Below are 54484 nucleotides of genomic sequence, written 5' to 3' on the forward strand. Positions count from 1 at the left end.
AAAACGCTCGGCTGGAGAACCCCAGCCGAGCGCCTGCGTGATCTACTGACGACCACGTAAGCCATCAGGTGTTGCGAGGACCGTTAGAAACCGCCGCGCCCGCCGGGCCCTTCCGCGTGCCCGGGGCCGGCTACTCCAGGCCCGCCAGCACCAGCGGCAGCCGGCGCGCGCCGTCGGCGGTGAGCTTCACCGGCACGCCCCAGTCCTGCTGGTGGACGTGGCAGGCCGGGTACTCGATCTCCGGGTCGTCGTCGCAGGACGCCGCCATCGCGGAGACGTGCAGCACGCCCTCGGCGACCGTGTCGGAGAGCACCAGCTCGCGGGAGAGCGCGGAGTCCGCGCCCGCGCCGGAGACCAGCAGCTCGGGCGGGGTGGCGCTGACCAGCAGCCGGGTGGACGGGCCGTAGCGCTCGTCCAGCTTCTGGCCGGTGGGCGCCCGGAAGACCACGTCCAGCCGCAGGGCGCCCGGGGCGACCTCGGTGGCGGCCCGCCGGGTGCGGTGCGCCACCGCGTCCACCCGGACGGCCTCCTCGGGCAGCCGCAGCCGGGTCAGCCGGTGGCGGGCGGACTCGACGACCACGATGTCGCCGTCCACCAGCACCGCGCCGGAGGGCTCGCGCAGGTCGGTGGCCAGCGTGCTGACCTCGCCGCTCGCCGGGTCGTAGCGGCGCAGCGCGTGGTTGTAGGTGTCGCTGACGGCCACCGAGCCGTCCGGGAGCACGGTGACGCCCAGCGGGTGCTGGAGCAGCGCCTGCCCGGCCGCGCCGTCGCGGTGCCCGAAGTCGAACAGGCCGGTGCCGACCGCGCTGTGCACGGTCTTGGTTTCACGTGAAACCCAGCGCAGCGCCGAGGTCTCGGAGTCGGCGACCCAGAGCCGCTCGCCGTCCGCCGAGACGGCCAGGCCGGAGGGCTGGGCGAACCAGGCCTCGGCGGCGGGGCCGTCGACCAGGCCCTCGTTGGTGGTGCCGGCCGCGACACCGACCGTGCCGGCGGCCGGGTCGTACGCCCAGAGCTGGTGGACGCCGGCCATCGCGATCCACACCCGGCCGTCGAACCAGGCGACGTCCCAGGGCGAGGAGAGGTCCACCTCGCGGGCCGGTCCCCCGGTCGCCGAGCCCTGCCACCACTGCCGGCCGGTGCCGGCCAGGGTGGTCACGGCGCCGTCGGCGAGCCGGAGGCCGCGCAGCGCGTGGTTGACGGTGTCGGCGACGACCACGTCGTACTCGGCGGTGCCCTCCGGCAGCAGCACCAGGCCCTGCGGCTCGCTGAACCGGGGGCTGGTGCCGTCCAGCAGGCCGCGGACCCCGTCGCCGATCCGGCGCACCACGGTCTCGCCGTCGGCCTCCAGTTCGACGAGGCGGTGGTGGCCGGAGTCCGCGACCAGGAAGTGGCCGTTCGGCAGCCGGACGGCCTTGCCCGGGAACTTGAGGTCCCCGGCGGTCGGCTCGGGCGCCACGTACGGGCCGTCGCCGCGCCGCAGGGTGCCCTTCGCGGCGTGCTCGGCCTCCAGCTCCTCGACCAGCCGGGCGATCGCGTGCGCGTGCCCCTCGCCGGCGTGCTGGGCGACCACGTAGCCCTCGGGGTCGATCACCACCAGCGTCGGCCAGGCCCGCACCGCGTACTGCTTCCAGGTCTCGAGCGCGGGGTCGTCCAGCACCGGGTGGTGCACCTCGTAGCGGTCCACCGCGTCCACCACGGCCCGGTGGTCGGCCTCGTGCACGAACTTGGGCGAGTGCACGCCGACGATCACCACGGTGTCCCGGTGCTTCTCCTCCAGCTCCCGCAGCTCGTCGAGGACGTGCAGGCAGTTGATGCAGCAGAACGTCCAGAAGTCCAGGATGGTGATCTTGCCTCGGAAGTCGGCGAGCGCCAGCTCCTTGCCCCCGGTGTTGAGCCAACCGCCTGCCCCGACCAGCTCGGGGGCGCGTACACGTGCACGAGATGCCATGCCCTCATCCAACCCCATCGGGTGGTGGAAGCATTCCGGCCGGGCCGCCGGCCGGCGAGCGGGCGGCGGCCCGGCGGCCCGGTGGCTCAGCGGCTGAGCGGTTCGGCGAGTGCGCCGGGGCGGTCGGCGGGGTGGTCCGCGGGGGCGGCGGGGGCGGGGACGGGGGCGGTGGGCTTGCGGAGGAAGCGCTTGATCAGCTTCCGGCCGACCTCGATCATGGGCTGCTCCAGCCGGTGGTACAGGGCGTCGGCCACGAACAGGCTGACCAGGGTGACGACCACGCCCCTGAGCGCGGTGCCGCCGGCCACCCAGGGGGCGAGCACCCCGGCCAGGCCCACCGCGAGGGCCTGGAACAGGTAGAGGCCGTAGGAGCGCTCGCCGACGAACACCATGGGCCGCAGCGAGAGCAGCCACCGCCCCGGGCCCGGGCTCAGCAGCGAGGGCAGGACGAGGGCCAGGGCGAGCGAGTAGAGGAAGATCACCGGCTCCTCGGCGCCGTAGTAGGCCTTGAGGTCCGGGATGTGCATGTGCAGGACGACGAAGGCGACGGCCGCCACCACGCCGACGACCGGGTGGGTGACGGGCCGGAGCAGGGCGTAGCCGCGCGGCGAGTGGAGCACCAGCGCCAGCAGCGCGCCGATCAGCAGGATCGAGTAGTGGATGCCCATCTTGTGCCAGGTGTCCGACCAGTCCACGAGCACGAGGGCGATGGCGGCGACGGCCACCGGGATGCGCAGCCGCTTGGAGATCGCGGTGACGAGGATCAGCACCAGCGGCCAGACCATGTAGAACTTCCACTCGATGCCGATGGTCCAGGTGTGCAGATACGGCTCCCACCCCTGGAGGTGGTACTCGTTCATGAACAGCAGGAAGTGCGGCAGGTGGTTCATGAGCGCGTCCCAGCCGCCGCCGCTGCGGTACACGCCGACGGCGGTGATCGCGAGCCCCAGGTAGTAGAGCGGCCAGATCCGGAAGATCCGGCGGACGTAGAACTCGCGGAGCGAGATCCGTCCGTTGCGGTCGTGCTCACGCAGCATCAGCGTGGTGATCAGGAAGCCCGAGACCACGAAGAAGATGTGCACGCCGATCCACCCGGACAGCCCGGTGGCCCAGGGCCGCGCGTAGTGGAAGAAGACCACGATGACGGCGGCTATCGCCCGTAGGCCGTCCAAGGCGTCGAACCGCCTCAGCGCAAGGAACTCGGCATGGGTCATGGTGCGCATGGGCAGGATCTCCGGGGGGTCCAGGAAGACGGCGCCCGGATCGTACGGCTACCGACGGGCGCGAGGCGGCCAGCATTATCGCGGATCGCGGTCGCCGGTTTCCACTCGAACGGAGGACGGGTCCGGGCCCGGTGGCGGCCCGGCCCGGACGGCGGCTCAGACGATGAGGTGGGGCAGGAAGCGGGCGCCCTGATGGGTGATGGGGCTGTCGTCGGTCTCGCGGATGCCGAGTCCCGCGGCCTCGCCGTCGACCACCCAGGTGCCGAGGACGGGGCGGTTGCCGTCGAAGTCGGGCAGCGGGTGGAGCTGCTGGTAGCAGTGGCCCTCGGCGCCGTAGCGGTCCGGGTCGCCGGCCCAGTCGGCGAGCCGGGTCTCGCGGCCGCCGGGCTCGACGATGCGCACGCCCGCGCCCTCGCGGCCGAGCAGCGGCTTGGCGGCGTAGCCCGGGCCGTCCGGGGCGGCGAGCTCGCGCGGGCCGTCCAGGTAGGCGGGCAGCAGGTTGGGGTGACCCGGGTTCAGCTCCCAGAGCACGGCCAACAGGGCCTTGTTGGAGAGCAGCATCTTCCAGGCCGGCTCGATCCACATCGTGGAGCCGGTGGAGCCGCCGTGGTCGACGACGTCCAGCAGCTGCTCGCCGAACTCGTCGGAGGCCAGCCACTCCCAGGGGTAGAGCTTGAACGCGGCGCGGACGAAGCGGTGCTCCAGGTCGACGAAGCGGCCGGACAGGCCGTCCCAGCCGATGTCCTCCATGGCGATGCCGACCGTCTCGACGCCCGCCTGCTCGGCGCACTCCTGGAGGTAGAGGGTGGTCATCCAGTCCTCGCCCTCGGTGTCGCCGCGGGAGTGCGCGAAGTGCACCGGGCCGGGCGGCAGCAGGTGCTTCTGCCGGGCCCAGGAGGCGACCAGCCGCTCGTGCAGCGAGTTCCACTGGTCGGCCCGCGGGAACCGCTCCTCCATCCAGAACCACTGCGGGCCGGCCGCCTCGATCAGCGAGGTCGGGGTGTCGGCGTTGTACTCGAACAGCTTGGCCGGGCCGGTGCCGTCGTAGGCGAGGTCGAACCGGCCGTAGAGGCTGGGCTGCTCGTCGCGGCGGTGCCAGGACTCGGCGACGGCGGCGGCGAGCCGCAGGTCGGTGATGCCGTAGTCGGCGAACCGGCCGGTGCGCACCACGTGGTCGGCGGCGGCCAGCGAAAGCTCGTGCAGCTCCTCGACCACCTCCTCCAGGGCCTCGACCTCGGGCAGCGAGAACTCGTAGTAGGCGGACTCGTCCCAGTAGGCGTGCGGGCCGCCCTGGTTGCACGGGTCGGAGCACATCGCGTAGATGAGGCCCTGGCCCTCGACGGTGGCCAGCCAGTCGGGGCGGGGTTCGACGGTACGGCGGCGCACGGCGGATCAGCCCCCGCCCGAGCCGCTGGAGCCGGACGGGCAGCCGAAGCCGCCGCGCTTGGTGGCGGCCTTGTCGAAGGTGCCGCCGACGGCGGTGCTGCCGCCGGAGCCGCAGTAGTACCAGCGGCCGGCGGTGGTGGTGGTGCCCTTGGCCGCGCAGGAGTGGCTGTCGAGGACCTTGAGGGTGGTCGGGTCGACGCAGCGGCTCGGCGGGTTCTTCCCGGAGGAGGACGAGCAGCCGGAGAGGGCGAGCGCGAGGGTGCCGACCATGCCGAGCGCGACGAAGCCGGAGCGGCGGCGGGCGGGGGCGCCCGGTGCCCCGCTGCCCGGTGCCCCGCTGCCCGGTGCGGCGGCGTGCGGTGCGGCGGCGGGCGGTGCCGCGGGCTGCGGCGCTGCAGTGTCCGGTGCCGGGGCGTCCGGACGGGGGACGTCCGGTATCCGGGCGGGAGCGGCGGGCGGCGGCTGGGTCATGGCGCCTGATGGTACGCGTGCTCCGGATGGTGCGGGAGGGGCTGTTCCCCCTCGGAACCCGACCGTGATGGGTTATCTTTTGCCGATCCTTGACCGTGGGAGGGGGCCTGCGCGCGGGCCGTCCGCACCACGGCCTGCGACCTGCGACACGGAACCCGGGGGGCCAGACACCCATGAACGACATCCTGCACGGTCTCGGCGCGGCGGCCGCCTTCGGCGGCGTCGGGGTGGTCCTGCTGCTGCTCGGCATCGTCCTGGTGGACGTCCTGACGCCCGGCAAGCTCGGCCGCCAGATCTGGGTGGAGCGCAACCGCAACGCCGCCGTGCTGCTCAGCTCGGCGCTGCTCGGCATCGGCGGCATCGTCTTCACCGCGATCCTCTACACCTACGAGGACTTCGGGAAGGGCCTGGTCTCCACCGTCTGCTTCGGCGTGCTCGGCCTGGTGCTGATGGCCGTCGCGTTCTGGGTGGTGGACGTGCTGACGCCGGGCAAGCTGGGCGCGATCCTCGTCGACCCGGAGCCGCACCCGGCGGTCTGGGTGACCGCCAGCTGCAACCTCGCGGTGGCGGCGATCGTGTCCGCCTCGATCGCCTGAGCCCGGCCGGGCCGCGCCCGCCGCGCCCCGCGTCAGGCCGGGTGCGGGGCGCCGTCCAGCACGTGCCGCCGGCCCCAGGCGCCCAGCGGTGCCAGCGCCTCGTTGAGCCGCCGCCCGGCCTCGGTCAGCGAGTACTCGACCCGTGGCGGCACCTCGTCGTACGACTCGCGGTGCACGATGCCGTCCGCCTCCAGCTCCCGCAGGTGGGCGGCGAGCACCTTCTCGGTGATGCCCGGAACCTGCCGGCGCAGCTCGCCGAAGCGCAGGCTCGGCCGTTCGGCCAGCGCCCAGAGGATCAGCACCTTCCACTTGCCGCCGATCACGTCCATCGCGGCGTCGATCCCGCACACGTACGCACCGGGCCTCGGCACGGTCACCGCCATGTCCTGCCCCCACCCCTCGCCGGCCTGCTCGCTCACCCCAGGGTAACCACCCACTCCGAAGTGCGTACTTGAGCGGTTCCGGGGGCCGGAACGAGGCTGACCGGTATGACAGAGAACACCGCTGACACCGTGTCGGAGATCCCGCCGACCGCGCATCCCGCCCCGCTCACCCTGCTCGGCCTCGGTGCGATGGGCACCGCCCTGGCCGGGGCCTGGCTCGCCGAGGGGCACCCGCTCACCGTCTGGAACCGCACCGCCGCCCGGGCCGAACCGCTCGCCGCCCGGGGCGCCGGCGTCGCCGCCACCGCGGCCGAGGCGGTCGCCGCCAACCGGCTGGTGGTGGTCTGCCTGCTCGACGACGCCTCGGTCGAGGAGGCGCTGGACGGCGCCGACCTCACCGGCAAGGACGTCGTCAACCTGGTCACCAGCACCCCCGGCACGGCCCGCGACCGCGCCGCCCGGGTGACCGCGCGCGGCGCCCGCTACCTGGACGGCGGCATCATGGCCGTCCCGCCGATGATCGGCGTCCCGCAGGCCGGCCCGTACGTCTTCTACAGCGGCTCGCAGGAGCTGTTCGAGGAGCACCGCGCGACCCTCGCCGCCCCGGCCGGCGCCCGGTACGTCGGCGCGGACGCCGGCTTCGCCGCGCTGCACGACGTGGCGCTGCTGAGCGCGATGTACGGCATGTTCGGGGGCGTGGCGCACGCCTTCGCGCTGGTCAGCGGGGAGTCCGTCGACCCGCGCGCGCTGGCCCCGCTGCTCTCCTCCTGGCTCACCGCGATGACCGGCTCGATCGCGGCCACCGCCGGGCGGCTGGTGGCCGGCGACTACACCGGGGGCGTCGTCTCCACCCTGGCGATGCAGGTCGCCGGCGTGCCGACCTTCCTGCGGACCGCCGAGGAGCAGGGCGTGAGCACGGAACTGCTCACGCCCTACTTCGAGCTGATGCAGCGGCGGCTCGCCGCCGACCCGGACCGCAACGGCGCGGAGGACCTCACCGGAGTGGTGGACCTGCTGCGCGGGCGCGGGTAGGCCGGGGCTCCTCCGGTCAGCCGCTCTCCCGCTCTCCCGCTCTCCCGCTCTCCCCGTCAGCCGGCCGCGGGGCGGTCGGCGGGGAGGCGGCGGCGCAGCGCGGGGTCGGTCAGGGTGCGGGGCTTCCAGACGCCGTCCGGGGGGTAGACGTCGGTGCCGGGCGGGACGATCGCGTCGATGCGGTCCAGGACGGCGTCGTCGAGGACGAGGTCGGCGCCCTTGAGCGCCGCCGCCAGTTGGTCGGCGGTGCGCGGCCCGATGATCACCGAGGTGACCGCCGGGTGCGCGAGCGGGAAGGCGAGGGCCAGTTCGGGCAGGGTGCGGCCGAGGTCCTCGGCGACGGCGGTCAGCTCCTCGACGGCGTCCAGCTTGGCCTGGTTGACCGGCAGCGCCGGGTCGAACCGGGCCGGCATCAGGGCGGCCCGCCCGCTGCCCAGGTCGACCGGCCGGTCCTTGCGGTAGCGGCCGGTGAGGAAGCCGGAGGCGAGCGGGGACCAGGTCAGCGCCCCCATGCCGAGCCGCCGCACGGTCGGCAGGACGTCCCGCTCGATGCCGCGGGCGAGCAGCGAGTACGGCGGCTGCTCGGTGCGGAACCGGGCCAGGCCGCGCCGCTCGGCGAGGTGGTGGGCCTCGACGAGCTCGTGGGCCGGGAAGGTCGAGCAGCCGAAGGCGAGGATCTTGCCGGCCCGCACCAGGTCGCCGAGCACGGCGAGGGTCTCCTCCAGGTCGGTGGCGGGGTCGGGCCGGTGCACCTGGTAGAGGTCGATCCGGTCGGTGCGCAGTCGGCGCAGGCTCTCCTCGACCTCGCGGACGATCCAGCGGCGGGAGTTGCCGCCGCGGTTGCGGCCCTCGCCCATCGGGAAGTGGACCTTGGTGGCCAGTACGACGTCGTCGCGGTCGCCGCGGGCCTGCAGGGCCTTGCCGACGATCTCCTCGGACTCGCCGGCCGAGTACATGTCGGCGGTGTCGACGACGTTGATGCCCGCGTCGAGGGCGGCGTGGACGATCCGGGCGCAGTCGTCGTGGTCGGGATTGCCGATCGCGCCGAACATCATCGTGCCGAGGCAGTAGGTGCTGACCTCGATGCCGGTGCCGCCGAGGGTGCGGTAGCGCATGGTGGTGTCCCCCCTGGGGTGTGTCGTTGCTGCGTGCCGGTCGGTGACCCGCCCGCCGACCCTAGGAGTTGGAGTGCGCTCCAGGGCAAGGGGCGTTTCCGCCGGCCGGGGGAGCCGGCTCGTCCGCCGGTGCCGTCCGCTGTCGGCCGCCGTCGGGCGGGTGTTGCCGAAACAGCAACGAAAGTTGCCTCCCGTCCGGTGGTCGGCGCAGCCTGGCGGTGGAGGTGATCGGCGTGAGCGACACGCGAGACGAGACCGGATCCGGGACCCCCGCCGCTGCCGACGGCTACGAGGTCGTGGTGGTCGGGGGCGGCGCCGCCGGACTGAGTGCGGCCTTGGTGCTGGCCCGGGTCTGCCGCCGGGTGGCCGTGGTGGACGCCGGGCAGCCGCGCAACGCCCCGGCCGCGACCATGGGCGGCTTCCTCTCCCGGGACGGCATGTCCCCGGCCGCGCTGCTGGAGACCGGCCGCGCCGAGCTGGCGGGGTACGGGGTCGACCTGCTCGACGCCCGGGTGGACCACATCGAGCCGGTGCCGTCCGCGGACGCCCCCGCCTTCGACGTCCACCTGGCCGGCGGCCCGGCCCTGCGGGCCCGCCGGGTGGTGGTCGCCACCGGGCTGCGCGACGGCCTGCCGGAGCTGCCCGGCCTGGCCGAGCGGTGGGGCCGCGACGTGCTGCACTGCCCGTACTGCCACGGCTACGAGGTCCGCGACCGCCCGCTCGGCGTGCTCGGCACCCACCCGGGCGCGGTGCACCAGGCGCTGCTGCTGCGCCAGTGGTCGGCGGACGTGGTGCTCCTCGCGCACACCCTGGAGCCGTCCGCGGACGACCGCGCCAGGCTCGCCGCCCGGGGCGTGCGGGTCGTCGAGGGCGAGGTCAAGCGGGCCGTCGTCACCGACGACCGGCTGCGCGGCGTCGAACTGGCGGACGGCACGGCCCTGCCGCGCGAGGCGCTGTTCCTCTTTCCGCGCATGGTGCCGCGGGACGCCCTGCTGTTCGGCCTGGACTGCGAGCGGGACGCGCAGGGCTGGGTGACCACCGACCGCACCGGCCGCACCAGCGTGCCGGGGGTGTGGGCGGTGGGCAATGTCGCCGACCCGCGCGCCCAGGTGGTCACCGCCGCCGGAGCGGGCGCCGCGGCGGCGTTCGCGCTCAACCACGATCTGGTGGACGAGGACGTCGAACGCGCCCTCGTCGCCGCGTAAGCCACCCCGAGAGGAAGGACCTCCCGATGACCGGGCACGCCCACACCCATCGGCACCACCACCAGGACCACACCCATGCCCACGCCCACCACCACGGCCAGGACGCCGGGTTCGACTGGGACGCCCTCGCCGGCCACCTGGAGCGCGAGGCCGAGCTGAAGGCCCCGGCCGTCACCGAGGCCGCCCGGTGGCTGGGCGGCCTGCTGGACGGCACCCCCGTCCACCGGGTGCTCGACGTGGGCAGCGGCCCCGGGGTGATCGCCGGACTGCTCGCGGAGGCCTTCCCGGCCGCCGAGGTCGTCGCCGTCGACCAGTCCGCCGCCCTGCTGGAGCGCGCCCGCACCCGCTCGGCCGGCCGCGTCGGCGCCCTCCGTGCCGACCTGCCCGAGGACCTCGGCACCCTCGGCCGCGCCGACCTGGTCTGGTCCGGCAACGCGATCCACCATCTCGGCGACCAGCAGGCCGCGTTGACCGCGCTGGCCGCCACCCTGCGCCCGGGCGGCCTGCTGGCCGTCGCCGAGGGCGGCCTGCCGGCCCGCTACCTCCCGCGCGACCTCGGCCTCGGCCGCCCCGGCCTCCAGGCCCGCCTGGACGCGGCCTACGAGGACTCCTTCACGGCGATGCGGGCGTCCGTCCCGGACACCGTGGCGGTGGTCGAGGACTGGCCCGCCCTGCTGGCCGCGGCCGGCCTGGTCCCCACCGGCACCCGGACCTTCCTGGTCGACCGCCCGGCCCCGCTGGACGCCCCGTCCCGCGCGTTCCTGCACGTCCAACTCTCCCGCCGCCGCGACCAGTTGGCCGAACTCCTGGACGCCGGCGACCGCGCCGCCCTGGACGCCCTGCTGGACCGCGACGCCCCCACCGGCATCCTCTCCCGCCCCGACGCCTTCTACCTCTCCGCCCTCACCGTCCACACCGCCCGCACGCCCTGAGACCCGCTGCTCAAGGCGGACCGGTCGTCAGCGGTCGGGTTTGCGGTGGCGGCCGGTGCCGCGGCGCAGGAGGGGGACGGGGGTGTCGGCCTGGGGGAAGAGGGTCGCGGGGCCGGAGGCGCGGTCGGGGCGGACGATCAGGGGGTAGGCCTCGGCGTAGTTCTCGGCCACCGCGACGGGCTGCCAGGTGTGGCCGTCCCACTCGACCACCAGCCGGGGCAGGTCCTGGAAGAGGTGCGCCGCGCGTCGGGGGCCGGGGGCGAGGGTGATCGCGTCCCGTGTCCCCGGGGCCCGGCGGCGGCGCGCCCGCTTGGCGTACCAGTCGGCCAACGGCTCCTCGGCCGGGGGCTCTTCGGCGAACGGATCGTCCTCGGCGGCCATCGTCGGGGCCTCCCTCGGGTGTCGGTCGGGGACGGCCAGTCTTGCCGATCCGCCGTGGGCCGGGCGATTCCACGATCGGGTGAAAAACCGATGGACGGCCGCCCTCCCCTCGCGGGGGAGGACGGCCGCCCACCGGCTGCCACCCGCCTACGGGCCTACTCGCCGCCGCCGAAGCGCTCGGTCCAGGTGGCCAGGTCCTCGTCGGTGATCTTCGCGAAGAGCACCGGCGGCACCGTGAACGGCGTTCCGGCCGGCACCGCGTCCAGCGCCCGGGCCGCGTCCGCGTCCACCCAGGTGGCGGTGCGCGCCGGGGCGTCGGCCGGCAGCGCGAAGGCCTCGCGCATCGCCTGCGCCGCCGCCGGGATGAACGGCTCGGAGACCACCGCGTACAGGTGGATGAGGTTCATCGCGGTGCGCAGCGTCAGCGCCGCCGCCTCCGGGTCGGTCTTCACCTGCAGCCAGGGCGCCTTCTCGTCCAGGTAGGCGTTGCCCGCGCTCCACAGGGTGCGCAGGCTCTGCGCCGCCTTGCGGAAGTTGAGCGCCTCCAGCTGCGCCTCGTAGTCGGCCAGCAGCTCGGCGATCTGCGCGCCCAGGCGCTCCTCGGCCTCGCCCGCCGGGTGCCCGGCCGGCACGTCGTCGCCGAACCGCTTGCGGCTGAACGACAGCACCCGGTTGACGAAGTTGCCGAGGGTGTCGGCGAGGTCCTTGTTGACCACCGAGGAGAAGAGGTCCCAGGTGAAGCTGGAGTCGTCGGACTCGGGGGCGTGCGCCATCAGGAAGTAGCGCCAGTAGTCGGCCGGCAGCAGCTCCAGGGCGACGTCGGTGAAGATGCCGCGCTTCTGGCTGGTGGAGAACTTCCCGCCGTAGTACGTCAGCCAGTTGAAGGCCTTGACGTAGTCGACCTTCTTCCACGGCTTGCGCGAGCCGAGGATGGTCGCCGGGAACATCACGGTGTGGAACGGGACGTTGTCCTTGGCCATGAACTCGGTGTAGCGGACGGTCTCGTCGGCCTCGTACCACCAGGACTTCCAGTCCCGCAGCTCGCCGGCCGGCGCCGCGTCCGCCCACTCCTTCGTCGCCCCGATGTACTCGATCGGCGCGTCGAACCAGACGTAGAAGACCTTGCCGGCGGCCGCCAGCTCGGGCCAGACGTCGGCCGGCACCGGTACGCCCCACTCCAGGTCACGGGTGATCGCGCGGTCCTGCAGGCCCTCGGTCAGCCACTTGCGGGCGATCGAGGAGGCCAGCACCGGCCACTCGTCGGCGTGCGCGGCGACCCAGTCCTCGACCTGTCCGGTCAGCTTCGACTGGAGCAGGAACAGGTGCGAGGTCTCCCGCACCTCCAGGTCCGCGCTGCCGCTGATCGCCGAGCGCGGCTCCAGCAGGTCCGTCGGGTCCAGCACGCGGGTGCAGTTCTCGCACTGGTCGCCGCGCGCCTTGTCGTAGCCGCAGTGCGGGCAGGTGCCGACGATGTACCGGTCCGGCAGGAAGCGGCCGTCCGCGTTGGAGTACACCTGGCGGATCGCCCGCTCCTCGATGAACCCGTTGGCGTGCAGCTCGCGGGCGATCTCCTGGGTGATCTCCCGGTTCTGCGGGGAGGAGCTGCGGCCGAAGTAGTCGAACGACAGCCGGAAGCCGTCGTAGACCGCCTTCTGCTGCCCGTGCGCCCGCGCGCAGAACTCCGCGACCGGCAGTCCGGCCTCCTGCGCGGCCAGCTCGGCCGGCGTCCCGTGCTCGTCGGTCGCACAGATGTAGAGCACCTCGTGCCCGCGCTGGCGCAGGTACCGCGAGTAGACGTCCGCCGGCAGCATGGACCCGACCATGTTGCCCAGGTGCTTGATCCCGTTGATGTAGGGGAGGGCGCTGGTGATCAGGTGCCGAGCCATCCTCGGATGCTCCGATTTCTCCCGCACGCACCCCTGTCCCGGAGTGCCGTGACGGGCGCAGGGTCTGGGCGGCGAGGGGATCCGGGCACAGGCGTCGCCTCCCGGGCTGCCGGCCAGAGCGACGTTCCACTGTGGGCCCCTCAATCCTATCGAAGCCCGCCCTTCCCCCTCGCGCCCATTTCCCCGGGTGGCTAGGGGGCGACGAAGTGGTCGAACTCGCCGGCCTTCACGCCGAGGACGAAGGCGGCCCACTTGCGGGGGGTGGTGCGGACGATGACGGCGTCGTTCCGGGGGTCGCGGATCTCGACCATGCCGTCGACGGTGCGGATCTCCAGGGCGTCGTCGCCCTCGCCGCCGGGGGCGGCCTTCTGCCAGGTGTCCATGGAGGGGTGGGCTCCTTCGGGGTAGGGGGTCGGGTGCGGAGGGCGGAACGGTGCGGTCAGGCGGGGGTGGAGCGGTCGAACTCGCCGCGCTTGACGCCTGCGATCCAGCGCGCGAACCTCTCGGGGGTGGTGGTGATGACCGTGTCGGGGGCGTCGGATTCGCGGATCTCGATGTGGCCGCCGGCGGTGCGCACCTCGACGCACTGGTTGCTGTTGCCGCTTATGGAGGACTTCTGCCAGTCGGTCATCGGGGTGGCCAGCCTTTCAGGTCCGTCATGATGCGCCGGATGAAGCCGCGGGACTCCTCGGGGCTCAGGGCCAGGGAGCCGGATTCGGCCACGATGGCGCGGTAGGACGCCAGGTCCGCTTCGGAGTCGATGAACTGCGGCCCCTGGGTCAGGTCGATCTGCACGGTGTCGAGTTCGGGGACCGGCCCGTGGGCGAGGAAGAGGTCCTCGCCCGAGCCCGGATAGGTGTCGACGCTGAAGGGGATCGCGCGGACGGTGACCCCGGGGCGCTCGGCGTCGTCGAGCAGGCTCGCGAGCTGTTCCCGGAGGACGGCGGGACCGCCGAACTGCATCCGGAGCGCCGCCTCGTGTATGAACGCGGTGAACGGCCTTCCGGCGGCGAGGACCTGCTGGCGCTCCGTGCGGAAGGCGGCCCGGACGTCGGCGTCGTGGCGCGGCAGCGGCGGACGCAGCCGGGCGAACATCGCGGCGGCGTACCGGCTGGTCTGGAGCAGGCCCGGGATCGAGGTGGTGTTCAGGACGAGCAGCGACTCCGCGTGGTGTTCGAGCTCGGCGATGTCGAGCATCCCGGTGGGGACCCGGCCGCGGAAGTGGTGCCACCACTGCTTGCCGCGGTCCTGGGTCATCAGGGTCAGGGCCTCGATGAGCGGGAGGTTCGCGCACCGGCAGGCCGAGGCCCAGGACCGCAGGCGGTCGGCGCTGATGCCCGACTTCCCGTTCTCCATCTGGGAGATCTTGGGGACGTCGGTGCCCAGCGCGGCCGCCATGGCCTTGGGGGTCATGCCCGCGTGCTCGCGCAGCCTGCGCAGTTCCGAGCCGAGTCGTTGCTGGCGCACGCTGGGCGACAGGCGTGGTGGCATGCGCGTCTCTCCTCGCTCGGTGCCTTCGGTGCAGTTTGCCGCCCCGTGGACACCGGGTCCACCGAGTAGCCCGATGGGGTGAAGTGCACCAGGAGCAGTAGCAACTGTTGCCCCTGGACCCTAGCGTCGTCGCTGCAGGGCCGGCCTGCTGCGGGTAGCCCACCTCCCCCTCAACCGGACTGGAGACAGTCGATGGTGCTTGCCCTCCTGCGTCCGCCCGACCGCGATCCCGGCAGAGGGTTCCGGCCCGGCCCCCGCCCGCCGGCCGTGGCTCGAACGTGTGGGCGGGGGCTTGACCCGGTCGCCACTTCGGCCGATGACTGGGGTGTGGAACTCATCCGGGTGTGCGGCGAGGCGGTCCGGGCCGTGGCGGCGGTCGATCGCTGATGGCCGTGGTGTTGCTGACGGGCCTGCTGGTGTCGGTGGTCTTCGTCGGAGTGGTGGCGCAGATCATCGCGACCCGTCAGCCGCGGGAACGGCGCACGGGCAAACGGGACTTGGCGCCCCGCAAGGACGCCTAGCGCTCAGCCGGCGGCCAGCCGCCGCCGCAGGCGGGCGCGCGCGTCGGGCCACTCGTCGCGCAGCATCGAGAAGTACGCGGTGTCCCGCCAGACGCCACTGGCCCGCCGCTTCTCCCGGCGGTGGACGCCCTCGAACCGCGCGCCCAGCCGCAGGATCGCGTTGCGCGAACGCTCGTTGAGCGCGTCGGTCTTCCAGAACACCCGACCCATGCCCAACTCCTCGAAAGCGTGGACGAGGAGCAGCAGCTTCGCCTCGGTGTTGACGGCGCTGCGCCACACCGAGCGGGCGTACCAGGTGCCGCCGATCTCGACGAGCTCGTCCTCCGCGCTGAACGCGTAGTACCCGGTGATGCCGACGGCCCGGCCGGACGCGAGGTCGATCACGGCGAACTTCACGGCGTTCCCGGCCGCCGTCTCGGCGAGCCGGACGTCGAGGATCGCCCCCAGCTCCTCCTCCGTGGTGGGCGCGTTGAACGGGATCCACCGCCACACCTCGGGGTCCGGGCCGACGGTGGCCCACAGGTCGGACAGGTGGCGGCGGTCCAGCGGCTCCAGCCGGATGTGGCGGCCGGCGAGGGTGACGGGGACGGGCGGCTTCGCGGTCATGATCGGAGACGGTAGCCCGGGAATGCACTAGAGGCAATGGGTTTTTGATCTAGTACAAAAGTCCGGAGGCGGCGAAAAGCCCCGCGGGTCCGCCCGCGGGGCCTTTCGGTGCGAGGGGCCGGCCGGCCTACAGGAACGAGTTGATCTGGATCGTCTCGGTCCGGCCCGGGCCGACGCCGATGGCGGAGATCGGGGCGCCCGACATCTCCTCCAGCGCCTTCACGTACGCCTGGGCGTTCTTCGGCAGCTCCTCGAAGGTCTTCGCCTTGCTGATGTCCTCGCTCCAGCCCGGCAGCGTCTCGTAGACCGGCTTGGCGTGGTGGAAGTCGGACTGGTTGTACGGCAGCTCCTCGACCCGGCGGCCGTCGATCTCGTACGCCACGCAGACCGGGATCTGCTCCCAGCCGGTGAGCACGTCGAGCTTGGTGAGGAAGAAGTCGGTGAGGCCGTTGACCCGGGTCGCGTAGCGCGCGATCACCGCGTCGAACCAGCCGCAGCGGCGGTCGCGGCCGGTGGTGACGCCGCGCTCGCCGCCGATGCGGCGCAGCGCCTCGCCGTCCTCGTCGAGCAGCTCGGTCGGGAACGGGCCGGAGCCGACGCGGGTGGTGTAGGCCTTCAGGATGCCGATGACCCGGTCGATCTTGGTGGGGCCGATGCCGGAGCCGGTGCAGGCGCCGCCCGAGGTGGGGTTGCTGGAGGTGACGAACGGGTACGTGCCGTGGTCGACGTCCAGCAGGGTGCCCTGGCCGCCTTCCAGCAGGACGACCTTGCCGGCCTTCAGCGCCTCGTCCAGCACCAGGGTGGTGTCGGCCAGGAACGGCTTGATCTTGTCCGCGTAGCCCAGGTACTCCTCCAGCACCAGGTCGGCGGGGATGGCGCGGCGGTTGTACAGCTTGACCAGCAGCTGGTTCTTGTCGTGCAGCGCCGCCTCGATCTTCTGGCGGAGGATCGACTCGTCGAAGAGGTCCTGGACCCGGATGCCGACGCGGTTGATCTTGTCCGCGTAGGTCGGGCCGATGCCGCGGCCGGTGGTGCCGATCCGGCGCTTGCCGAGGAAGCGCTCGGTGACCTTGTCCAGGGTGCGGTGGTACGGCGTGATCAGGTGGGCGTTGCCCGAGACCAGCAGCTTGGAGGTGTCGATGCCGCGCTCGTTCAGGCCGTTGAGCTCGGAGAGCAGCACGCCCGGGTCGATGACGACGCCGTTGCCGATCACCGGCGTCACGTTCGGGCTGAGGATGCCGGAAGGCAGCAGGTGCAGCGCGTACTTCTGGTCGCCGATGACCACCGTGTGACCGGCGTTGTTGCCGCCCTGGTAGCGGACGACGTAGTCGACGGAGCCGCCGAGGAGGTCGGTCGCCTTCCCCTTGCCCTCGTCTCCCCACTGAGCGCCAACGAGCACGAGTGCCGGCACAGGCGTACACCCCTTCCGGTTGGGGCATCCTGCGTAGGCCGCAGTCTGCCCCGAGATAGACGAAGCCCCTGGCGCAATAGCGCAAGGGGCTCTTGCACCGAGAGATTACCTGAGGAAGGACCGGTTGTGTCGTCCCTGTCCACGCCTGCAACCGGCGGCCCGGAGCCGCTCCTCCTGCTCCTCGACCCGGCGGCCCGGCAGTCCGACGGCGAGTCGGTGCGGATCGCCAAGGACGTTCTCTCCGGTGGGGCGGACGTCAAGGTGGCCTATCCGGAGACGCCTTCCGAGCTTGACCGGGTGCTTTCGCACCGCGGTCGGAGGCGACCGGTGGTGATCGGTTCCGATCTCGCGCTCCAGCGGGTGCTCCAGGCCCTGTACCGCCAACGTGAGCTGGGGACGGACCCGGTGGGCCTGGTGCCGGTCGGCCGTCCGGAGGAGGTCGCGGCGGCCCGCGGACTGGGCGTGCCGGCGGCCCCGGTGGCGGCCGCGCGGGCGGTGCTGGCGGGGGCGGCGCGGAAGCTGGACCTGCTGGTGGACGACGGCGGAGGGGTGGCGCTCGGCGGGGTGCGGATCTCGGGGAGCGGAGTGCGGCGCCCGGTCGGCCGTCCGAGCGGCTGGCGTTCGCTATGGGCGAAACTGGCTGCGGCCGAGCAGGGGACCGTACTCACCCCGGAGCGCACCGGTCCGGTCCGGGGCGAGCCGGGCCCGGAGGGGCCGAGCTCCCGGCTGCGGGTCGAGGCGGACGGCCGGCTGCTCGCCGACGTGCACCGGCCGGTCCGGGTGGTCCAGGTGACCCTGCCCTCCGGCGACGCGGCCGGCGAGGGCGTGATGGAGATCGTGGTCCGCGCCCCCGGCGCCCTGCTCCGGGCCCGGGCGGCCAGCGTCTCGGTGGCCGGGCGGGGCTTCGGGTACGAGGCGGACGGCCACCCGGTCGGCCCGGTCCGGGCCCGCACCTGGACCGTCCACCCGGGGTGCTGGGGCCTGCTGCTGCCCGCCGTCCGGCCGCCCCGCGCCGACGGCGGCCCCGGGTGAGCAGGCTCACGTTGGACGAACGGCGGACGAACGCCGGGCGAAGCGCCGTACGCGCCCGGAGCGGGCCAACGGGCGCGAGCCGCAAGGCCGGGCGGGTTCGCCGACCGTTCCGGGACGCCGAAATCCGCCTCGGGTAAGGGGTTTTGTCTACGCGCGTTACCGGGCCGTGCCCGGTCGCCTCAGGCCGCCCGGGTGCCCGGAGGGCGGATCGGCTGGCCTAGACTCGAAGGCGTGCCACGTGGTGACGGAAGACTCAACCACGATCTTCTTCCCGGCGAGAAAGGCCCCCAGGACGCTTGCGGCGTCTTCGGTGTCTGGGCTCCCGGCGAGGAGGTCGCCAAGCTCACGTTCTTCGGCCTTTACGCCCTGCAGCACCGCGGTCAGGAATCCGCGGGCATCGCAGTGAGCAACGGCTCCCAGATTCTCGTCTTCAAGGACATGGGACTCGTCTCCCAGGTCTTCGACGAGGCCTCGCTGGGGTCGTTGCACGGGCATATCGCCGTCGGACACGCCCGCTACTCGACCACCGGTTCCTCGGTCTGGGAGAACGCCCAGCCGACCTTCCGGGCGACCGTGCACGGCTCGCTGGCCCTCGGTCACAACGGAAACCTGGTGAACACCGCCGAACTGGCGGCCATGGTCGCCGAACTCCCCGGCGAGGAGCACGTCTCCCGCTCCGGGAGGACGGCCGCGACCAATGACACCGACCTGGTGACGGCGCTGCTCGCCGGCCACCCGGACCTCTCCATCGAGGAGACGGCCAAGGTCGTCCTGCCCAAGGTCAAGGGCGCCTTCTCGCTCGTCTTCATGGACGAGAACACGCTCTACGCCGCCCGCGACCCGCAGGGCATCCGCCCGCTGGTGCTGGGCCGGCTGGAGCGCGGCTGGGTGGTCGCCTCCGAGACGGCGGCGCTGGACATCTGCGGCGCCTCCTTCATCCGCGAGGTCGAGCCCGGCGAGCTGATCGCCATCGACGAGAACGGCATGCGCACCTCGCGGTTCGCCGAGGCCAAGCCCAAGGGCTGCGTCTTCGAGTACGTCTACCTGGCCCGCCCGGACACCACCATCGCCGGCCGCAACGTCCACCTCTCCCGCGTGGAGATGGGCCGCCGGCTGGCGAAGGAGGCCCCGGCCGAGGCCGACCTGGTGATCGCGACGCCCGAGTCCGGCACCCCGGCCGCCATCGGCTACGCCGAGGCCAGCGGGATCCCGTACGGCTCCGGCCTGGTGAAGAACGCCTACGTGGGCCGCACCTTCATCCAGCCCAGCCAGACCATCCGCCAGCTCGGCATCCGGCTCAAGCTCAACCCGCTGCGCGAGGTCATCCAGGGCAAGCGCCTGGTCGTGGTCGACGACTCGATCGTCCGCGGCAACACCCAGCGCGCCCTGGTGAAGATGCTCCGCGAGGCCGGCGCCGCCGAGGTCCACATCCGGATCTCCTCGCCGCCGGTGAAGTGGCCGTGCTTCTTCGGCATCGACTTCGCCACCCGCGCGGAGCTGATCGCCAACGGCATGACCATCGAGGAGATCGGCCGCACCCTCGGCGCGGACTCGCTCTCCTACATCTCGATCGACGGCATGATCGAGGCCACCAAGCAGCCGAAGGACCGGCTCTGCCGGGCCTGCTTCGACGGTGAGTACCCGATGGAGCTGCCGGACCCCGCGCTGCTCGGCAAGCTCCTGCTGGAGGCCGAGATCAAGGGCGGCCAGCAGGCCCCCGCGGTCCGCGGCAAGCCGACCAGCGGCAGCGACCTGGACGGCGTCCAGTCGCTGCTCGGCGGGGCGGGCGCGGCCGACGCGCTGCGCCGCCCGTAACGACGAACCCCGGTGGGGTCCCGCACCCGGGGCCCCACCGCCGTTCCAACCCCCACCACAGACCCGAAAGGGCCGCACAGCAGTGACTACCGACCAGAACGGCGCCACCTACGCCGCCGCCGGCGTGGACATCGAGGCGGGCGACCGCGCCGTCGAGCTCATGAAGCAGTGGGTGAAGAAGGCCAACCGCCCCGAGGTGGTCGGCGGTCTCGGCGGCTTCGCCGGCCTCTTCGACGTCTCCGCCTTCAAGAACTACGAGCGGCCGCTGCTGGCCTCGGCCACCGACGGCGTGGGGACCAAGGTGGCCATCGCGGCCGCCATGGACAAGCACGACACCATCGGCCACGACCTGGTCGGCATGGTCGTCGACGACATCGTGGTGTGCGGCGCCGAGCCGCTGTTCATGACCGACTACATCTGCGTCGGCAAGGTCGTCCCGGAGCGGGTCGCCGCGATCGTCAAGGGCATCGCCGAGGGCTGTGCGCTGGCCGGCTGCGCCCTGGTCGGCGGCGAGACCGCCGAGCACCCGGGCCTGCTCGGGCCGGACGAGTACGACGTCGCGGGCGCCGGCACCGGCGTGGTCGAGGCGGACGCGCTGCTGGGCGCCGAGCGCGTCCGGGCCGGCGACGTGGTGATCGCGATGGCCGCCTCCGGCCTGCACTCCAACGGCTACTCGCTGGTCCGCCACGTGCTGCTGAACCAGGCCGGCTGGAAGCTGGACCGCAAGGTCGAGGAGTTCGGCCGCACGCTCGGCGAGGAGCTGCTGGAGCCGACCCGGATCTACTCGCTGGACTGCCTGGCGCTGATCCGGGCCACCGAGGTGCACGCCTTCTCGCACGTCACCGGCGGCGGCCTGGCGGCCAACCTGGCCCGGGTGATCCCGGACGGCCTGCACGCCCGCCTGGACCGCGGCACCTGGACCCCGCTGCCGGTCTTCCGGACCGTCGCCGAGGTCGGCAAGGTGGCCACCCTGGAGATCGAGAAGACGCTCAACATGGGCGTCGGCATGGTCGCGGTCGTCCCGCCGCACTCGGTGGACGCCGTGCTGGCGGTCCTGGAGGACCGCGGTGTGGAGTCCTGGGTGCTGGGCGACATCGTCGAGCGCTCCGCCGAGCACGACGGCGGCGCGGCCCTCTACAACGCCTACGAGGGCTTCACGGGCTGAGCCCGGCCGATGAACGGCGAAGGCCCCTCCGGCACGGCCGGAGGGGCCTTCCGCGTTCCGTCCGGATGCGGGCCGGCGGGTGCGGGAACGCCGAAGACCGGCCCGGTGCGCTGGGCACCGAGGCCGGTCAGGTCAGACTGGGAGACTACGCGCGACGGCGGGCCTGGGAGGGCCCGGTACCCGACTCGGTGTCGTCGTCCTCGCCGTCATCGGCGTAACGAGCCGCGTACTCCGCGTACGGGTCGTCGTCCTCGTCCTCTTCGATCGGCTCCGGCTCGATCGGGGAGGTGGAGGGCGATACGCCCAGCTCGCTGGAGAGACGATTGGCGTCGAACCCGCCGCTGTTGTACTTCAGCTCGCGGGCGACCTTCGTCTGCTTGGCCTTGGCCCGGCCGCGCCCCATGGGTCGACCCCCTCAACGATGGGGCTCACGGCCCCGAGTCTGACACGTGTTCATGATCAAGAGCGGCCTGCCCGAATGGGGAGAACCGTCCCTTGGAGCATTAACGGTACCTGTTTCTGCCGCTGGACGGTACGTCGTCAGTGTGACGTGGCGCGCACCAGCCGCACCCACGACCAGGTCGTCCCAGGTCAAGGGAGGTTTTGCGGCTTTCTGCACGCTGTCCGGAGGTGTCTCAGGTCCGTTGTTTCCTCACCGATTATCCCCCCAAGGGGGACCTTGGATCACCCGATCGGGCGCAGAAGTGAGAATCCGGTTCCACATTGTGATGCGCGGGGGACGGATGTGGACGCCCCCCGCGCATCACCGGTCGGTCCCGGCCCGGCCGGACCGGAATCAGCCGCGGCGGGCGCCCGGCAGCAGCACCGAGCGCAGCGCGCTGATCTCGCGCATGCGCTTCTCCGCGAGGCGGTCGGCGGCGACGGCCGGCGGCACGCCGTCGGAGGCGGCCCGGGTGAAGATCTCCAGGGTGGTGTCGAAGATCCTCGTGGCCTTGTTCTTGGCGCGCTCGAAGTTGAAGCCGTCGATCTCGTCGGCGACCTGGATGACGCCGCCGGAGTTCACCAGGTAGTCCGGGGCGTAGAGCAGGCCGCGGTCGGCGAGGTCCTTCTCGACGCCCGGGTGGGCCAGCTGGTTGTTGGCGGCGCCGCAGACGATGGCGGTGCCGGCCTCGCCCAGCGCGGCGACCGTGTCGTCGGTGAGCGCGCCGCCGAGCGCACAGGGGGCGTAGACGTCCAGCTTGGCCTGGAGCAGCGCGGCGGTGTCGGCGACCACCTCCACCTCCGGGTGGGCGGCCCGCACGCGGTTGACCGCGGCCTCGGAGACGTCGGTGACGACGACGGTGGCGCCGTCCGCGACCAGGTGGCCGACCAGGTAGTGGCCGACCTTGCCGACGCCGGCCACGCCGACCCGCTTGCCGCGCAGGGTGGGCTGGCCCCAGCGGGCCTGGGCGGAGGCGCGCATGCCCTGGAAGACGCCGAAGGCGGTCAGGATGGACGAGTCGCCGGCGCCGCCGTGCTCGGGCGAGCGGCCGGTGACGAACTCGGTCTCGCGCGCGATGACGTCCATGTCCTGGACGTAGGTGCCCACGTCGCAGGCGGTGATGTAGCGGCCGCGCAGCGACTCGACGAAGCGGCCGTAGGCCCGCAGCATCGCCTCGTTCTTGTCCTTGTTCGGGTCGCCGATGATGACGGCCTTGCCGCCGCCGAGGTCGAGGCCGGCCAGCGCGTTCTTGTAGGACATGCCGCGGGAGAGGTTGAGCGCGTCCTCCAGCGCCGCCTCCTCGGAGGCGTACGGGAAGAAGCGGGTGCCGCCGAGGGCGGGGCCCAGGGCGGTGGAGTGGATGGCGATGATCGCCTTCAGGCCGGAGGAACGGTCGTGGCACAGGACGACCTGCTCGTGGCCGTCGCCGGTGGCGCCGTCCTGGGGGTTGCCGAAGATCCTGCCGAGCACGCCGGGTGCGGAGTGCGTGGGGGCGGCGGTCTGTACGTCGGTCACTGTGGTGACTCCAGTAATCGAGGCCCGCTTGCTGTGGTGCGGGCGCCTAGGGCGAAGCGTAGCCCCGAGGGCCGTGCCGGTCCGCCCCCTTGGCGAAGCTCGACCGGGTTGTCCGAGGGGTGAGACGGGAGTGGTTCCCAGCAGCCCGTTCGTGCTCCGCGGGTGCGTCCGCGAACGGGGCCGCCGCCCGGCGCCCGCCGGGTGGCGGCCGCCGGGCACTCCCGGGCGGCGGGGGGTGCGTGCGACGATGCAGGACGTGACCGTCGTCCGTACCTCCGTGCTGCCGCCCTACGCCGCGCACCTGCGGGTCTACGAGCCGCTGGCCGCCTACCCGGAACCCGAGCGGGCGCACTGGCAGGCCTACGCGGCGGAGCACGGCCCGGACGCGCCGGAGGCGGGCCGTTCGGTGGCCGCGGCGGCGCTGGCGGAGCAGCGCACCGCGCTGGCCGAGCTGGTCGGCCGCACCCCGCGGGCGCTGCCGGAGCGGGAGAGCGAGCGCGCCTTCGTCCGGCTCGTGGACGGGGTGCTCTACATCTGCCCGTGGGCGACCAGGCTGCGCAGCTGGCAGGCGCTGGAGGAGCTGCGGGCCGGGGCGCCGGTGGCGCTGGTGGACACCGCGCTGCCGCCGGCCACCCGGGCGGAGGCGGAGGCGGACCGGGAGCGCTGGCGGGCGGAGCACCCGGACGCCCGGCCGTGGATCCTCACCAGCCGGTGGGAGGTGCCGGTGCGGTGGTTTCTTCCGTTCGGGGACGAGGATCGATGCTTCGTTCCCGCAGGGACGGGGGAGAAGGGGGAGGAGGGAGTCCGGGGGGACCGGGCGTCGTTGTTCTATCTGACGCCGATGGCGCAGGCGCGCCGCCGGGTGGCCCGGGCGTACCGGGCGTTGCGCGAGGCGGTGCCGGAAGGGGAGCTGGTGCGGGGGGCGGAGCAGGTCGGGCGGTGGCTGGAGGAGTTCCATCCGCGGTCGCTGGTGGAGCTGGACTACGGGGGGCTGGTGCATCTGCTGGGGCCGGAGCGGCTCGTGGCGGACCATTCGGCCGGGGAGCTGGAGGACGGGCTGCGCGCGATGCGGGCGGGGGACAAGGCGGAGGCGGTGCGCGCCTACGAGGGGCTGCTGGTGCGCTGGCGGAGGGTGCTGGCACTGCGCCACGCGAACTGAGCCGGGCGGGCCGGGTGCGGCGGCCCGAGGGCGGCCCGAGGGCGGGCCGAGGACGGGCTGAGGGGGCGTCACCGCTGGCCGGGCCAGGTGTCGGTGGTACTTGTAAGACTGTTGGAGGCCTGTGGCCTGAGTCATATGACCAAGGTCCTGGTTCGGGTCAATAGCTGTCGAACGTGACACTACTCACTGTTGACGCGAACTCACCCCTATGTGCAAAAATGGGACAACCAGCCCAAGTTCACGTGAGCGTGCCCACTTTTGGGTGGTTCTGGAGTCGATGCGTGCTTTGCGGGGAAACAGCGGGTCTGGTCCCCTCGTAACCTAATGTCACTATAGGGTGACCGCCCGTTATGGGGTGGTCCATCGCCATCCGTCGGGCTTGAACCCGTGAGGGGTCAATTTTGGCGGTTTGGTCGATAGGGCTGGACGGATGGTGTAGTTGTAGACACCAGGACAAGCCGTTCGTCCTATAACCGACTCGGCCCGTCTATGCCATTTCGGGCATCGCGGGCCAAGGTGCAGAATTTGAAGGATAGAACCGCCCTGGTTCGGTTCTCCGAGGAGGCCGCTCATGACCGCTCGTACCCCCGATGCCGAGCCCCTGCTGACTCCGGCAGAGGTCGCCACCATGTTCCGTGTGGATCCCAAGACCGTGACCCGCTGGGCTAAGGCCGGCAAGCTCACGTCGATCCGCACCCTGGGCGGCCACCGCCGTTACCGTGAGGCGGAGGTGCGCGCCCTGCTGGCCGGTATTCCGGCCCAGCGAACCGAGGCCTGACGGGCCGAACGCTCAAGGCTCTTTCGAAGGGGCTGCTTACCGGACTCCGCCGGGTCCGGTAAGCAGCCCCTTTGCTTTGTCCCGGGGCCTTCTGCGGGCCTTCTCCGGGGCCTTCTGCGGGGCCTTCCGCAGGGCTTGTCGCGGGGCTTGTCGCGGGCTCGTTCCGGACCTTGTCCGGGCCGTCCGCGGAGTTCGTCTACAGGCTTGTCGTACTCGCGCGATCCGCCCGGAATGTTGAACTCCGGATAACGATTTGAGGGGGAAGAGGTGGGGGGGATTTACTGTGAATAGCAGTACAATTTTACATATTAAATTAAGCCCTTCCGGGAAGGGCCCCCGAACGGCCGGTTCCCGGGAAACGCGGGTGACGACCATCACACGCATAGTCACTTGTGGTCTAGACCTAGTCCGGGTAAAAGAGGTGGCCCGGCAAACGCGAGAGGCCCGGAACCAAACGGTTCCGGGCCTCTCGACTACGGCGATCCCGACGGGACTTGAACCCGCGACCTCCACCTTGACAGGGTGGCGAGCTAACCAACTGCTCCACGGGACCAGAGTGTTCCTGATCCGTCCGCTCCGCTTTCCTTTCGGGCCGCGCTGCGAACAAGACAGATCGTAGCCCATGTGGGGCCCCCAGGTCGAACCGGCTCCCGAGGGCCCCCGGCGCAGCTCAGAGCGTGGCCCGGGCCGCCTCCATCGCCTTGGCGATCCGCTTCTCCGAGACCGGCGAGGGCGTGCCCAGCGACTGGGCGAAGAAGCTGACCCGCAGCTCCTCGATCATCCAGCGGACCGCCCGCACCTCGGGCGAGGGCTGCCGCCCGGGCGGCACGGCCGCCAGCAGCTCCCCGTAGGCCTGCTGGACCTGCTGCACCTTCAGCAGCTGCTGGGCGTCCCGCTGCGGGTGGTTGGGCAGCGCCTCCAGCCGGCGGTCCACCGCCAGCAGGTAGCGCTTGAGGTCCGGCAGCCGCTGCCAGCCGGTCGCGGTGACGAAGCCCGGGTGCACCAGCGAGGCCAGGTGCAGCCGGACGTCGTTCACCGCGTTCAGCAGCACCGGGCTGCTCACCGACTTCAGCCGGGTCGAGGCCTTGTGGAAGGCGATCAGCGCGGTGGCCGTCTTCAGCGTGGTGTCCGCCGAGAGGTCGTACAGGTCGGCCCGGACCTTGTCCCGCAGCGCGGCGAAGGCCGGCTCGTCCCAGGCCGGGCCACCGGCCAGGGTCATCAGCCGGTCCGCGGCGCAGGCCACCACGTCCTCGAACAGTGCCGGGATCGAGCCGTGCGGGTTGTAGGACAGCGCGAGCTTGGCCTGGTTGCCCAGCCGGCCCTGGATCGACTTGGCGGGCGAGGTGGTGGAGAGCATCAGCAGCCGCCGGGTGCCCTCCCACATCGCCCTCTCCTGCGCCTCCGGGGTGTCGAACAGCCGGATGCCGACCGTCTCCCCCTCGTCCACCAGCGCCGGGTAGGCGCGCAGCGCGTGGCCGCGGGAGCGCTGCTCGAAGGTGCGCTGCAGCACCGGCAGGTCCTCCGGCCAGGCGGTCAGCCCGGACCGCTCGATGCCCCGGCCGGAGGCGGCCGAGGAGAGCGTCTCCTTGAGCTTCGGGTTGAGCCGCTGCCGCAGCTCCTCCAGGTCCTTGGACTCGGCGAGCCTCTTGCGGCCGTCCACGACCCGGAAGGTCACCTTGAGGTGCTCCGGGACCCGTTCCCCGTCCCAGGCCTCCGGAGGCACGGTGACGGCCGTCAGCCGCTTCAGGGCGTGCTCCAGGGCCGGGAGCAGCGGTTCCTGGCGCTCCTGGTGGTCCCTCAGCCCGCGCAGCGCGGCGCGGGCGAAGTCCGGGGCGGGCACGAAGTTGCGCCGCACCGCCTTCGGCAGGGACTTGATCCAGGCGGTGACCAGCTCCTCGCGCAGGCCCGGGATCTGCCAGTCGAAGCCCTCCGCGGTGACCTGGTTGAGGACCGGCAGCGGGATGTGCACGGTCACGCCGTCCGCGTCGCTGCCCGGCTCGAACTGGTAGGTGAGCTGGAAGCGGAGCGCGCCCTGCTGCCAGTGGTCGGGGTAGTCGGCCTCGGTGACGCCGTCGGCGGCGTCGTTGATCAGCATCGACTTCTCGAAGTTGAGCAGGTCGGGCTGGTCCCGGCGGGCCTGCTTCCACCAGGAGTCGAAGTGCCGGGTGGAGACGATGTCGTCGGGCAGCCGTCCGTCGTAGAACTCGAACAGGGTCTGGTCGTCGACCAGGATGTCCCGGCGGCGGGCCCGGTTCTCCAGCTCCTCGACCTCGCTGAGCAGCTTGCGGTTCTCGGCGAAGAAGCGGTGGTGGGTCTCCCAGTCGCCCTCGACCAGGGCGTTGCGGATGAACAGCTCGCGGCAGAGCTCCGGGTCGATCCGGCCGTAGTTGACCTTCCGCTGGGAGACCACCGGCACCCCGTAGAGGGTGACCTTCTCGTAGGCCAGGACGGCCCCGGCCTTCTTCTCCCAGTGCGGCTCGCTGTAGCTGCGCTTCACCAGGTGGCCGGCCAGCGGCTCGACCCACTCGGGCTCGATCTTCGCGTTGATCCGGGCCCAGAGCCGGGAGGTCTCCACCAGCTCGGCGGACATCACCCAGCGCGGCGGCTTCTTGAACAGGCCCGAGCCGGGGAAGACCGCGAACCGGGCGCCGCGCGCACCGCCGTACTCGCGCTTCTCGACGTCGTACAGGCCGAGGTGGGAGAGCAGGCCGGCCAGCAGCGACTGGTGGATCCGGTCGGCGTCCGGCTCGGCGTCGTCGTGCGCCTCCTCGATGGTGACGCCGAGCTGCTTGGCGACCGTGCGCAGCTGGGAGTAGATGTCCTGCCACTCCCGTATCCGCAGGTAGTTGAGGAACTCGGCCTTGCACATCCGGCGGAACGCGGAGGAGGAGAGCTCGCGCTGCTGCTCCCGCACGTAGCGCCACATCGACAGGAAGGAGAGGAAGTCGGAGGTCTCCGAGGTGAACCGGCGGTGCCGCTCGTCGGCCGCCTGGCGCTTCTCGGCGGGGCGCTCGCGCGGGTCCTGGATGGACAGCGCGGCGGCGATCACCATGACGTCGCGCACGCAGCCGTTCCTGTCGGCCTCCAGGACCATCCGGGCCATCCGCGGGTCCACCGGGAGCTGGGCCAGCTTGCGGCCGAGCGGGGTGAGCCGCTTGCGGACGTCCTTCTCCTCCGGGTCGAGCGCGCCCAGCTCGTGCAGGAGGTTGACGCCGTCCTTGATGTTGCGGGAGTCCGGCGGGTCCAGGAACGGGAAGGCGGCGATGTCGCCGAGGCCGGCGGCGGTCATCTGGAGGATGACCGAGGCCAGGTTGGTGCGCAGGATCTCGGCGTCGGTGAACTCGGGGCGGGAGAGGAAGTCCTCCTCCGAGTAGAGCCGGATGCAGATGCCGTCCGAGGTGCGGCCGCAGCGGCCCTTGCGCTGGTTGGCGCTGGCCTGGCTGATCGCCTCGATCGGCAGCCGCTGGACCTTGGTGCGGTGGCTGTAGCGGGAGATCCGGGCGGTGCCGGGGTCGATCACGTACTTGATGCCGGGGACGGTGAGGCTGGTCTCGGCGACGTTGGTGGCCAGCACGATCCGGCGGGAGTTCGAGCGCTGGAAGACCTTGTGCTGCTCGGCGGAGCTCAGCCGGGCGTAGAGCGGCAGGATCTCGGTGCTCCTGAGCTTGAGCCTGGTGAGCGCGTCGGCGGTGTCCCGGATCTCGCGCTCGCCGGAGAGGAAGACCAGGATGTCGCCCGGGCCCTCGGCCTGGAGCTCCTCGGCGGCCTCGCAGATCGCCTGGATCTGGTCGCGGTCGCGGTCCGCCTCGTCGGCGTCGCCGTCCTCGTCGTTCTCGTCCACGATCGGGCGGTAGCGGACCTCGACCGGGTAGGTGCGGCCGGAGACCTCGACGATCGGGGCGTCCGCGAAGTGCCGGGAGAACCGCTCCGGGTCGATGGTCGCCGAGGTGATGATCACCTTGAGGTCGGGGCGGCGGGGCAGCAGCTGCTTGAGGTAGCCGAGCAGGAAGTCGATGTTGAGGCTGCGCTCGTGAGCCTCGTCGATGATCAGGGTGTCGTACTGGCGCAGCTCGCGGTCGGTCTGGATCTCCGCGAGCAGGATGCCGTCGGTCATCAGCTTGACCAGGGTGTCCGGGCCGACCTGGTCGGTGAACCGGACCTTCCAGCCGACCGCCTCGCCGAGCGGGCTGCGCAGCTCCTCGGCGACCCGCTCGGCGACCGTGCGGGCGGCGATCCGGCGGGGCTGGGTGTGGCCGACCAGGCCGCGCACGCCGCGGCCCAGCTCCAGGCAGATCTTCGGGATCTGGGTGGTCTTGCCGGAGCCGGTCTCGCCCGCCACGATCACCACCTGGTGGTCGCGGACGGCTTCGAGGATCTCGTCCTTCTTCTGGCTGACCGGCAGCTCGGCGGGGTAGTCGATGGCGGGCACGGCGGCGCGGCGGCGCTCGACCAGCAGCTCGGCCCTGGCGACGTCGGAGGCGATCTCGGCGGCGATCTTCGCGCGGGCCTCGGGTTTGCGGACCCGGCGCGCGCCGTCCAGCCGGCGGCCGATCCGCACCTGGTCGCGCAGGGTCAGCTCGGGCAGGCGCGCGGCCAGCTCGCCGATGCCGGGCCCGTCACCCGGGGCGGACTCGGCGGCGGACTGGACTGCGGGAGAACTCACGGCGGGCATCCCTCTAGGTTCGCAAGGAGATGCGGCGGAGCGCACCTCGGTTTTCGAGCGTCTCCAGTGTCACAGGGGACGGCCGTCCGCTGCCAACGGCGGCCCGCGCCGCCGCCGGAACCGTACGGATCGGGGTCGTCGCGCTGCGTGAGGGAGGAGTGGGCGCGCCCCGCTACCGCCAGTGGAGGACGACCGCCGGGAGGGCGGTGCCGGCCACGAGGAGGACGATCAGGGCGACCAGCTGGGAGGTCGGCAGACCGAGGAGCCTCTCCGGCGGCCGGACCCGGGCGGCCGGGTCGGTGCTGAGCCGCCACCAGTTGCGGACGCGGTGCACCTGCTCGTCGAAGTCGGGGGAGGGGTGCGTGCGGTCCTGGATGAGCCCGCTCAGGAAGCGGCTGCGCCCGTCGGCGAAGTGGATCTGGAGCGTCCGGTAGTTCCCGAAGCGGTGGTCCAGCTCGTACACCTCGATCCACCGGACGTCCGTCCAGGGGTGGCTGCGGGCGCGCCGGCCGTAGGAGCCGCGGATGGTGATCCCTTCCGGTCCCACCGTGCTCCACGCGTCGCGGGCCAGCAGACGGGGGACGGCGAGGACCGCGACGCCGCCGATCATCCAGAGGACGGTCGTCGCGCCGAGGTCGTACACCGCCCGGGTGACGGCGATGGCCGCGGCGGCCGCGGCCGTGACGGCGAGATTCCAGGACCAGCGGTACCGGTCCTTCGAACGGAAGGTCAGTTCGTCCACGTCCGGCAGCCTACGCCTGGCGTGATCGGGCGTCATCACCCGGGGCGAGTAGGGGTGTTGACGTGCGGCTCCGGCCCTCCTGGAGGACGAAGTCGCGGACCAGCCTGGACCAGGCGGCGCCCTGCTCGTGGACGACGACGTGGCCGCTGTCGATCTCCGCGTAGGTGCTGCCGGCGATGGCGTCGGCGAGCTCGCGGGAGAGCCCGACCGGGACGGTGGCGTCCTGGGTGCAGCCGATCACCAGGGTGCGGGCGGTGATCCGGGGCAGCAGCGGGCGGATGTCGGCGCGCAGGTTGAGGTCGATGTGGCGCAGCGCGCCCTCGGTGGGCCCGTTGCCCCTGATCGAGGCCTCCAGCACGTCGCGGTCCAGCGCGTTCAGGTGGTCGCGGCTGAACGCGGTCAGGGTGCCGAACCGGCCGAAGAGCTCGGCGTTGCCGTGGACGGCCCGCCAGACGGTCATGTGGTTGCGCAGGTAGGCGTCGTCCGGGCGGCTCCAGCCGGCGGTGAGCACCAGGCTGCGGACCAGCTCGGGACGGAGCGCGGCGAGGGCGGCGGCCACCACCGAGCCGAGCGAGAAGCCGACCACGTCGGCCGGGTCGTCGCCGGCAGCCTCGATCACGGCGGCGATCTGCTCGGCGAGCAGCTCGGGGGTCAGCTCGCGGCCGTCGTCCTCGGTGTCGCCGCAGCCGGCGAAGTCCGGCAGCAGGACGGTGCGGACGTCGGTGAAGCCGCCGACGAGGTGGCCGAAGGTGCCCGCGGCGCCGAACCCGGTGCCGTGCACGAAGACCAGGGGCGGACGGCCGGAGCCCTCCACGGCGTAGGAGACGCGGGCGCCGGGGCCGGCGGCGAAGGGCATGGCGGTCCTCCTCGTGGGAAGCGGTCGGTACGGCTGTTCGACCGGCTGCTGCGCGGGCCGGGCACCGCCGAGATCCGGCGGGGCGACCGCCCGGTGGACGGGATCCGGCCCGGGGCGTTGCCCGGCGGCCGCCCCGGGGGCGGTGCGGTGCGCCCCCGGGGGGCGGTGCGGACCGGGACCGTCATCGGCCGAGCGGATCCGGGTCCCGGGGGCGGCGGGCCCCCGGGACCGGGGAGTCCCGGGGTCAGGACCGCAGCGCCCGGTCGACCAGGGCGCCGGCCGCGCCGGTGTACCCGGCCGGGTCGCACAGCGCGGTGATCTCCTCGGGGGTGAAGTGCCCGGCCAGTTCGGCCCGTTCGCCGAGCACCTCGGCCAGCGTCCGGCCCTCCCGGTCGGCGGTCAGCGAGACGTCGGTCAGCAGCTGCTTCGCGACCGCCTTGCCGAGCCCGGGCGCCAGCCGGGCGGCGATCCGCTCGGAGACCAGCTGCCCACCGGTGAGCTCAAGGTTGGCCCCCATCCGCTCCGGGCGGACCAGCAGGCCCTCGGCCAGCTCCACCGAGGTGTGCGCGGCGCCGCCGGCCAGCCGCAGGCACTCGCGCAGCAGCAGCCACTCGGCGTGCCAGGCGCCGCCGGAGCGCTCGTCCTCGGTGACCAGGCACTGGGTCAGCCCGGCGGCGAGCACCGGCACCTGGAGCGCGGCGCTGCGCAGCAGGGTGGAGAGCACCGGGTTGCGCTTGTGCGGCATCGCCGAGGAGGCGCCGCGCCCGGCGACGGCCGGCTCGACCAGCTCGCCGACCTCGGTGCGGGTCAGCGACTGCACGTCCACCGCGATCTTGCCGAGCGCCCCGGCGGTGAAGGCCAGCGCGGCGGCCAGGTCGGCCATCGGGGTGCGCAGCGCGTGCCAGGGCAGCGCCGGGCGGGCCAGGCCGGTCTCCGCCGCGAAGGCGTCCACCAGCCGGTCCAGGTAGGCGCCGGCGTCGGCGTCCGGGTCCGGGCCGTCCAGCCGGGCGTACTCCAGGTAGCCGGCCAGGGTGCCGGCGGCGCCGCCGAGGGAGACCGGCAGCCCGTCCGCCAGCACGGCGGCGAGCCGACGGTCGGCGTCCAGCACCAGCTGCCGCCAGCCGGCCGCCTTGAGACCGAAGGTGGTGGGCACCGCCTGGAGGGCCAGGGTGCGGCCGGCCAGCACGGTGTCCCGGTGCCCGGCGGCCAGCTCGGCGAGCGCGCGGGCGGTGCGCTCCAGGTCGGCGCGGATCAGCCGCAGGGCCCGGGCGGCGACCAGCATCGCGCCGGTGTCCAGGATGTCCTGGCTGGTCGAGCCGCGGTGCACGTACTCGGCGGCGGCCGGGTCCTCGACGGCCACCGTCCGGGCCAGCGCCTGGACCAGGCCGACCACCGGGTTGGCGGTCTCCCGGGAGGCCAGCGCGAGGGCGCGGGCGTCGAAGTGCTCGGCCCGGGCGGCCCGGGTGATCGCGGCGGCCGCGGCCGGGGGCACCGTGCCGAGCCCGGCCTGGGCGCGGGCCAGCGCGGCCTCGGCGTCCAGCATGGCCTGGAGCCAGGCGCGGTCGGCCACGGCCGCCTCGACCGGGGTGCCGGCCCGGACGGGCGAGAGCAGGCCGGAGTCGGTGTCCGCCCCGGTCGGGGCGGGCTGCTGGTCGGTCATACGACGACGCCTCTCGGTTCGGTCTCGTCGGTCTCGTCGGTCCCGTCGGTCCCGCTCGGGGTGAACGTCCCGTCGGTGCCGTCGGTGCCGTCGGTGCCGGTCCCGGCGGTGGTGCCGTCGGCGGTCCCGGCGGCGCGGCCGCGGGGCGGGAGGGGCGCGGTGGGCCACTCGGGCGCCGGGGAGAGCGCGAGCACCGCGCGGGCGATGGCGTCGGAGTCGCCCAGCGTCACCGAGTCGACGCCCGGGCGGATCCCGGCCGCGGTCACCCAGTGCACGGACTCGGTCGGTATCCCGTAGGCGAAGCGGCGCGGATGGGCCCGGCCGCGGGCGTCCAGCAGCCGGTAGGGCCGCTCGGTGACGGCGAGCCCGCCGGTCTGGTAGCCGCCGTGCTCGCCGGCGATCCGGTAGGGGGCGCACTGCTCGGTGTCCAGCAGGTGGCGCAGCAGCGGGTCGTCGGTGCGGCGCAGGTCGGGCTCGGGCAGCCGGGCCTCGACCAGCACCGAGGCGCGGACCGGCGGGCCGGGGACGGCGGTGGAGTGCGCGGTGAACGCCGGGTCGACCGGGTCGATCCGGATCTCGGTGCCGGGTCCGAGGAGTTCGACCACCCCGGCCTCGATCAGCGCGATCAGCTGCTCGATCCGCTCGGTCGGCGGACCGATGGACAGGAAGGCGTTCAGCGGGGTGTACCAGCCGTCCAGGTCGTCCCGGTAGGAGGTGCCCTCGATGCCGCCGTGGTCGACCGCCAGCCGGATCTCGTTGCGCAGGTCGCGCAGCACGTCCAGGGCGGCCTTCAGCGGGCCGCTGAGGTTGCCCGCCCGGGCCTCGGCGACGTCCTGGCGCAGGTGGTCGAGGAGCCAGCCGCGGAAGTCCGCGCGGTCGGTGAACTCCCGCCCGGCGTAGGGGCGGGAGAGCCGCTCCCAGCTCCACCGCTCGGCCGCCGGGAGGTCGTACGCGTCGAGCACCGCGGCCGGGTCCTCTGCGGTCAGGAACCGGTCGGTGAAGTCCGCGCGCTCGGCGCCGCGGGCCTTGGCGGTGAGCAGCGCGCCGTAGTAGACGGCCTCCGCCTCGCGGGCGACCAGCGGCCAGAGGTCGGTGGCGAAGCGCACCGGCTCGCCCCGGCGGACCCGCTCGCGCAGCGCGGCGACCACCTCGGTGGTGAGCAGCCGCGGCAGGTGGCGTCCGTAGGCGCCCTTCTCGTTCTCGCCGCGCGCGTGGTACGGGATGCCGCGCCGGGAGGTGGCGTAGATCCTCGGCTCGGTGCCGGAGGGGCGGTAGAGCAGGGCGCCGTCCACCCGCTCGAAGTGGCCGCCGCGGCCGAGCGTGAACAGCGCCATGTGGTCGAAGAAGTTGAGGCCGAGGCCGCGCAGCAGGACGCTCTGGCCGGGCCGGGTGGCGACGTGGACGTCGGCGGGGTTGGCCGGGGTGACGTAGTCGAGGTGGTGGATCCGGGCCAGGCTCGCGGTGCGTGCCTCGCGCGGGGTGAGCCGGGTGGGGACGTGGCCCTGGGCGAGGACGACGGCGTCCAGCCGGTTCAGCCGGGTGCCGTCCTCCAGCCGGACGCCCTGCGGGCCGCCGGGGAAGCCGTGCGCGTCGGCCATCGCGACCGCCCGGGAGCGGTGCACCCGGACGGTCACGCTGGGCGGGGCGGCGGCGACCACGGCGCGGAAGGCGTCGTGCAGGTACTGCCCGTAGAAGGCGCGGGTCGGGTAGGTGTTCGGACCGAGGTCGGCGGCCTCGGCCAGGGTCTGGTCGTCGTGGCGGGCCGGATGGTCGGGGGACATGCCCTCATGGGCGATGGACCTGGCCCATTCGTACAGGCTCGGGCCGGGTTCGACCGGTCCCTCGATCCGTACGCTGTCGTCGGTGTACACGGTGATCTGCGAGGCCACCGTGTTCATCAGGAGATGGCGGGACTGGTCCGGGCGCCAGACCCGGCCCGCGCCGGGAGGCGCCGGGTCCACCACGTGCACGGTGACGGTGGCCCCGGCGGGCCTGGTTCGTTCGTTGGCGCAGAGCCGTTCCAGTACCGAGAGGCCGCGCGGACCTGCGCCGATGACGCAGATCTGGAGATGACGATCGATCATGCCCACGGCTCGCCATCGTAGTTGTGATGATCTGATGATGAAAAGGTTTTGCCCCCGTGCATCCGGTCCCGCGCCCGGCCGGACCACCCCGCAGGACGTGGGGGATCCGCCCGTACCGGTGCGAAAGCCGTGCGCCGCTACATCGCGCGGTCCGCGGCGCACTTGAAATGAAGCGGGCTTGAAGTCCTAGGCTCGAAGGACGTTCCGGAGATCCCAGGAGGGAAGCGTTCCATGGCTGTTCAGCTGAACCACACGATCGTCCCGGCGCGGGACGCCGAGGAGACCGCCCGCTTCCTCGCCGAGGTCCTGGGCCTCGCCGCCCCGGAGCGCAGCGAGCCCTTCGTGGTCGTCCGGCTCTCCAACGGCGTCGCCCTGGACGTGATGGGGACCGGCGGACCGGTTCCCACCGGGCACTACGCCTTCCTGGTCGACGACGAGGAGTTCGACGCCATCCTCGGCCGTGTCGAGGAGCGCGGACTCACCTACTGGGCCGACCCGTTCCACCGCCACGCCGGGCGGATCAACGACTGGTCCGGCGGCCGCGGCGCCTACTTCGAGGACCCGAGCGGCCACAACCTGGAGATCATGACCCGGGCCTCCGGCGACAGCCGCTGACCGGATCCCCGCCCCGCCGCACCCCCTGACCTCCTGTTCTGCCCGTTCGGCCGGTCCTCCGGGGCCGGCCGTCGGCGTTCCCGGCAACGGTTCGGGCCCGGTCCGGGCTCTGGTCGGGTGAGGAGGTACTCATGAGAGCCAAGAAGGCCGAGCGGGACGCGGAGTTCAACGCGTTCGTGACCGGTGCCTGGCCGCGTCTGCTGCGGACGGCGTTCCTGCTGACCGGCGACCGCTACCTGGCGGAGGACGTGGTCCAGACCGCACTGGAACGGACCTACGCCGCCTGGGGGCGGGTCACCCGGGCCGACGAGCCGTACGCCTACGTGCGCCGGATCGTGGTCAACGAGCACGCCCGCCGGTTCCGGCGCCGGGTGCCGGAGCAACTGGTCACCGCCGTGCCGGAGCGGACCGGCCCGGACGGCTTCGCGCGGCTGGACGACCGCGCCGCCCTGCTGGAGGCGCTCGGCACGCTGCCGCCCGGGCAGCGCCAGGCGGTGGTGCTGCGGTACTGGGAGGACCTGAGCGAGTCCCAGGCCGCCGCCGCCATGGGCTGCTCGGTGGGCACCGTCAAGAGCCAGGCGTCGAAGGGCATCGCCAAGCTGCGCGAGCTCTCCTCACTCATCACCGTGACGAGCATCGGAGGTACGGCATGAACCGCGACGGGACGCCCGGGGACGCGACGGTCGAGGGCGGCGAGGAGGTGGCCCGGGCGCTGTCCGGGCTGGCGGGGGCGGTGGAGCCGGGCCCGGCGCCGTACTCCGCCGTGCTGGCCGGCGGCCGCCGGCGGGTGGTCCGGCGCCGGACGTCCCTGGGCGGCGCGCTGGCCCTGGCCCTGGTCGCCGCGGTCGGCGGCGTCGCGGCGGTGAACGGCGGGGTGGGCCGGTCGGCGGTCGGCGGCGCGACGGTGGCGGTCTCGACCGCCGACGCCTCGGCCGTCGTGCTCCCGGGCGCCGCCCCGACCGCGTCCGGGAACCCCCGCGACCCGCTCGTCCCGACCCGGATCCAGGTGCTCGCGGGCACCGAGGACGGCCGGCCGTGGAGCGTCTGGGCGGCCCTGTGGCCGGCCCCGGGCAAGGAGCGGATCCTGGAACAGGCCCGGATGATCTGGGCCGAGGACGCAGCCGCCGGCTACCCCTGGCCCGCGCCGACCGAGGAGTACGTCACCCGGTACGGGACCCCGGACTCGGACCACGTGGTCTTCTACTACTACCTGGACGGCAAGCGCCTGGCGACGCCCGCCGAGGCCTTCGTCGCACCGCCGGGCTCCCCGGTCGGCCTCACCTCCGCCGTGTCGTCCGACCAGCGCTTCTCCAAGGTCTGGCTGGGCCGGCAGGCCAAGAACGGCGAGGACGACCCGCTGTTCCACGTCCCGAAGGCCCAGGCCGGGCTGATCGGCCCGGACGTCGCCCGCGCCGAGGTGCGCTGGACCGACGGCGCCACCGCCGAGCCCGCCATCCTCGCCCTCGGCGACTCCGGGGCCCGCTGGATCGCCGTCGCCAAGCGCGGGATCCCCGCCGAGCTCCGCCTCTACGCCGCCGACGGCTCGCTGATCGCCGCCGACGGCAGGTGGCTGGACAGCTGACGGGCCGCGGCCGCCCCTGCCCGGGGGGAGGGGGCGGCCCCTGCCCCGAGCACGACGAAGGCCCCGGAGAGAATCTGAATCTCTCCGGGGCCTTCCCGCCTTTTCAGGCTCCTGTGGCCAGGGCCGGGGTCGAACCGGCGACCTTCCGCTTCTCAGGCCAAGCCGGGGCGTCGGGATGCCCCGATTCGAGCGCTTCTGCCGTCGGTGGGACGGCTGCCCTTGGACGCCGCCATCCGGGCCGGTTGGCGTCAGTGTTGGCGTCAACCGGCACGGACGAGCCGGTTGGGCTCACCAGTCGAGAGCGCGGAGCCGCTGGTTCGTCCGGTGCAGGTCGAAGCGGGTCGGGTCGAAGCCGGCCGCTGTTTCGAGGCCGAGCCAGCGCAGCAGATCCTCGCGCTCGGGATGGGTGGGGTCGCTGAGGGCCCGCTTGAGGTCCTCATAGCCGCCCGGACCGCCGCAGTCCTCGGGCGGACAGGCTCCTGCCCCGTCGACGCACAGCGGGTAGTGGTGGCCCGCCTCGGCAGCCACTTGGCGCTCGACGAGGATGCGGTGCTCCCACGAGTCACCGAAGTCGTAGGTGTAGTCGAGGAATTCTCCCTCCTTGACCACGGCGTCCAGGGCGGCGGCGGTCTCGTCGACGAAGTCGAGTTCGGAGGAGGGATGGCCGTAGTCGACGCCTTTCACGTCGAACGCGTGCAAGTGGCAGTTCTGCCAGCCCATGGCGGCCTGGATGGCCAGGTGCAGTCGGTCGAGGCGGAATCCGGCCGGGATCTGAACGCGGCGCCAGACGGCGGGCTGTTCCACATCGGCGAGTTCGATGCGGAGCTGGTAGACGGGATCGCCTGGGCGTGAGTCCCCGCGCAGCCGGGCCATGGCTTGACGGCCCCGCGGGGTGAGGGCGACGGCGTCGCCGACGCGCTGGACCGAGCCGAGGCCGAGGAGCGTCGCGAGCACGCGGTCCATGTCGCGGTCGTTGCTCCGGCGAAGCAGCCGGAGGCGGTCCTCGGGAAGATCGTCGAGGACGTAGAACCCGGAGACCTTGTCCCACACCGCAGCCTGGAGCTCCTGCTCGGGAACCAGGTCGTCAGCGGCATACAGGCTCATCAGCAGCGCCCGAAGCCCGGCCGGGTACTCCTCGGCGAAGATCGAGCCGAGCCACCCGGCGGGGAGCACCGCCTCGCTGATGCGCGGCAGGGCCTCGAACAGTGCGTCGAGGACTTGCTCGGGGTCCTCCGACACCCGCGCGTTCTTCTTGACCGGCACCAGACGGCCGCCGACGACCCGAAGCAGCCGGGCCGCCTTGGCCCATTCCACCAGCAGGTTCAGGTGGTACAGCTCCTGGCTGGACTTGGTCTTGAAGGTCCTGTCACCGATGGCCGGGTCGACGGTGTCGCCGGTCTCCAGGAGCGCGACCAGGGCCCGCGCGTCGGCGAGGGTGACCTTGCCCGTCTGGGTGAGCTTGCGCCCCGCGCCGATCCAGCTGACGAGATCTCGGATCTGCTCGACGGTGCGTGGTTGCTCGGGTTCCATCATCGGTTCCTGTCTGCCTCGGGCTTGACGGATTCCATCATCGAGGATCGGCAGACCCGCTAGGGTCGCGGCGATGAGCGAGTACCAGTACTACGAGTTCATGGCGATCGACCGCCCGCTGACCTGCGAGGAGCAGGAAGAACTGCGATCGCTGTCGACCCGGGCCCGGATCACCGCGACCAGCTTCACCAACGAATACCAGTGGGGCAACTTCCGTGGCGACCCCAGGCGGATGGTGGAGCAGTACTACGACGCCCACCTCTACCTGACCAACTGGGGCACCCATCAGGTGATCCTGCGCGTACCCAAGAGGCAGGTCACGCAGCGAGCGGTGGAGCCGTACTGCGTCGACGAGTATGTCGAGGCATGGACGACCAAGGCCCACCTCATCCTCGACCTGCGCAGTGAGGACGAGAGCGGAGACTGGGACGAGGGTGCCGAGGACTCGCTCGGCACCCTCGCCGGGGTTCGGGCCGAGCTGGCCTCCGGGGATCACCGTGCCCTGTACCTCGCATGGCTGTCCGGCATCGGCGCCTGGGCACTCCAGGACGACGACGAGGATGAGTACCAGGCGACGCTTGAGCCCCCGGTGCCGGCCGGGCTCGACCGCCTCACCGCACCGCAGCGGGCTCTCGCGGACTTCCTACGTGTCGACGCTGACCTCCTGGCGGTCGCCGCCCAGGCCAGCCCGCCCGCCCCCGCCCCTCGGAAGCGGCCCGGGAAGAAGGAGTTGGCCCCGCTGATCGCCGCACTTCCCGAGACGGAGAAGAACGACCTCCTGCTGCGCCTGGCACTGGGCGATGAGCCTCAGCTGGGGGCCGAGCTTCTGCGCCGCCTGCGCGGCGAACCGCCCGTCGCGACGGTGCCGGGGCAGCGCTCGGTGGCCGAATTGCTGGACGCCGCGCACGCGCTGGCCACCGAGCGCCGGCAGGGTGCCGAGCGGGTTCGAGTCGAGGCACGGGCGAAGAAGCCGGCAGCCCTGGCCGCCGAGGAGGAAGCGATCTGGCGCGCGGTCGAGGATCACGTCGGCTGTAAGCAGGCGGCCCGCTACGACATCGCCGTGGCACTCCTGGTCGAACTCCGCGATGCCTGTGACCACGTCGGACGCGGCCCGGAGTTCCGGCAGCGGCTGGCCGCGCTCCGCGACCGGTACCGGCACCTGCCCGGACTCCTGCGCCGGCTCGACGACCGGGCCCTGCGGGGCTGACGTCCGTCCCTCCCGCTTGTCGGGCTCGCCGAGGGATATCAGGGGCCAGACCGGAGTCAGTGCCCCTCGGTCCAGAACTGCTGGAGCCGCGCGATCGCCTGGGCCTTGTTCAGCTCGGCAACCTGGCCCTCGGTGAGCCCGACACGGTTGATCAGCAGGTGGACCAGATCCGCGGGAAGTGCCTCGCGTGGTGGCTCGGGCGTGCCTCGATCGGGAAGCGTGCCGTCCAGGACGCACGGCCAGAAGACATCCTCCGTCACGTCCAGCTGATCGCGGAGGACGTGCGCCCAGATGCTCGCGCCGTACGCGGTGCGGTCGACCGGATGCGACACCCGAGTACGGAGGATCCGCCCGTCGGGGAGCCCGAATTCATAGGTGATGTGGTGGGTGCCGGTGCGACCGCGCGCGTCATGTACGCGTTCCCAGCCTTCAACCTTGCAGAACTGCTCGTGTCGTTCGCGTGTCGGCCGGGGCCAGGTCACTTCGCGACTCCGAGCAGCCACTCACGGAGCTGCGCGTCGTCGCTGAGACCGATCAGCTGGACCAGGCCCCAGTTGTCACGGTGGTTCGGAGCGTTCAGGAGCCGGTCCTGCCAGTCCTCCGCGTACTCGCGGAGCGCGTCGACCATCTCGTCGATGGCCTCGTCGAACGTGCCGCCGTCCGCGGCGACCGGGAGGCCGGGGAAGAACACCGACCAGCCGCCGCCCTCGGCGACCACCTCGGCCTTGGAGGGGCACAGCAAGGTGAGGGCATGGCGCAGCCGCCCCGCGTCGACCACCGCCGCATATCCGGTGTCCCTGCGAACAGTCGCGACCCGGCCTTGTCCTGCTGCGTCCAGCAGATCCTTCAGGTGCGCTCGGGCTTCGGTGTAGCTCTCGTAGTGGACTGCTGCCATGGGAAGCCTCCTCGTCCAACCAGGGTCGTCCGAGCGGCGAAGTACGTCAAGTACGTAACGTACGCGGAGTAGGGCGTGAGGGAGTGACCGTCCGCTGTGCCGTCGGCGTCAACGGGCACGAAAATGCCCCCGAAGCGATCTGCTTCAGGGGCATCGTGCCTGTTCAGGCTATGTGGCCAGGGCCGGGGTCGAACCGGCGACCTTCCGCTTTTCAGGCGGTGCTAGGCCGGATGGAAGCGAGGGTGTTGCGCAGAACGGCGTGTGAGGGTGTCCCGTCGCTGCTGTAGCTGTACGTCAGTGTTGGCGTACATGTGGGCGTACGCGCGAAGCCCTCAACAGCGCCCTGCAAGCTCCTGGCTTGCTCCAAAGCGACGGTTGCCTTCGTTGGGCAACCATGCGACATGAAGAAACTTGCCTGTCTGGCCAGCTTTACTGAACCTGTGAAGCAACCGAAGCAGGCAAGCTTCCCTGGTTGAGAAGACCTTCGCGTGCGAGGATGCACAGGTGGATGACGCTGATCTGACCCCCGCGACGCTCCTGCAGCAAGGGCTGGAAGCGTTGAAGGGCCTGCTTGGGCCGTCCTGGACTGTCACTCTTATGCCTGAGCGCGGCGCAGCGGCCATGGTTGAGGTTAGGGCTGAAGGGGACAGTGTTCTCACTCAGCTGTTGGTGGACCCGATGCTGGCGGTCACACCGAGGGCAGTGGAAGAGACGCTCGTCCCTAAGGTTGAGCTGCTGCGACAGCTGAATCACTACACAAATCTCATGGTCATGGCGCCATGGATTTCAACCAAAGCCCAGCAGCTCCTGAGACAGCACAACATCGGCTACCTGGACCTCACGGGCAACGTATCGCTTCGGGTGTCACGCCCAGCCATCGTGGTCTACACCGAGGGGGCCCTGCAGGCACCTCGTGCTCTTGCGGCACAGCAGAGCAAGACGACTCTAGGCGGGCCGAAGGCTGGTCGACTGGTTCGCCTGCTCGTCGATGCCCGCCCGCCCTACCGTGCTAGTGAGCTCGCTAACGCCTCAACCCTGAGCCTGGCCTACGTCTCACGGCTCTTGGGCACCCTTGAAGATCAGCTGCTCATTCGCCGCGAGGGGCGAACCATCACGGACGTCGACTGGCGGAATCTTCTGCGGGAGCGAGCAGCTCAGGCCAGCCTGCTTCGGCCCGGCACCTACATTGGCATGATCGCCCCCAACGGCATCCCAACCGTGCTCAACCGCATTAAAACGTTGCCGCCAAACCTGGTCGATAGCATGGCTGTCACAGGGTCCTACGTTGCTCGCCAGATCGCTCCTGTGGCAGCCGGTGGGCAGCTCATGCTCTACGTTGCTCCGTGGGCGCGCACGGACGACTTCGCTGACGATCTCGGGCTGCTACCTGTGCCTGAGAACGCCGATGTCCTTCTGATTCAGGCACCCGACCAGGCGGTCTTCGCGCGTACTGTGGCTGTGGACGGAGTCCCACAGGTAGGACTGAGCCAGTTGGTCCTGGACTGCCTCTCTGGCCCTGGCCGGATGCCCGCCGAGGGCGAAGCCGTTTTGGAGTACATGTCAGCCCATGAGGGTGAATGGCGGGCTTTCAGTATTTCGGACCTGCGACAACGGCTACGCCCCTAAGATCGCGTTCTGGGTATCGACCTGAGAACGCGAGGCGCTGTGGCAAAGGTCCCTGAAGGTGTTGACCCAAGTCAGCTCACGGTGGTTGCCCGCCGTGTGCTTCTTGATGGCCTGGGCGCCCTACGCGACCACCTTCCTGCCTTGACCATCGTCGGAGCTCAGGCCGTCTACCTGCGCACTCCTGACGCTGCGGTCAGCAACGCCCCCTTTACCTCCGATGGAGACCTCAGTATCGATCCGAAGCTGTTGGGAGACCGGCCTCACCTTGATGCGTCCCTACGCGAGGCCGGCTTCGAGCTGAAGAACGCGAGCCAACCAGGGCTCTGGGAGCGCCAGGAACTCATCGGTGACAAGCTGGTCCCTGTGGAACTTGATCTACTGGTTCCTAAGCAGCTGTCCCCGAGGAACGGAAGCCGCAGCGCCAAGGTGCCCCCACACGGGACAATGTCTGCTCGCTGGATCGAAGGCCTTGAAGTAGCCGCAGTCGACCGGTCCCCCATGCTCGTCAGCAGTCTGGAAGCCGGAGACGGCCGCAACGTCACGGTGAACGTTGCTGGGCCCACGGCACTTCTCGTTGCCAAGGCATTCAAGATCGGCGACCGGCTCAGCCAAGCTGAGAGTCGCCCCGACCGCCTCACCGACAAGGACGCCGGTGACGTGCTGCGCATCATGATGACTGCCCCGGCACGTACTGTGGCAGCGGCGTTCGCTGCGCTCGGCGAAGACGAGCGTGTGGGGGACACGGCTGTCCGAGGCTTGCAGAAGTTGCACGAGCTGTTCGGTGCCGCAGCTACTCCGGGGGTAGAGATGGCGGTTCGCGCTCTGAGGGGCGATGTGCCAGAGGAACGTATCCGCGCCCTGGCGCCCGCATTCATCGCTCGTCTTCGGTAGCAGACTTCCTCAGCCGCCCTTCAGGCCGTGCGAGGGCCATAGAGGCTGCTGGAACGACCGAGAGGGTGGTTCCCATACGGTGCCGCCGCGTCCGGAGCCACCCCGTACGGCTGGGCGGGTCCGGCCGCAGGTTGAGTCGACATCTCGAAAGAGACTTCTAGTTCGGATGGTGTCTATGGGAGTGTGTAAGGAACCTCGTCATAGCTCTGACGAGGTTGGGCGACCGTGTGCAAGAGGGCCCGGCTCTGGTTGCACCCAGAGCCGGGCCCAGCGCGCGGGATCGAGTAGGCCCGGCCGATTTCTCAGCGGCCGGGCCTCATCTTTGCCCATGCCGTTGCCGTCCGGTCCTGCTCTCACCTACCAGATGAGTCGTCCCACGCGTTCGGCGATGGTGATCATCAGACCGGCCGCGCCGATGCCAACCATCCACCAGTCGGGACTGGTCAGCTTTCGGCGCCACCTGCGTGATCGACCCGCCATGCCAGATCTCCTCTCGCTCGTTCCCCATGGAGGGGTGCCCCGGGCCGGGTTGTCCGGGGTGCAGAGGGAGCGGCGGGTACCTGGCTGCGAGAAGCCTAGCGGCGTGAACTGCCCCTACGGAGCAGCCTGATGGGCCGGTTGTGCGGTTGCAGGTCAAATTAGTGCGCTCAGATTTGATTGTTTGTTGAGTCCTCGGAGAGCGATGGTGTGATTCCCTTCGGGGGCTCACGTCTGCCCGCTAGGGGTGCCCTGCAGGGCTTCGGCGTGTCGCGCCACACCGCCCAAGATGTGATGCAGGTCACATTTTTGGGCTATTGTTGCCTAACTTCGAATGACCGGTGGGGTATTGACAAGCGTCTCGGCGATCTGCTGCATCGAATGCACGATCGCCACGGCGCCAGCGGCGGCGAGCTTGGCCTCTTTCCCGGGTTTGTTGGCGTAGCCGATCGTGGGGACCCCGGCGGCCTCCCCGGCTTCGACATCGCGGGTGGCGTCACCAATGAAAATGCACTGCCCCGGGTCGGTGTCAGCGGCTTCCATGGCGTCGAAGAGCAGGCGCGGGTTCGGCTTCATGGACGAGGGGTCGCCCGGAGCGCGTCCGAATACCCCTGCGACGTACCCATCGAGACCGTGCTCGGAGAGGTATGTCTCGATGGCCGCGCCTGCATTGTTGCTGACGACTGAGACCAGCCGGCCGGAGCGGGCGCAGGCATGGAGAACCGATTCCCCGCCAGGGGTTGGCCGACCAAGCCGGAGGGCCTCGGTCTCCAGCGCGGCCAACGTGGTGTCCACGTCCTTGGTGAGGTCAGGCCGCGCGTTCGAGATCAGCCGAAGCAGCGCAAGGGGATCGCTCTCGTCCTCGGCTCCGTTCGGGGCCTGCTCGCCAGTGGCTAGCAGGCCCTCGCGGAGTCGCCGCGCTACCTCGGGGGCTGAGAGGCCGGCGAATACGGAGCAAACCGGACCGTCGAAGTCGAGCAGTACGTGCGTTACCGGCTGGAGCACACCAGCGAGGTGCTGAGCAGTGCTGGTCATGGCTGGCGCTCGTAAGCGATCGTGCTCCACACGCTGTCGAACCACATCTGGGCCTGCTGGACGTACTGCGATCCGAGCGAGGCGTCATCCGGGCCCGCGGCATGGTGGAACAGGGTGGTGTCCTTACCGGTCACGTCGTAGAAGGTGTGGGCTGCGTCGTCGACCGTCACGGTGCGCTCGCGGAGCGGATAGAACCCGAAGAACGCTTCCGACCGATTCAGGATGTACAGCTTGAACAGGCTGGACGCCCGGTGGACCTTGACCTGAACGCTGGCCTTCTGGACGAGCCCTAGCTCGGCCAGCATCTCCACCGAGTGCGCGATGCCACCTGCGTTGGTCAGCGCGATGTTCCGGGCCCGCTCGCGGAGCGCGGCCTCATCCTGAAGTCCGTCGACCAACACCGGAACCGCCATGGGCGCCGTGGTGTCGGGCAGTAGCAGCCGAACCGTGATGGATTCCGGCGTCAGCCGGCCGGAGCGAACCTTGTCCAGCGGTTCCTGAAGCGCGTTGTGCAGCGTCTCGCTGGAGAAGCCGGCGAAGTCGAGCGTCACCTGCTGCTGCTCGAAGGCCGCTTCGAGGTGGGGGCGCAGTCCGACCGGCCGAGAGGTGCGCTCGCGGACGAACGAGCCGCTTCCCTGGCGGGTCACGATCAGCCCCTCGGTGCGGAGCAGGTCGAGCGCCTTGTCCACCGTGCCGCGCGCCACGCCGAAGTGCTTCGCGAGCTCAGGGCCGGAAGGAAGTTTGTCGCCGGTCTCGAAGCCCGGCTTCTTGGTAAGGATCGAGGCCCGCAGAGAGCTGCTGACCTGCTGATACGGAGGGCGCGAGTCGTCCGGGTCTAGGGTCATGCGCCAATGCTAAGGCAGGCGCCCAACAGACGCGAGAAACTCAACTCTCTTGACCTGCCTAAGCAGGTTCTCTATGTTGAGAGTGTCGCACCGAGAGAAGCGGGAGCGGCAGCGGAGGGCCTTCTTTGGGCTGCTCTGACCTGTGCGAACGCCCGGAGGGGTGGGGTGACAGCCCCCCGAAGGAAGCGGCTGTCCCTTGAGAACTCAACAGTGTGCTGATCAAGAACGAACGAGTGTCTTTGGTCCCCGATCCGTGCCGCCTGTGGCGGGTCGGGGGTCATGGCTGCTCGTACATCGCGAGTGGCTGGGCCCGCATGAGTCGGGGCCGCCGCGCGTTCCTTGGCCGGAGCGCGGCAGCCCCTGGGGCTCACCCCCAGTTGGGAGAGGTAGACCCATGAAGTCGATTGTTGCAGGCCAGTGCGCCGTGGACTCCGAGGAGTTCGCGGAGCTGGCGTTGGGCGTGGACGAGGAGCTGTTCGCCGGGGTGCCCGGTGAGTCGGCGCTCGCGTACCAGGCGCGGATGGACGTGGCGCTGGCGGTGCTGGCGGACCTGCGCCGGGAGGACCCGGAGCTGGCCGCCTACGCCGAGTGCCTGATGGACCGGGCGCCGGTTCCGCTGCGGCGCCCGGCGGTCATCCGCCGCACCGCGAGTGTGGAGCGGGTGGCGGCGTGAGCCGGGCCACCGAGCGGATGGACCTGTTGGCCTGGCTGGCGATGAGCGCGGCCGTCGTGGTGTCCGCGCACGGTGAGTGGGCGCTGGCCGTCGACAGCGGGTTCCACCCGGTCGTGGCCGCCGGCCTTCCGCTGGCACTGGACACCTACGCGTTGCGGGCGTTGCGGGCCGGGCGGGAGGTGTTCCCGCCGGTGCTCGGGATGATCGCCACGAACGCGGCCGCGCACCTGCTCGGTGCCGGGGTCATCGCCCCGGACTGGCGGCTGATCGTGGCCGTGTCGGCGATCGCCCCGCTGGTCCTGTGGCGGGTGCACGTCCTGCACACGCACACCGCGCCCGCCGAGCGCGGGCCGGACGGGGTGGTGGAGGACGACCTGCCGCCGTTGTGGGCCGACCCCGTGCCGGCCACGGACGGGCCGTATCCGGTGGACGTACCCGCCGTATCCGCGCCGCCCGATGTGTACCCGCAGGCCGTACCCGCCGCCCCCACAGGCGCGCCGGTGCCCGCTGGGGAGCCGCTGCCGGAGCTGGAGTTCTGCCCGCTCCCGCCCCGCCCCGTACCCGCCGCCGAGCTGGAGCGTACCCGCCCGTACCCGCCCGCCGAGTACGCACCCGAGGACGACGGATACACCGGATACACCGGCCCCGACCAGCGCGAACAGGCTGAGGACCTCGATGAGTTGACCCCGGTCGCCGCCGAGCACTTCGCCGCCGTACTAGCCGACGGCGCCCTGCCGTCCATCCGTACCCTGCGCACCGAGTACGGCATCGGCCAGCCCCGCGCCCAGCGAGTACAGGACCAGCTCCGCACCCATCGGTCGCCTGCGCCGCTCGCCGCCTGAACCCCACAGGAGAGATCACCATGCAGACCGCATCCACGCTGATCGGCGCGGCCGGCGCGCTGATGGCCGTGCTCAGTGCCCACGCCGACCTGCCCGCCCCGAGGGTCACCACCCACAGGGCCGTCACCGGCGAGCGCGACGACACCGGCGCCCTGGTCCGCGTTTGGGGCCTGAACCTCGGCCTCCACAGCGAGACCGGCCTCGGCGACTTCGAGCAGTGGCGCCAGGCCCTCGGGATCGACCCGGCCACCGTCGACCACGACGTCACGGGCACCACCGCCTGGCTCATCGCCGACGCCACCTACGCCGGCACCCCGCTGACCCTGGTCGGCTACTACACCCCCACCGGTACCACCACCAAGGAGGAGGCGTCGTGACCACCCTGACCAGCGAGGCCGACGCCGCGCACCTGCTGATGATGCTGCTCGCCGAGCACGGGCACCTGCCGCAGCCGGAGTTCGAGGTGCACGAGTACGAGAGCGACACCGGGGCCCCGGACTGGGGCGTGTGCCTGGTCGTCAACGACTCGCTCGCCGTGTTCGAGCAGTGGCGCGCCGCCCTCGACCTCGACCCCGGCAACATCGCCTACCGCGCCTGCCACCACGGCGCCTGCATGAGCGCCATCGGCGAGATTGACGGCGTGCCGGTGGAACTATTCGCCGCCGCCGACGTCCCCGGGAAGTAGCCGTGGGCCGTCCCCGGCACTGGGACCCGGCGGGTGAGCGGCACGGTGGTATGCCCACCTACCCGTGGCGCATGGCCCCGCCCGGCCTGCTCACCCGCCGCCAGCTCCGCGCCCGCGGCCTGCGACCCGGCGGACAGCCCGTCGCTGCACAGATCCTCTGGCGCTCCCGCCTCACCACCAGCGAGCGGGCCGCCTACCTCTACCACCTGGCCCTGGCCAAGCCGGTCCGGCCGACGACGCCGGGCCGCTTCCAGGCGCTGGCCGCCGCCAACCGCGCGCGCCGCACCTGCCCCTCCTGCGGCGCGGACGCCGGCTACGTCCTACCGGCGCACCTGGGCACCTGCCTGCCCTGCGCCGACGGCCTGCCGCTCGCGGCCTGAATCCCCCTTTCGCTCCGCTCCGTTGCCGATCCGGCACAAGGAGGTCCCTGTCATGTCCGTGACTGAAATCCGTGTGATCAGCTTCGGGTACCTGCACGGCGCCCCGCCCGAGGCCCACCTCACCCTCGACCTGCGCCGCCACTTCCGCGACCCGCACGTCGACCCCGCCCTGCGCCACCTCACCGCCGCCGATCTCCCGGTCCGCCGGGCCGTCCTCACCACCCCGGGCATCTGGGAGGCCATCCTCGCGGCGGCGCTGGTGGCCGAGGCGTTCGACGCCGGGCCGAGTCCCGCGCCGCTGACCGTCGCGGTCGGCTGCGCGGGCGGCCGGCACCGCGCCGCCACCGTCGCCATGGTCCTGGCCGACCGCCTGGCCAAGACCAACGCCCCGGTCCGCCTCACCCACCGTGACCTCGACAAGCCGGTCGTCGACCGGACCGCCACCGGGGACACCGTCGCCCCGGCGGGCGCGTGACCGGGGGAGACACCATGTCCGAGACCCTGATCCCCGCCGCCCCGGCCGCCGATCGGACCGCCCCGGCCGGGCCGTCCGCGCCGAGCGCCAACACCTCGGCCCTGCCGGTCGAGCCCGCCCCGCCCGCCGCTGCGGCCGGTCGCCGGTCCCCGGCCCGCCCCGCACACACCCGGGGCGGTCTGCCGGTGGTGCCGCTGGCGGTCGCGACCGGGAACACTGCCGTCGGGGCCGTGTCGGCCGCCGCGCTGGCGGGCGGCCCGCTGGCGCTGGCCCTGCTCGCCGGTGGCGCGGCTGCCGCGACCGGCGCCGCCGCCCTGCGCTCCCGCACCGCCAAGAACGCCGGCAGGAAGGGCACCGGGCAGACCTCGAACCGCGCCGGTGCCGGTCACCGGCCGGGGGCAGGGGGTCTGTTCGGCGCGCCGGGTCCGGCCGGGGCGCGGTCGTCGCTCGGCCAGCAGCAGCGTCCGGCACGCCCCGGCGCGGCCGGTGCCGGTCGCCCGCCGGGCAGGACCGGCGGCCCGGCCGGGGTGAACGGCCTGTTCGGCGCCGGTGCGTCGGGCCGCCGGGGCGCGGGTTCCGCGTCCCCCGGGCGTCCCGCCGGCGAGCAGGGCCGATCCGGCCGGAACACCGGCGCCGTCAAGGGGTTGGCCTCCGGGCCGGGCGCCCGTGCTGCGGCCGGTCACCGTTCGGTGGCCGGTGGCGGTTCGGGGTCGGGGCTGGGGGTGCGGGCGGCGCAGGTGCGGGCGGCTCGTGCCGATCGGGCGGCGTCGGCGCCGACCCGGCGGGAGAAGCGGGTGCAGGACACCGCCGCCCGCCGCACCGTCGCCGACGCCCGCCGCGCCGCGAAGGTCGCGGCGCGGGAGGAGAAGCGGGCGGCGAAGGCCACCGCCCGCGAACTCACCCGCGCCGGACACAAGGTCCCCGCCTCCGGTTCGGCCGGTGGCGTGGGGGCGGGTTCGGTGAAGCGCACCGCGCGCAAGGCGGCACGGGACGCGCGCCGTCAGGCGAAGCAGGACCGGCGCCTGGCCGCGCGTCAGCAGGCCGGGCAGGACAAGCGTCTGGCCGGTCGGGTGGCGCGGGACGGGCGGGCGGACGACCGGGTGAGGGGGCGTCGGGTGGCGATGCGCAAGGGCGCGGTGGCGCGGGCGGCCCGCAAGCGGCTGCGTCGCTCGGCCGCCCGGTACTGGGCCCGGTGGGCACTGGCCGCGCTGCTGGCCGGCGCGGTCGGCCTGATCGGCGCCGTCACCACCCCGCTCGGCCGTCGCCTGGACATGCCGTGGCTGATGCACCCGGGCCGCAGGTTGTTCGCCCGGATGCTCGGCCGGGCCCGTGACGACCGGCAGGCCCGTGACCAGGCGATCGCCGACGGCCTGGACGCCGCGCTCGCCGCCGCCGAGACCCTCGACACCCCCGTCCCCGACACCGACGAGGGGGAGGTCGCGGACACGGTGCCGCGCGCTCCCCGCAACCACAACTCGACCGACAGCAACGCCGTTTCCCCGGGAGGAACCGTGAGCACCGCCACCGGCAGCACGTTCAGCTTCGCCGAGGTCGCCGCCGAGATGGAGGCCCTGGCCAACACCTTCGACCCCGACGGGATGATGCAGGTCCTCGCCATGTGCGAGGAGATCCCGGACGCCCTCCAGTCGATCGCCAACGTCTTCAAGATCCTGGCGGAGAAGGCGGACGCGGAGTTCCCGCTGGAGGCCCCGATCGCCGAGGCCCTGACCGAGGTCTACTCCCACATCCAGCTCGCCGTGCAGACCGCCGGCGAGATCGGAGAGGTCTTCCGCCGGCTCCACGAGCAGGACATCCGCCGCCACGAGGACCCCCGCAACGGCGAGGAGAAGTGGGATACCAACAACAACTAGCCCACCAGCAGGGCAAGTTCGTCAATCTCTCCACCATCCTCCGGGGCGGGCCGCACAGCACGTGCGGCCCGCCCCGGCCCACACCCGGAGACTCGCATGACCGACCGCCTGAACCTCACCAACCTCCCGCCCGACCACACCCCCCGGACTACGCAGTCGCCCGTCGCGGAGAAGCCCGCCAAGACCTCGCGCTCCCGGGCGGCGAAGCGCGGGGTGCCGCTGGACTGGGCCGCCCCGCACGGCCCCGCCACCGGCGCCCTGTCGGCGGCGACCGGCGCGGGCGCTTTGGCCCTGCTCGGCGCCGCGACCGGCATGCCCGAGGCCCTGCCGTTCGCGGTCGGCGCGGCCGGGGCGCTCGGCCACGGGATCGGCTGGAGCGTGCGCCGGCGCCTGACCGCCGTGAGCCTGGTGACCCGCTCGACGTCGTGGCTGCTCGCCGGCGGCTGGACCACCTGGGCCATCCACACCGGCCCCCTGTCCTGGGCCGCCGCTGGCACCCTCGCCGGGCTCGGCGTCGGGATCGGGGCGATGGCCTCGACCGCCGCCGTCCACGAGGAGGCCGCCGAGGAGGAGCGCTTGGTCGTCTCCCCGCAGACCGCGAAGGCCGCCGATGCCCTCGACCGGCGTCGGCGGGCCGTCGCCCGGGAGTGGGAGGAGCGCATCCAGCGTGTCGCCGGGGTGCAGACCCGGGTGTTCGCGGTGGAGTTCTGGAAGACCGGCGGCGGCTTCTCGCTGGCCGCCGAACTCCCCGGTGGCATGGCCACCTGGGACCAGATCGCCGGGCGGGCCCGGGCGCTTGCGGGGGACGCCCGCCTGCCGCTCGGGTGCGTGATCGCCGTGGAGGAGGGCGACATTCAGGGCCGTGTGGTCCTGGACATCCCCACCGTCAACGGCATGGCCGACGCGGCCCCCTACCCCGACGACTACTCGGCGTTGTCGATCCTGACCGGCATCCCGTGGGGCATGCTCCCCAACCTCGACCCCGTGCGGGTCTACCTGCGGGAGGCGTGCGCGCTGCTGCTCGGCCCGCCCGGCTCCGGCAAGTCCACCCTGGTCGACGGCGTGCTGACCGGCTTCGCCCGCTGCACCGACGTGCTGACCTTCGTCATCGACCTGAAGGCCGGGGCGGTCGGCATCCCGTGGACGCGCCCGTGGCTGGAGGCCACCGGCCGCAAGACCCCCAAGCCCGGCACCGCCCCCGCCCCGGCCGGCACCAAGCCGGGCGTGGACTGGATCGCCTCCACCCCCGAGGAGGCCCTGCGGATGGTGCGGGCGGCGCTGCGGATCAACGCCGCCCGCCAGCACCACTACCAGGACCTGCTGGACGAGATGGACACCACGCTGCTGCCGGTCTCCGCCGCCCTGCCGCAGATCATGGTGGTCGTCGACGAGGGCGCCGAGCTGCTGTCCATCCAGCCCACCGCCGCGCCCGTGCTGAAGGAGCTGCGGGAGGCGGTCCGCAAGGCGATGCGCACCACCCGCGCCATGGGCGTGCGGTTCGTGCTGACCGCCGTGGACGGCAACGTCTCGGCGCTCGGTGACACCGAGGTCCGCAAGTTCTCCCCCGTCGGCGTCGCGCTGACCAGCGGGGAGAGTGCCGGGAACAACCTGGCCAAGATGTTCCCGCGGGCGAAGGTCGACACCCGCCAGCTCAACGCCAAGGGCTCCGGCGTCATCGGCGCCGCCGGCGCCGACGGATTCGCCCCCACCCCCTTCAAGACGTGGAAGACCAGCCCCTCCCAGGTCCGGGCCGCCGTCCTCGCCACCAACCACCTGCGCCCCGTCCTCGACCGGATCTCGGCCGAGGCCGCCGGCGAGGACTACACCCGCCGCTGGAACGAGGACCGCGCCGGCTGGCTCTGGACCACCACCCCCACCGCCCCGGCCGACGACCCGGAGCCGACCGAGACCGGCACCCCGGCCGCCGGACCGGGCGGGTTGAACCTGTCGTCGTTCACGCGGGACGGGCGCACGGCGGCCGGGGACCGGCTGGTGAAGCAGCCGCGCTCCGGCGGCCTCAACCTCTCCGCCCACCGCACCAACCCGGTGCCCGGCGCCACGGCGGAGGACGACGGCGGCAGCGTCTACGAGCCGGTCGTCGACCCCGCGCCGGGGCTTCTCGTCCGTGCCCACGCGGCCGTCGTTGCCGCTGGCGGACGGATGTACGTCTCGGCGCTGGCCGATGCCCTCGGCGTCGACGCCCAGACCCTCGGGGCCGAGTTGAACGGTCTCCTGCGGGCCGTCGGCGTCTCGCGGCCCGGCGCCGGCACCGTCCGCATCGACGGCGACAGCAAGGCCGGCTTCTACGCCCACACCCTCGCCGACGCCCTCACCCGCTACCGCCAGTAGCCGAACCGGCCCCACACAGGCCCACACAGCAAGGGCCACACAGGCCCACACGCGGCGTGTGCCCCACACAGCCGCGTGTGGCCCTCTGAGCTGCCCGTGTGGCCCGTGTGGGGCACACGGCAAGCCCCACACGACCCCCGCCGCGCACCCGGGAACCGGCTCTCCACGGCGGGCCGTGTGCCCCACACACGCTCATGACGCACCGTCACCGAAACCCCGTACGGGAAGGACCGCCACCATGGCCGTCACCATCAGCGTCACCGTCCTGCTCGCCCTCGTCGCCGCCCTCCTCCTCAAGGGCCGCCGCGTTGGGGCCGGCACCGCCGCCGTCCTGTGGCTGTCCGGCTTCACCACCGCCTCCACCGGCCTCGCCGGACCGGTGAACAACTTCCTCGGCGCCCTCGCCGGAATCGTCACCGGCCACTGACCCCACCCGCGCACGACCCCGCCGACGGGAGACCCCGATGGACCGCACCACCAGCACGCAGCCGATCGCCGCCCCGGTGCACCACGGCCTGGACGGCACCCCCTACTACCTCACCCCCGCGCCCGCCTTCACCGCGCCGCCCGCGCTCTACCACCCCGCCGCCCCGGCCCCGATGCCCTACGGCCCGGCGCTCGCCCCCAGCGCCGTCTACCTGCCCGCCCCACCCCCGGCCACAGAGGCCGTCCCGGCGAGGGACCCGTGGCCCGCACGCCTGCTCGCCGGAGGAGTCGCCCTCGGCGCCGGCGGCCTCGGCGTCGGCTACGCGGTTCAGGCCGTTGCGGCCGCCGCCGGGAGCATCGGCGGCCTCGCCGCGCTCGGCGTCGGCGCCTACGCCCTCGCCAAGACCAGCGGTGGCGGGGGCGGCCGAGGCGGTGGCAACGGCGCCGTGAACGTGCACGTCAACGTCACCAACCGCAACCGCTGACCGACTCGTTCACCGCCAACGACTGTGGCGGCGGCCCCCTTCCGGCAAGAACCGGGCCGCCGCCGTCCAGCAGAGAACTGGAGGCATCCAGCATGACCCTTCGCACCACCGACCGCCACCACCTGTCCGCTGCCCTCGCCCTGGCGGCCGACGGCGTCCCCGTGCTCCCGTTGCGGCCCGGGAAGCTGCCGTTCGGCAACTGCTCGACCTGCGCCGGAAACGCGTGCGGCGGCCGGCCGAACATGAAGACCCCCGGCCACTGCACCTGCCCGGCGCCGTGCCACGGCTGGGCCGCCGCCACCACCGACCCCGACGTCATCAACTCGCCCGAATGGGCGCGGGCATGGCGGGAGGCGGCCGCCGTCGGCTACCACCCCGGCGGCGCCGGGTTGACCGTCGTCGACCTCGACAACACGCAGGCCATCGCGTGGGCGCACTCCAACCTGCCCGCGACCCGGACCGTGCCCACCACCCGGGGCGAGCACTGGCTCTACCGGGGCGCCATGGCCTCCGCCAACGCGGTCCGGCCGGGCGTGGACGTCAAGTCGTCCATGTCCTACGCCCGGTGGCTCGGCCCCGGCACCGGCGCCATGGCGGCCCTGCCGGACGTCGTGCGCGCTCTGATCGTGCGGGAGCCCGCCCCGGTCCGGCCGGCGGCCGTCACGGTGTCCGTCCCGGGCGGGGGCGGGACGTGCCCGCACCGCACCCGGACGTTCCTGGAGCGGGGCATCGCCATGGCCGAGCAGCGCATCGCCGAGGCCACCGCCGCCGTGCACGCCACCGTCTTCGGGACGTTCCTCGCCGTGCTGTCGACGCACGGGCGGTGCGGCTGCCTGACCGTGGCCCACACGGAGCGGCTGTTCGCCGTCGCGCAGGCCAAGGGCGAGTCGCCCCGGCACTGCGCCGACGCTTGGGCCAACGCTCTCGTCCGGTTGGGGCTGTGACCGTGGCCGAGGACGAGAAGAACCCCGCGCGGGAGATCATCACGGCGTACGCGCAGGCCCACTTCCGGTACTTCCGCACCGCCGACGGCACCGTCTACGCCCAGCGCAACGGCCACCCGGTGGCGCGGCCGATCCGCTCCCAGGGCACGACCG

The 54484-nt window shown here is 72.4% G+C and carries 53 protein-coding genes and 2 tRNA genes (1 of these 55 cut by a window edge); 28 read left to right on the forward strand and 27 right to left on the reverse strand.

The features are described 5' to 3' along the window. Window positions 1–130: 130 nt before the first annotated feature. The 4 genes from ACFVFS_RS18205 to ACFVFS_RS18220 all read right to left on the reverse strand — a co-directional run bounded on the left by ACFVFS_RS18205 (window position 131) and on the right by ACFVFS_RS18220 (window position 5028). Window positions 131–1948: an NHL domain-containing thioredoxin family protein gene (locus ACFVFS_RS18205; protein ID WP_380625261.1), complete on the reverse strand. Its 1818-nt coding sequence runs from the start codon at window positions 1946–1948 to the stop codon at window positions 131–133. A gap of 86 nt (window positions 1949–2034) precedes the next feature. Next, entirely contained in the window at window positions 2035–3171 is a 1137-nt protein-coding gene (locus tag ACFVFS_RS18210; RefSeq protein WP_380625263.1) for an acyltransferase family protein, read from the reverse strand. Between the two features lie 156 nt (window positions 3172–3327). Then, the gene (locus ACFVFS_RS18215) at window positions 3328–4557 is read right to left on the reverse strand and encodes a glutathionylspermidine synthase family protein (RefSeq protein WP_380625265.1); all 1230 of its coding nucleotides are present in this window, start codon (window positions 4555–4557) and stop codon (window positions 3328–3330) included. Between the two features lie 6 nt (window positions 4558–4563). Then, on the reverse strand, window positions 4564–5028 hold the full coding sequence (locus ACFVFS_RS18220) for a hypothetical protein (protein WP_380625267.1): 465 nt from the start codon (window positions 5026–5028) through the stop codon (window positions 4564–4566). A gap of 173 nt (window positions 5029–5201) precedes the next feature. Between ACFVFS_RS18220 and ACFVFS_RS18225 the strand changes: the two genes are divergently transcribed. Further along, a complete protein-coding gene (locus ACFVFS_RS18225; protein WP_380625269.1) occupies window positions 5202–5624 on the forward strand; it encodes a DUF350 domain-containing protein in 423 nt (140 codons plus the stop codon). A 32-nt stretch (window positions 5625–5656) separates the two neighbouring features. Here the strand turns inward: ACFVFS_RS18225 and ACFVFS_RS18230 are convergent, their stop codons facing one another. Further along, window positions 5657–6007 carry a winged helix-turn-helix transcriptional regulator gene (locus ACFVFS_RS18230; RefSeq protein ID WP_380625419.1) on the reverse strand — a complete coding sequence of 117 codons (351 nt, stop codon included), beginning with the start codon at window positions 6005–6007 and terminating at the stop codon, window positions 5657–5659. Between the two features lie 105 nt (window positions 6008–6112). On the opposite strand from ACFVFS_RS18230, the gene ACFVFS_RS18235 reads away from it, so the two are divergent. Next, on the forward strand, window positions 6113–7039 hold the full coding sequence (locus tag ACFVFS_RS18235; protein ID WP_380625271.1) for an NAD(P)-dependent oxidoreductase: 927 nt from the start codon (window positions 6113–6115) through the stop codon (window positions 7037–7039). Window positions 7040–7095: 56 nt separating this feature from the next. Here the strand turns inward: ACFVFS_RS18235 and ACFVFS_RS18240 are convergent, their stop codons facing one another. Beyond that, a complete protein-coding gene (locus tag ACFVFS_RS18240; protein ID WP_380625273.1) occupies window positions 7096–8154 on the reverse strand; it encodes an aldo/keto reductase in 1059 nt (352 codons plus the stop codon). A gap of 233 nt (window positions 8155–8387) precedes the next feature. Between ACFVFS_RS18240 and ACFVFS_RS18245 the strand changes: the two genes are divergently transcribed. Together ACFVFS_RS18245 and ACFVFS_RS18250 are read left to right on the forward strand one after the other, a co-directional pair. Further along, window positions 8388–9359: an NAD(P)/FAD-dependent oxidoreductase gene (locus ACFVFS_RS18245; RefSeq protein ID WP_380625275.1), complete on the forward strand. Its 972-nt coding sequence runs from the start codon at window positions 8388–8390 to the stop codon at window positions 9357–9359. A gap of 26 nt (window positions 9360–9385) precedes the next feature. Continuing rightward, on the forward strand, window positions 9386–10291 hold the full coding sequence (locus ACFVFS_RS18250; RefSeq protein ID WP_380625277.1) for a class I SAM-dependent methyltransferase: 906 nt from the start codon (window positions 9386–9388) through the stop codon (window positions 10289–10291). Window positions 10292–10318: 27 nt separating this feature from the next. On the opposite strand, the gene ACFVFS_RS18255 is transcribed toward ACFVFS_RS18250, so the two are convergent. From ACFVFS_RS18255 to ACFVFS_RS18275, 5 genes are all read right to left on the reverse strand, one after another. Next, window positions 10319–10672, reverse strand: a complete 354-nt coding sequence (locus ACFVFS_RS18255) for a DUF6087 family protein (RefSeq protein WP_380625279.1) — start codon at window positions 10670–10672, stop codon at window positions 10319–10321. 155 nt (window positions 10673–10827) lie between these two features. Next, window positions 10828–12558, reverse strand: a complete 1731-nt coding sequence (gene metG / locus ACFVFS_RS18260; protein WP_380625281.1) for a methionine--tRNA ligase — start codon at window positions 12556–12558, stop codon at window positions 10828–10830. A 191-nt stretch (window positions 12559–12749) separates the two neighbouring features. Beyond that, window positions 12750–12941: a DUF397 domain-containing protein gene (locus ACFVFS_RS18265; protein WP_376086570.1), complete on the reverse strand. Its 192-nt coding sequence runs from the start codon at window positions 12939–12941 to the stop codon at window positions 12750–12752. 56 nt (window positions 12942–12997) lie between these two features. Further along, a complete protein-coding gene (locus tag ACFVFS_RS18270; RefSeq protein WP_380625283.1) occupies window positions 12998–13189 on the reverse strand; it encodes a DUF397 domain-containing protein in 192 nt (63 codons plus the stop codon). Continuing rightward, complete coding sequence (locus tag ACFVFS_RS18275; RefSeq protein ID WP_380625285.1) at window positions 13186–14049, reverse strand: helix-turn-helix domain-containing protein; 864 nt, start codon at window positions 14047–14049, stop codon at window positions 13186–13188. The genes ACFVFS_RS18270 and ACFVFS_RS18275 overlap by 4 nt, the downstream gene beginning before the upstream one ends. A gap of 386 nt (window positions 14050–14435) precedes the next feature. On the opposite strand from ACFVFS_RS18275, the gene ACFVFS_RS18280 reads away from it, so the two are divergent. Continuing rightward, window positions 14436–14570 carry a hypothetical protein gene (locus ACFVFS_RS18280; protein ID WP_380625287.1) on the forward strand — a complete coding sequence of 45 codons (135 nt, stop codon included), beginning with the start codon at window positions 14436–14438 and terminating at the stop codon, window positions 14568–14570. 3 nt (window positions 14571–14573) lie between these two features. Here the strand turns inward: ACFVFS_RS18280 and ACFVFS_RS18285 are convergent, their stop codons facing one another. After that, the gene (locus ACFVFS_RS18285) at window positions 14574–15176 is read right to left on the reverse strand and encodes a GNAT family N-acetyltransferase (RefSeq protein ID WP_380625289.1); all 603 of its coding nucleotides are present in this window, start codon (window positions 15174–15176) and stop codon (window positions 14574–14576) included. Between the two features lie 127 nt (window positions 15177–15303). After that, window positions 15304–16587 carry an adenylosuccinate synthase gene (locus ACFVFS_RS18290; protein WP_380625291.1) on the reverse strand — a complete coding sequence of 428 codons (1284 nt, stop codon included), beginning with the start codon at window positions 16585–16587 and terminating at the stop codon, window positions 15304–15306. Between the two features lie 126 nt (window positions 16588–16713). Between ACFVFS_RS18290 and ACFVFS_RS18295 the strand changes: the two genes are divergently transcribed. The 3 genes from ACFVFS_RS18295 (at window position 16714) to purM (ending at window position 20599) form a co-directional block, all read left to right on the forward strand. Continuing rightward, entirely contained in the window at window positions 16714–17619 is a 906-nt protein-coding gene (locus ACFVFS_RS18295) for a diacylglycerol kinase (protein ID WP_380625292.1), read from the forward strand. A 231-nt stretch (window positions 17620–17850) separates the two neighbouring features. Continuing rightward, on the forward strand, window positions 17851–19434 hold the full coding sequence (gene purF, locus ACFVFS_RS18300) for an amidophosphoribosyltransferase (protein ID WP_376086576.1): 1584 nt from the start codon (window positions 17851–17853) through the stop codon (window positions 19432–19434). Window positions 19435–19516: 82 nt separating this feature from the next. Next, window positions 19517–20599, forward strand: coding sequence for a phosphoribosylformylglycinamidine cyclo-ligase (gene purM, locus ACFVFS_RS18305; protein WP_380625294.1), 1083 nt, complete (start codon window positions 19517–19519; stop codon window positions 20597–20599). Between the two features lie 145 nt (window positions 20600–20744). Here the strand turns inward: purM and ACFVFS_RS18310 are convergent, their stop codons facing one another. Together ACFVFS_RS18310 and ACFVFS_RS18315 are read right to left on the reverse strand one after the other, a co-directional pair. After that, window positions 20745–21002 (reverse strand): DUF3073 domain-containing protein, encoded by a 258-nt coding sequence (locus tag ACFVFS_RS18310; RefSeq protein WP_327679361.1) that lies wholly within the window; start codon window positions 21000–21002, stop codon window positions 20745–20747. A 393-nt stretch (window positions 21003–21395) separates the two neighbouring features. Further along, window positions 21396–22556 carry a Glu/Leu/Phe/Val dehydrogenase dimerization domain-containing protein gene (locus tag ACFVFS_RS18315; RefSeq protein WP_380625296.1) on the reverse strand — a complete coding sequence of 387 codons (1161 nt, stop codon included), beginning with the start codon at window positions 22554–22556 and terminating at the stop codon, window positions 21396–21398. 247 nt (window positions 22557–22803) lie between these two features. Between ACFVFS_RS18315 and ACFVFS_RS18320 the strand changes: the two genes are divergently transcribed. Continuing rightward, on the forward strand, window positions 22804–23715 hold the full coding sequence (locus tag ACFVFS_RS18320) for a hypothetical protein (protein WP_380625298.1): 912 nt from the start codon (window positions 22804–22806) through the stop codon (window positions 23713–23715). A 571-nt stretch (window positions 23716–24286) separates the two neighbouring features. Then, window positions 24287–24493, forward strand: a complete 207-nt coding sequence (gene bldC / locus ACFVFS_RS18325) for a developmental transcriptional regulator BldC (RefSeq protein ID WP_014137253.1) — start codon at window positions 24287–24289, stop codon at window positions 24491–24493. A gap of 479 nt (window positions 24494–24972) precedes the next feature. On the opposite strand, the gene ACFVFS_RS18330 is transcribed toward bldC, so the two are convergent. The 6 genes from ACFVFS_RS18330 to ACFVFS_RS18355 form a co-directional block, all read right to left on the reverse strand. Further along, window positions 24973–25046, reverse strand: a tRNA-Asp gene (locus tag ACFVFS_RS18330). Window positions 25047–25163: 117 nt separating this feature from the next. After that, entirely contained in the window at window positions 25164–29165 is a 4002-nt protein-coding gene (hrpA, locus tag ACFVFS_RS18335) for an ATP-dependent RNA helicase HrpA (protein ID WP_380625300.1), read from the reverse strand. A 163-nt stretch (window positions 29166–29328) separates the two neighbouring features. Continuing rightward, the gene (locus tag ACFVFS_RS18340; RefSeq protein ID WP_380625302.1) at window positions 29329–29898 is read right to left on the reverse strand and encodes a hypothetical protein; all 570 of its coding nucleotides are present in this window, start codon (window positions 29896–29898) and stop codon (window positions 29329–29331) included. Window positions 29899–29908: 10 nt separating this feature from the next. Then, window positions 29909–30754, reverse strand: a complete 846-nt coding sequence (locus ACFVFS_RS18345; protein ID WP_380625304.1) for an alpha/beta fold hydrolase — start codon at window positions 30752–30754, stop codon at window positions 29909–29911. A gap of 244 nt (window positions 30755–30998) precedes the next feature. Beyond that, the gene (locus tag ACFVFS_RS18350) at window positions 30999–32414 is read right to left on the reverse strand and encodes a lyase family protein (protein ID WP_380625305.1); all 1416 of its coding nucleotides are present in this window, start codon (window positions 32412–32414) and stop codon (window positions 30999–31001) included. Further along, window positions 32411–34498: an FAD/NAD(P)-binding protein gene (locus ACFVFS_RS18355; RefSeq protein ID WP_380625307.1), complete on the reverse strand. Its 2088-nt coding sequence runs from the start codon at window positions 34496–34498 to the stop codon at window positions 32411–32413. Before ACFVFS_RS18355 ends, ACFVFS_RS18350 begins: the two co-directional genes overlap by 4 nt. Before the next feature lie 231 nt (window positions 34499–34729). On the opposite strand from ACFVFS_RS18355, the gene ACFVFS_RS18360 reads away from it, so the two are divergent. From ACFVFS_RS18360 to ACFVFS_RS18370, 3 genes are all read left to right on the forward strand, one after another. Continuing rightward, the gene (locus tag ACFVFS_RS18360; RefSeq protein WP_380625309.1) at window positions 34730–35113 is read left to right on the forward strand and encodes a VOC family protein; all 384 of its coding nucleotides are present in this window, start codon (window positions 34730–34732) and stop codon (window positions 35111–35113) included. Window positions 35114–35244: 131 nt separating this feature from the next. Next, window positions 35245–35766: a SigE family RNA polymerase sigma factor gene (locus ACFVFS_RS18365; protein WP_380625311.1), complete on the forward strand. Its 522-nt coding sequence runs from the start codon at window positions 35245–35247 to the stop codon at window positions 35764–35766. Beyond that, window positions 35763–36695 (forward strand): hypothetical protein, encoded by a 933-nt coding sequence (locus tag ACFVFS_RS18370; protein WP_380625313.1) that lies wholly within the window; start codon window positions 35763–35765, stop codon window positions 36693–36695. Before ACFVFS_RS18365 ends, ACFVFS_RS18370 begins: the two co-directional genes overlap by 4 nt. Window positions 36696–36983: 288 nt before the next feature. Here ACFVFS_RS18370 and ACFVFS_RS18375 read toward each other — a convergent pair whose 3' ends face one another. After that, complete coding sequence (locus tag ACFVFS_RS18375; RefSeq protein ID WP_380625315.1) at window positions 36984–38228, reverse strand: plasmid pRiA4b ORF-3 family protein; 1245 nt, start codon at window positions 38226–38228, stop codon at window positions 36984–36986. Window positions 38229–38298: 70 nt separating this feature from the next. Here ACFVFS_RS18375 and ACFVFS_RS18380 point away from each other — a divergent pair, with 70 nt between their 5' ends. Continuing rightward, the gene (locus ACFVFS_RS18380; RefSeq protein ID WP_380625317.1) at window positions 38299–39432 is read left to right on the forward strand and encodes a hypothetical protein; all 1134 of its coding nucleotides are present in this window, start codon (window positions 38299–38301) and stop codon (window positions 39430–39432) included. A 56-nt stretch (window positions 39433–39488) separates the two neighbouring features. Here ACFVFS_RS18380 and ACFVFS_RS18385 read toward each other — a convergent pair whose 3' ends face one another. The 3 genes from ACFVFS_RS18385 to ACFVFS_RS18395 all read right to left on the reverse strand — a co-directional run bounded on the left by ACFVFS_RS18385 (window position 39489) and on the right by ACFVFS_RS18395 (window position 40565). Continuing rightward, window positions 39489–39914 (reverse strand): cytotoxic translational repressor of toxin-antitoxin stability system, encoded by a 426-nt coding sequence (locus tag ACFVFS_RS18385; RefSeq protein WP_380625319.1) that lies wholly within the window; start codon window positions 39912–39914, stop codon window positions 39489–39491. Beyond that, window positions 39911–40327 carry a prevent-host-death protein gene (locus ACFVFS_RS18390; protein WP_380625321.1) on the reverse strand — a complete coding sequence of 139 codons (417 nt, stop codon included), beginning with the start codon at window positions 40325–40327 and terminating at the stop codon, window positions 39911–39913. Before ACFVFS_RS18390 ends, ACFVFS_RS18385 begins: the two co-directional genes overlap by 4 nt. 173 nt (window positions 40328–40500) lie before the next feature. Then, a tRNA-Phe gene (locus tag ACFVFS_RS18395) sits at window positions 40501–40565 on the reverse strand. Between the two features lie 266 nt (window positions 40566–40831). Here ACFVFS_RS18395 and ACFVFS_RS18400 point away from each other — a divergent pair. Further along, a complete protein-coding gene (locus ACFVFS_RS18400) occupies window positions 40832–41953 on the forward strand; it encodes a hypothetical protein (RefSeq protein ID WP_380625322.1) in 1122 nt (373 codons plus the stop codon). A gap of 141 nt (window positions 41954–42094) precedes the next feature. Further along, window positions 42095–42844, forward strand: a complete 750-nt coding sequence (locus tag ACFVFS_RS18405; RefSeq protein ID WP_380625324.1) for a hypothetical protein — start codon at window positions 42095–42097, stop codon at window positions 42842–42844. Between the two features lie 801 nt (window positions 42845–43645). Here ACFVFS_RS18405 and ACFVFS_RS18410 read toward each other — a convergent pair. Further along, window positions 43646–44356 (reverse strand): HAD family hydrolase, encoded by a 711-nt coding sequence (locus ACFVFS_RS18410; protein ID WP_380625326.1) that lies wholly within the window; start codon window positions 44354–44356, stop codon window positions 43646–43648. Next, window positions 44353–45201: a GntR family transcriptional regulator gene (locus ACFVFS_RS18415; protein WP_380625328.1), complete on the reverse strand. Its 849-nt coding sequence runs from the start codon at window positions 45199–45201 to the stop codon at window positions 44353–44355. Before ACFVFS_RS18415 ends, ACFVFS_RS18410 begins: the two co-directional genes overlap by 4 nt. A gap of 394 nt (window positions 45202–45595) precedes the next feature. Here ACFVFS_RS18415 and ACFVFS_RS18420 point away from each other — a divergent pair, with 394 nt between their 5' ends. The 12 genes from ACFVFS_RS18420 to ACFVFS_RS18475 all read left to right on the forward strand — a co-directional run. Then, window positions 45596–45874, forward strand: a complete 279-nt coding sequence (locus ACFVFS_RS18420; protein ID WP_380625330.1) for a hypothetical protein — start codon at window positions 45596–45598, stop codon at window positions 45872–45874. Further along, complete coding sequence (locus ACFVFS_RS18425) at window positions 45871–46716, forward strand: hypothetical protein (RefSeq protein ID WP_380625332.1); 846 nt, start codon at window positions 45871–45873, stop codon at window positions 46714–46716. The genes ACFVFS_RS18420 and ACFVFS_RS18425 overlap by 4 nt, the downstream gene beginning before the upstream one ends. Window positions 46717–46736: 20 nt before the next feature. Beyond that, window positions 46737–47093: a hypothetical protein gene (locus ACFVFS_RS18430; RefSeq protein WP_380625334.1), complete on the forward strand. Its 357-nt coding sequence runs from the start codon at window positions 46737–46739 to the stop codon at window positions 47091–47093. Continuing rightward, window positions 47090–47401 carry a hypothetical protein gene (locus tag ACFVFS_RS18435; RefSeq protein ID WP_380625335.1) on the forward strand — a complete coding sequence of 104 codons (312 nt, stop codon included), beginning with the start codon at window positions 47090–47092 and terminating at the stop codon, window positions 47399–47401. Before ACFVFS_RS18430 ends, ACFVFS_RS18435 begins: the two co-directional genes overlap by 4 nt. Before the next feature lie 50 nt (window positions 47402–47451). Then, the gene (locus ACFVFS_RS18440; RefSeq protein WP_380625337.1) at window positions 47452–47781 is read left to right on the forward strand and encodes an RRQRL motif-containing zinc-binding protein; all 330 of its coding nucleotides are present in this window, start codon (window positions 47452–47454) and stop codon (window positions 47779–47781) included. A 52-nt stretch (window positions 47782–47833) separates the two neighbouring features. Continuing rightward, the gene (locus ACFVFS_RS18445; protein ID WP_380625339.1) at window positions 47834–48256 is read left to right on the forward strand and encodes an ATPase; all 423 of its coding nucleotides are present in this window, start codon (window positions 47834–47836) and stop codon (window positions 48254–48256) included. A gap of 14 nt (window positions 48257–48270) precedes the next feature. Continuing rightward, window positions 48271–50127, forward strand: coding sequence for a hypothetical protein (locus ACFVFS_RS18450; RefSeq protein WP_380625341.1), 1857 nt, complete (start codon window positions 48271–48273; stop codon window positions 50125–50127). 96 nt (window positions 50128–50223) lie between these two features. Beyond that, a complete protein-coding gene (locus tag ACFVFS_RS18455) occupies window positions 50224–52476 on the forward strand; it encodes a hypothetical protein (RefSeq protein ID WP_380625342.1) in 2253 nt (750 codons plus the stop codon). A 238-nt stretch (window positions 52477–52714) separates the two neighbouring features. Continuing rightward, the gene (locus tag ACFVFS_RS18460; protein ID WP_380625344.1) at window positions 52715–52903 is read left to right on the forward strand and encodes a hypothetical protein; all 189 of its coding nucleotides are present in this window, start codon (window positions 52715–52717) and stop codon (window positions 52901–52903) included. Window positions 52904–52940: 37 nt separating this feature from the next. Further along, window positions 52941–53387 carry a hypothetical protein gene (locus tag ACFVFS_RS18465; RefSeq protein ID WP_380625346.1) on the forward strand — a complete coding sequence of 149 codons (447 nt, stop codon included), beginning with the start codon at window positions 52941–52943 and terminating at the stop codon, window positions 53385–53387. A 92-nt stretch (window positions 53388–53479) separates the two neighbouring features. Beyond that, window positions 53480–54331 carry a bifunctional DNA primase/polymerase gene (locus ACFVFS_RS18470; RefSeq protein ID WP_380625348.1) on the forward strand — a complete coding sequence of 284 codons (852 nt, stop codon included), beginning with the start codon at window positions 53480–53482 and terminating at the stop codon, window positions 54329–54331. A 2-nt stretch (window positions 54332–54333) separates the two neighbouring features. Beyond that, on the forward strand, window positions 54334–54484 hold the 5' end (the start) of the coding sequence (locus ACFVFS_RS18475; RefSeq protein WP_380625421.1) for an ATP-binding protein. It continues 1325 nt past the right edge of the window; 151 of the gene's 1476 nt are visible here — the first part of the coding sequence; its start codon is at window positions 54334–54336; its stop codon lies off the right edge, out of view.

Source organism: Kitasatospora sp. NPDC057692 (assembly GCF_042799475.1).
Lineage (GTDB): Bacteria > Actinomycetota > Actinomycetes > Streptomycetales > Streptomycetaceae > Kitasatospora.

What these genes read in the sequence shown, in the direction of transcription:
- ACFVFS_RS18205 (WP_380625261.1), bottom strand. Translation starts at nt 1,948, where the DNA reads ATGGCATCTCGTGCACGTGTACGCGCCCCCGAGCTGGTCGGGGCAGGC.
- ACFVFS_RS18210 (WP_380625263.1), bottom strand. Translation starts at nt 3,171, where the DNA reads ATGCGCACCATGACCCATGCCGAGTTCCTTGCGCTGAGGCGGTTCGAC.
- ACFVFS_RS18220 (WP_380625267.1), bottom strand. Translation starts at nt 5,028, where the DNA reads ATGACCCAGCCGCCGCCCGCCGCTCCCGCCCGGATACCGGACGTCCCC.
- ACFVFS_RS18225 (WP_380625269.1), top strand. Translation starts at nt 5,202, where the DNA reads ATGAACGACATCCTGCACGGTCTCGGCGCGGCGGCCGCCTTCGGCGGC.
- ACFVFS_RS18230 (WP_380625419.1), bottom strand. Translation starts at nt 6,007, where the DNA reads ATGGCGGTGACCGTGCCGAGGCCCGGTGCGTACGTGTGCGGGATCGAC.
- ACFVFS_RS18235 (WP_380625271.1), top strand. Translation starts at nt 6,113, where the DNA reads ATGACAGAGAACACCGCTGACACCGTGTCGGAGATCCCGCCGACCGCG.
- ACFVFS_RS18240 (WP_380625273.1), bottom strand. Translation starts at nt 8,154, where the DNA reads ATGCGCTACCGCACCCTCGGCGGCACCGGCATCGAGGTCAGCACCTAC.
- ACFVFS_RS18250 (WP_380625277.1), top strand. Translation starts at nt 9,386, where the DNA reads ATGACCGGGCACGCCCACACCCATCGGCACCACCACCAGGACCACACC.
- ACFVFS_RS18255 (WP_380625279.1), bottom strand. Translation starts at nt 10,672, where the DNA reads ATGGCCGCCGAGGACGATCCGTTCGCCGAAGAGCCCCCGGCCGAGGAG.
- metG (WP_380625281.1), bottom strand. Translation starts at nt 12,558, where the DNA reads ATGGCTCGGCACCTGATCACCAGCGCCCTCCCCTACATCAACGGGATC.
- ACFVFS_RS18265 (WP_376086570.1), bottom strand. Translation starts at nt 12,941, where the DNA reads ATGGACACCTGGCAGAAGGCCGCCCCCGGCGGCGAGGGCGACGACGCC.
- ACFVFS_RS18270 (WP_380625283.1), bottom strand. Translation starts at nt 13,189, where the DNA reads ATGACCGACTGGCAGAAGTCCTCCATAAGCGGCAACAGCAACCAGTGC.
- ACFVFS_RS18275 (WP_380625285.1), bottom strand. Translation starts at nt 14,049, where the DNA reads ATGCCACCACGCCTGTCGCCCAGCGTGCGCCAGCAACGACTCGGCTCG.
- ACFVFS_RS18280 (WP_380625287.1), top strand. Translation starts at nt 14,436, where the DNA reads ATGGCCGTGGTGTTGCTGACGGGCCTGCTGGTGTCGGTGGTCTTCGTC.
- ACFVFS_RS18285 (WP_380625289.1), bottom strand. Translation starts at nt 15,176, where the DNA reads ATGACCGCGAAGCCGCCCGTCCCCGTCACCCTCGCCGGCCGCCACATC.
- ACFVFS_RS18310 (WP_327679361.1), bottom strand. Translation starts at nt 21,002, where the DNA reads ATGGGGCGCGGCCGGGCCAAGGCCAAGCAGACGAAGGTCGCCCGCGAG.
- ACFVFS_RS18320 (WP_380625298.1), top strand. Translation starts at nt 22,804, where the DNA reads ATGCAGGACGTGACCGTCGTCCGTACCTCCGTGCTGCCGCCCTACGCC.
- bldC (WP_014137253.1), top strand. Translation starts at nt 24,287, where the DNA reads ATGACCGCTCGTACCCCCGATGCCGAGCCCCTGCTGACTCCGGCAGAG.
- hrpA (WP_380625300.1), bottom strand. Translation starts at nt 29,165, where the DNA reads ATGCCCGCCGTGAGTTCTCCCGCAGTCCAGTCCGCCGCCGAGTCCGCC.
- ACFVFS_RS18345 (WP_380625304.1), bottom strand. Translation starts at nt 30,754, where the DNA reads ATGCCCTTCGCCGCCGGCCCCGGCGCCCGCGTCTCCTACGCCGTGGAG.
- ACFVFS_RS18350 (WP_380625305.1), bottom strand. Translation starts at nt 32,414, where the DNA reads ATGACCGACCAGCAGCCCGCCCCGACCGGGGCGGACACCGACTCCGGC.
- ACFVFS_RS18355 (WP_380625307.1), bottom strand. Translation starts at nt 34,498, where the DNA reads ATGATCGATCGTCATCTCCAGATCTGCGTCATCGGCGCAGGTCCGCGC.
- ACFVFS_RS18360 (WP_380625309.1), top strand. Translation starts at nt 34,730, where the DNA reads ATGGCTGTTCAGCTGAACCACACGATCGTCCCGGCGCGGGACGCCGAG.
- ACFVFS_RS18365 (WP_380625311.1), top strand. Translation starts at nt 35,245, where the DNA reads ATGAGAGCCAAGAAGGCCGAGCGGGACGCGGAGTTCAACGCGTTCGTG.
- ACFVFS_RS18370 (WP_380625313.1), top strand. Translation starts at nt 35,763, where the DNA reads ATGAACCGCGACGGGACGCCCGGGGACGCGACGGTCGAGGGCGGCGAG.
- ACFVFS_RS18375 (WP_380625315.1), bottom strand. Translation starts at nt 38,228, where the DNA reads ATGATGGAACCCGAGCAACCACGCACCGTCGAGCAGATCCGAGATCTC.
- ACFVFS_RS18380 (WP_380625317.1), top strand. Translation starts at nt 38,299, where the DNA reads ATGAGCGAGTACCAGTACTACGAGTTCATGGCGATCGACCGCCCGCTG.
- ACFVFS_RS18390 (WP_380625321.1), bottom strand. Translation starts at nt 40,327, where the DNA reads ATGGCAGCAGTCCACTACGAGAGCTACACCGAAGCCCGAGCGCACCTG.
- ACFVFS_RS18410 (WP_380625326.1), bottom strand. Translation starts at nt 44,356, where the DNA reads ATGACCAGCACTGCTCAGCACCTCGCTGGTGTGCTCCAGCCGGTAACG.
- ACFVFS_RS18415 (WP_380625328.1), bottom strand. Translation starts at nt 45,201, where the DNA reads ATGACCCTAGACCCGGACGACTCGCGCCCTCCGTATCAGCAGGTCAGC.
- ACFVFS_RS18420 (WP_380625330.1), top strand. Translation starts at nt 45,596, where the DNA reads ATGAAGTCGATTGTTGCAGGCCAGTGCGCCGTGGACTCCGAGGAGTTC.
- ACFVFS_RS18430 (WP_380625334.1), top strand. Translation starts at nt 46,737, where the DNA reads ATGCAGACCGCATCCACGCTGATCGGCGCGGCCGGCGCGCTGATGGCC.
- ACFVFS_RS18440 (WP_380625337.1), top strand. Translation starts at nt 47,452, where the DNA reads ATGCCCACCTACCCGTGGCGCATGGCCCCGCCCGGCCTGCTCACCCGC.
- ACFVFS_RS18445 (WP_380625339.1), top strand. Translation starts at nt 47,834, where the DNA reads ATGTCCGTGACTGAAATCCGTGTGATCAGCTTCGGGTACCTGCACGGC.
- ACFVFS_RS18450 (WP_380625341.1), top strand. Translation starts at nt 48,271, where the DNA reads ATGTCCGAGACCCTGATCCCCGCCGCCCCGGCCGCCGATCGGACCGCC.
- ACFVFS_RS18455 (WP_380625342.1), top strand. Translation starts at nt 50,224, where the DNA reads ATGACCGACCGCCTGAACCTCACCAACCTCCCGCCCGACCACACCCCC.
- ACFVFS_RS18460 (WP_380625344.1), top strand. Translation starts at nt 52,715, where the DNA reads ATGGCCGTCACCATCAGCGTCACCGTCCTGCTCGCCCTCGTCGCCGCC.
- ACFVFS_RS18465 (WP_380625346.1), top strand. Translation starts at nt 52,941, where the DNA reads ATGGACCGCACCACCAGCACGCAGCCGATCGCCGCCCCGGTGCACCAC.
- ACFVFS_RS18470 (WP_380625348.1), top strand. Translation starts at nt 53,480, where the DNA reads ATGACCCTTCGCACCACCGACCGCCACCACCTGTCCGCTGCCCTCGCC.